The 52525-nt window shown below is 50.2% G+C and carries 47 protein-coding genes, 5 tRNA genes and 1 other annotated feature; of the genes, 11 read left to right on the forward strand and 41 right to left on the reverse strand.

Going from position 1 to position 52525, the window contains the following annotated elements; translation table 11 throughout:
• From QZV31_RS09705 to QZV31_RS09760, 12 genes are all read right to left on the reverse strand, one after another.
• On the reverse strand, positions 1–208 hold a 208-nt coding region (locus tag QZV31_RS09705; protein ID WP_295359985.1), incomplete at its 3' end, for a sodium ion-translocating decarboxylase subunit beta.
• A gap of 139 nt (positions 209–347) precedes the next feature.
• Complete coding sequence (locus tag QZV31_RS09710) at positions 348–731, reverse strand: biotin/lipoyl-containing protein (RefSeq protein ID WP_295359988.1); 384 nt, start codon at positions 729–731, stop codon at positions 348–350.
• A gap of 63 nt (positions 732–794) precedes the next feature.
• Positions 795–1142 carry an OadG family transporter subunit gene (locus tag QZV31_RS09715; RefSeq protein ID WP_295359991.1) on the reverse strand — a complete coding sequence of 116 codons (348 nt, stop codon included), beginning with the start codon at positions 1140–1142 and terminating at the stop codon, positions 795–797.
• A gap of 57 nt (positions 1143–1199) precedes the next feature.
• Complete coding sequence (locus QZV31_RS09720; RefSeq protein WP_093729460.1) at positions 1200–2705, reverse strand: carboxyl transferase domain-containing protein; 1506 nt, start codon at positions 2703–2705, stop codon at positions 1200–1202.
• 146 nt (positions 2706–2851) lie between these two features.
• Positions 2852–3271, reverse strand: coding sequence for a methylmalonyl-CoA epimerase (gene mce / locus QZV31_RS09725; RefSeq protein WP_093729417.1), 420 nt, complete (start codon positions 3269–3271; stop codon positions 2852–2854).
• 47 nt (positions 3272–3318) lie between these two features.
• Positions 3319–4260, reverse strand: coding sequence for a methylmalonyl Co-A mutase-associated GTPase MeaB (meaB, locus tag QZV31_RS09730; protein ID WP_093729418.1), 942 nt, complete (start codon positions 4258–4260; stop codon positions 3319–3321).
• A 93-nt stretch (positions 4261–4353) separates the two neighbouring features.
• Positions 4354–4743: a cobalamin B12-binding domain-containing protein gene (locus QZV31_RS09735; protein WP_176760369.1), complete on the reverse strand. Its 390-nt coding sequence runs from the start codon at positions 4741–4743 to the stop codon at positions 4354–4356.
• A gap of 39 nt (positions 4744–4782) precedes the next feature.
• Positions 4783–6429, reverse strand: coding sequence for a methylmalonyl-CoA mutase family protein (locus QZV31_RS09740; RefSeq protein WP_295360001.1), 1647 nt, complete (start codon positions 6427–6429; stop codon positions 4783–4785).
• 251 nt (positions 6430–6680) lie between these two features.
• Positions 6681–8219: a succinate CoA transferase gene (locus QZV31_RS09745; protein WP_093912433.1), complete on the reverse strand. Its 1539-nt coding sequence runs from the start codon at positions 8217–8219 to the stop codon at positions 6681–6683.
• Positions 8220–8576: 357 nt separating this feature from the next.
• A complete protein-coding gene (locus QZV31_RS09750) occupies positions 8577–9896 on the reverse strand; it encodes an O-antigen ligase family protein (RefSeq protein ID WP_295360005.1) in 1320 nt (439 codons plus the stop codon).
• 97 nt (positions 9897–9993) lie between these two features.
• Positions 9994–11277, reverse strand: coding sequence for a folylpolyglutamate synthase/dihydrofolate synthase family protein (locus tag QZV31_RS09755; protein ID WP_295360008.1), 1284 nt, complete (start codon positions 11275–11277; stop codon positions 9994–9996).
• Positions 11278–11406: 129 nt separating this feature from the next.
• Positions 11407–14058, reverse strand: coding sequence for a valine--tRNA ligase (locus QZV31_RS09760; protein ID WP_295360011.1), 2652 nt, complete (start codon positions 14056–14058; stop codon positions 11407–11409).
• 115 nt (positions 14059–14173) lie between these two features.
• Positions 14174–14578 (reverse strand) — a binding site (T-box leader).
• Between the two features lie 434 nt (positions 14579–15012).
• Between QZV31_RS09760 and QZV31_RS09765 the strand changes: the two genes are divergently transcribed.
• Complete coding sequence (locus QZV31_RS09765; RefSeq protein WP_295360014.1) at positions 15013–15942, forward strand: cation diffusion facilitator family transporter; 930 nt, start codon at positions 15013–15015, stop codon at positions 15940–15942.
• A 516-nt stretch (positions 15943–16458) separates the two neighbouring features.
• Here the strand turns inward: QZV31_RS09765 and yihA are convergent.
• The 9 genes from yihA to nifJ form a co-directional block, all read right to left on the reverse strand.
• Positions 16459–17115, reverse strand: coding sequence for a ribosome biogenesis GTP-binding protein YihA/YsxC (gene yihA / locus QZV31_RS09770; protein WP_295360016.1), 657 nt, complete (start codon positions 17113–17115; stop codon positions 16459–16461).
• 51 nt (positions 17116–17166) lie between these two features.
• Entirely contained in the window at positions 17167–18552 is a 1386-nt protein-coding gene (locus QZV31_RS09775) for an NAD(P)/FAD-dependent oxidoreductase (RefSeq protein ID WP_295360019.1), read from the reverse strand.
• Between the two features lie 92 nt (positions 18553–18644).
• Entirely contained in the window at positions 18645–20966 is a 2322-nt protein-coding gene (gene lon, locus QZV31_RS09780; RefSeq protein ID WP_295360021.1) for an endopeptidase La, read from the reverse strand.
• Positions 20967–20979: 13 nt separating this feature from the next.
• Entirely contained in the window at positions 20980–22233 is a 1254-nt protein-coding gene (clpX, locus tag QZV31_RS09785) for an ATP-dependent protease ATP-binding subunit ClpX (protein ID WP_295360024.1), read from the reverse strand.
• A 120-nt stretch (positions 22234–22353) separates the two neighbouring features.
• On the reverse strand, positions 22354–22944 hold the full coding sequence (clpP, locus tag QZV31_RS09790) for an ATP-dependent Clp endopeptidase proteolytic subunit ClpP (protein ID WP_295360027.1): 591 nt from the start codon (positions 22942–22944) through the stop codon (positions 22354–22356).
• Positions 22945–23049: 105 nt separating this feature from the next.
• Complete coding sequence (tig, locus tag QZV31_RS09795) at positions 23050–24348, reverse strand: trigger factor (RefSeq protein ID WP_295360030.1); 1299 nt, start codon at positions 24346–24348, stop codon at positions 23050–23052.
• A gap of 272 nt (positions 24349–24620) precedes the next feature.
• Positions 24621–24696: transfer RNA gene (locus tag QZV31_RS09800), tRNA-Gly, on the reverse strand.
• 56 nt (positions 24697–24752) lie between these two features.
• Positions 24753–26360, reverse strand: coding sequence for a Na/Pi cotransporter family protein (locus QZV31_RS09805; protein WP_093912444.1), 1608 nt, complete (start codon positions 26358–26360; stop codon positions 24753–24755).
• A gap of 184 nt (positions 26361–26544) precedes the next feature.
• The gene (nifJ, locus tag QZV31_RS09810; RefSeq protein ID WP_295360034.1) at positions 26545–30057 is read right to left on the reverse strand and encodes a pyruvate:ferredoxin (flavodoxin) oxidoreductase; all 3513 of its coding nucleotides are present in this window, start codon (positions 30055–30057) and stop codon (positions 26545–26547) included.
• A gap of 398 nt (positions 30058–30455) precedes the next feature.
• Here nifJ and QZV31_RS09815 point away from each other — a divergent pair, with 398 nt between their 5' ends.
• Positions 30456–30947, forward strand: coding sequence for a hypothetical protein (locus tag QZV31_RS09815; protein ID WP_295360037.1), 492 nt, complete (start codon positions 30456–30458; stop codon positions 30945–30947).
• 300 nt (positions 30948–31247) lie between these two features.
• Here the strand turns inward: QZV31_RS09815 and QZV31_RS09820 are convergent, their stop codons facing one another.
• The 5 genes from QZV31_RS09820 to QZV31_RS09840 all read right to left on the reverse strand — a co-directional run bounded on the left by QZV31_RS09820 (position 31248) and on the right by QZV31_RS09840 (position 36643).
• On the reverse strand, positions 31248–32846 hold the full coding sequence (locus QZV31_RS09820; protein WP_295360040.1) for a C69 family dipeptidase: 1599 nt from the start codon (positions 32844–32846) through the stop codon (positions 31248–31250).
• Between the two features lie 108 nt (positions 32847–32954).
• Positions 32955–34136 (reverse strand): cation:dicarboxylase symporter family transporter, encoded by a 1182-nt coding sequence (locus tag QZV31_RS09825; RefSeq protein WP_295360043.1) that lies wholly within the window; start codon positions 34134–34136, stop codon positions 32955–32957.
• A gap of 101 nt (positions 34137–34237) precedes the next feature.
• Positions 34238–34321: transfer RNA gene (locus QZV31_RS09830), tRNA-Leu, on the reverse strand.
• A gap of 126 nt (positions 34322–34447) precedes the next feature.
• Positions 34448–34978, reverse strand: coding sequence for a hypothetical protein (locus QZV31_RS09835; protein ID WP_295360046.1), 531 nt, complete (start codon positions 34976–34978; stop codon positions 34448–34450).
• A gap of 141 nt (positions 34979–35119) precedes the next feature.
• On the reverse strand, positions 35120–36643 hold the full coding sequence (locus tag QZV31_RS09840; protein WP_295360049.1) for a serine/threonine-protein kinase: 1524 nt from the start codon (positions 36641–36643) through the stop codon (positions 35120–35122).
• A gap of 102 nt (positions 36644–36745) precedes the next feature.
• On the opposite strand from QZV31_RS09840, the gene QZV31_RS09845 reads away from it, so the two are divergent.
• Entirely contained in the window at positions 36746–37186 is a 441-nt protein-coding gene (locus QZV31_RS09845; RefSeq protein ID WP_295360051.1) for a hypothetical protein, read from the forward strand.
• A gap of 69 nt (positions 37187–37255) precedes the next feature.
• On the opposite strand, the gene QZV31_RS09850 is transcribed toward QZV31_RS09845, so the two are convergent.
• Entirely contained in the window at positions 37256–37531 is a 276-nt protein-coding gene (locus tag QZV31_RS09850) for a type II toxin-antitoxin system YafQ family toxin (protein ID WP_295360054.1), read from the reverse strand.
• On the reverse strand, positions 37531–37809 hold the full coding sequence (locus QZV31_RS09855) for a type II toxin-antitoxin system RelB/DinJ family antitoxin (RefSeq protein ID WP_295360056.1): 279 nt from the start codon (positions 37807–37809) through the stop codon (positions 37531–37533). Before QZV31_RS09855 ends, QZV31_RS09850 begins: the two co-directional genes overlap by 1 nt.
• A gap of 217 nt (positions 37810–38026) precedes the next feature.
• Between QZV31_RS09855 and QZV31_RS09860 the strand changes: the two genes are divergently transcribed.
• Complete coding sequence (locus QZV31_RS09860) at positions 38027–38164, forward strand: hypothetical protein (protein ID WP_295360059.1); 138 nt, start codon at positions 38027–38029, stop codon at positions 38162–38164.
• Positions 38165–38327: 163 nt separating this feature from the next.
• Here the strand turns inward: QZV31_RS09860 and QZV31_RS09865 are convergent, their stop codons facing one another.
• On the reverse strand, positions 38328–38915 hold the full coding sequence (locus QZV31_RS09865; protein ID WP_295360103.1) for a DUF805 domain-containing protein: 588 nt from the start codon (positions 38913–38915) through the stop codon (positions 38328–38330).
• Positions 38916–38917: 2 nt separating this feature from the next.
• Positions 38918–39133: a helix-turn-helix transcriptional regulator gene (locus tag QZV31_RS09870; RefSeq protein ID WP_093729443.1), complete on the reverse strand. Its 216-nt coding sequence runs from the start codon at positions 39131–39133 to the stop codon at positions 38918–38920.
• Positions 39134–39507: 374 nt separating this feature from the next.
• On the opposite strand from QZV31_RS09870, the gene QZV31_RS09875 reads away from it, so the two are divergent.
• Together QZV31_RS09875 and QZV31_RS09880 are read left to right on the forward strand one after the other, a co-directional pair.
• Entirely contained in the window at positions 39508–39984 is a 477-nt protein-coding gene (locus QZV31_RS09875; protein ID WP_295360062.1) for a PIN domain-containing protein, read from the forward strand.
• Positions 39977–40204 carry a hypothetical protein gene (locus QZV31_RS09880; protein WP_295360064.1) on the forward strand — a complete coding sequence of 76 codons (228 nt, stop codon included), beginning with the start codon at positions 39977–39979 and terminating at the stop codon, positions 40202–40204. The genes QZV31_RS09875 and QZV31_RS09880 overlap by 8 nt, the downstream gene beginning before the upstream one ends.
• 260 nt (positions 40205–40464) lie before the next feature.
• Here QZV31_RS09880 and QZV31_RS09885 read toward each other — a convergent pair whose 3' ends face one another.
• From QZV31_RS09885 to sdaAB, 7 genes are all read right to left on the reverse strand, one after another.
• On the reverse strand, positions 40465–40905 hold the full coding sequence (locus QZV31_RS09885; protein ID WP_295360067.1) for a DUF2752 domain-containing protein: 441 nt from the start codon (positions 40903–40905) through the stop codon (positions 40465–40467).
• Entirely contained in the window at positions 40880–41407 is a 528-nt protein-coding gene (locus QZV31_RS09890; protein WP_295360070.1) for a DUF4234 domain-containing protein, read from the reverse strand. The genes QZV31_RS09885 and QZV31_RS09890 overlap by 26 nt, the downstream gene beginning before the upstream one ends.
• Positions 41408–42179: 772 nt before the next feature.
• Positions 42180–42255: transfer RNA gene (locus QZV31_RS09895), tRNA-Lys, on the reverse strand.
• A 9-nt stretch (positions 42256–42264) separates the two neighbouring features.
• Positions 42265–42340: transfer RNA gene (locus QZV31_RS09900), tRNA-Gln, on the reverse strand.
• Positions 42341–42351: 11 nt separating this feature from the next.
• Positions 42352–42427: transfer RNA gene (locus QZV31_RS09905), tRNA-His, on the reverse strand.
• A 54-nt stretch (positions 42428–42481) separates the two neighbouring features.
• Complete coding sequence (gene sdaAA / locus QZV31_RS09910) at positions 42482–43390, reverse strand: L-serine ammonia-lyase, iron-sulfur-dependent, subunit alpha (protein ID WP_295360073.1); 909 nt, start codon at positions 43388–43390, stop codon at positions 42482–42484.
• Positions 43391–43465: 75 nt separating this feature from the next.
• A complete protein-coding gene (gene sdaAB, locus QZV31_RS09915; RefSeq protein ID WP_295360076.1) occupies positions 43466–44131 on the reverse strand; it encodes an L-serine ammonia-lyase, iron-sulfur-dependent subunit beta in 666 nt (221 codons plus the stop codon).
• A gap of 336 nt (positions 44132–44467) precedes the next feature.
• Here sdaAB and QZV31_RS09920 point away from each other — a divergent pair, with 336 nt between their 5' ends.
• Positions 44468–45418, forward strand: coding sequence for a magnesium transporter CorA family protein (locus QZV31_RS09920; RefSeq protein ID WP_093729909.1), 951 nt, complete (start codon positions 44468–44470; stop codon positions 45416–45418).
• A gap of 126 nt (positions 45419–45544) precedes the next feature.
• On the opposite strand, the gene QZV31_RS09925 is transcribed toward QZV31_RS09920, so the two are convergent.
• From QZV31_RS09925 to QZV31_RS09940, 4 genes are all read right to left on the reverse strand, one after another.
• On the reverse strand, positions 45545–45988 hold the full coding sequence (locus QZV31_RS09925; protein WP_295360080.1) for a universal stress protein: 444 nt from the start codon (positions 45986–45988) through the stop codon (positions 45545–45547).
• A 13-nt stretch (positions 45989–46001) separates the two neighbouring features.
• Entirely contained in the window at positions 46002–46406 is a 405-nt protein-coding gene (locus QZV31_RS09930; RefSeq protein ID WP_093729907.1) for a hypothetical protein, read from the reverse strand.
• A 131-nt stretch (positions 46407–46537) separates the two neighbouring features.
• Positions 46538–47020, reverse strand: a complete 483-nt coding sequence (locus QZV31_RS09935) for a hypothetical protein (protein WP_295360085.1) — start codon at positions 47018–47020, stop codon at positions 46538–46540.
• Positions 47021–47241: 221 nt separating this feature from the next.
• A complete protein-coding gene (locus QZV31_RS09940; RefSeq protein WP_295360088.1) occupies positions 47242–47646 on the reverse strand; it encodes a DUF190 domain-containing protein in 405 nt (134 codons plus the stop codon).
• Positions 47647–47835: 189 nt separating this feature from the next.
• On the opposite strand from QZV31_RS09940, the gene QZV31_RS09945 reads away from it, so the two are divergent.
• The 4 genes from QZV31_RS09945 (at position 47836) to dcuC (ending at position 52239) form a co-directional block, all read left to right on the forward strand.
• Entirely contained in the window at positions 47836–48657 is an 822-nt protein-coding gene (locus tag QZV31_RS09945) for an HAD hydrolase-like protein (protein WP_295360091.1), read from the forward strand.
• Positions 48658–48779: 122 nt separating this feature from the next.
• On the forward strand, positions 48780–49553 hold the full coding sequence (locus QZV31_RS09950; RefSeq protein ID WP_295360093.1) for a pentapeptide repeat-containing protein: 774 nt from the start codon (positions 48780–48782) through the stop codon (positions 49551–49553).
• 165 nt (positions 49554–49718) lie between these two features.
• Positions 49719–50846 (forward strand): M20/M25/M40 family metallo-hydrolase, encoded by a 1128-nt coding sequence (locus QZV31_RS09955; RefSeq protein ID WP_366508712.1) that lies wholly within the window; start codon positions 49719–49721, stop codon positions 50844–50846.
• 19 nt (positions 50847–50865) lie between these two features.
• Complete coding sequence (dcuC, locus tag QZV31_RS09960) at positions 50866–52239, forward strand: C4-dicarboxylate transporter DcuC (protein WP_093729901.1); 1374 nt, start codon at positions 50866–50868, stop codon at positions 52237–52239.
• Positions 52240–52525: the final 286 nt, after the last annotated feature.

A 52525-nucleotide genomic window follows, 5' to 3' on the forward strand; every position in this document is an offset into this window, starting at 1 on the left:
CGGGTTCATCAAAGAAGCCGGTCTTAGGAATATTGCCCAACAGGCAGCCGAAGGCGATGTTGGACAGCAGCAGAGGTTCGAAACCTTTGCCGATAGCCATGTAGAGCAAAATTAAGCCTACAAGGAGCATGATTACGTTACCGCTGGTCAACCCCTCGAAACCGGAGTCGTTCCATACGGACTGGAGAGATACAATCAGAGCTTCCATATATAGTCCTCCACTCAGTTTAAGTTTTTAATGTTCAACAAAGGATAATGAGACTATTATCCTTTTACGTCAATCCCGGGTGGTTCCCTTGCGGGAACCACCCCTGGAACTGACGATAAACAACTTACATCAAATCAAATTACATAACGATCATTACGTCGCCGGTGTTAACAGTAGAGCCTGCGGAAACGCGAACGTCAGCGATGGTGCCGTCAGCCGGAGCCATGATTTCGTTCTGCATTTTCATAGCTTCCAGAATCAGCAGAACCTGGCCGGATTTAACAGCATCGCCAGCTTTGCATTTAACTTCCAGAACTTTACCAGGCATCGGAGCGGTAACGGTAGCAGCACCAGCAGCAACCGGTTTAGCAGCCGGAGCCGGAGCCGGAGCAGCCTTCGGAGCCGGAGCAGCAGCACGCGGAGCCGGAGCAGCAGCACGCGGAGCAGCAGCAACAGCGCCACCCTTTTCTTCAACTTCTACTTCATATGCAGTACCGTTAACGGTGATAGTATAAGCTTTCATGGATATAAATCCTCCCTTGAAATTTTAATTTAGGTATAATATTACCCTAGTTTAATTTTTTAATTAGCAAAACGGTTGTACCGTCTGTGCTTCAGCGCGAGCGCCAACAGCCCACGAAGTAGCCGGAGCAGCAATGCGTACTGCTACAACATTTTCGGCGCCGCCGCAAGCAGCAACTGCAGCAGCAATAACCGCCGCAATTTCTTCGCTCTTGTCTTCAACAACCGGAGCAGCTACAGGAGCAGCAGCCGGAGCAGCTACAGGAGCGGCAGCTTTAGGAGCTGCTTTCTTCTTTGTGGGATCAATCATTTCGATTACATGCATCAGAACGCCGAGTACGATCAATACACCGAATACGACGATCATGTTGATGATAGCAATCAGAAACGGGTTATTAGTTACAGGACCCATTCATTTCACCTCGTTTATATGTTTAAAATAAGCGTCGAGAATTATCTGTTGTATGAATTACAACGGAATGTTGCCATGGCGTTTTGCCGGACGGCTCTCGCGTTTGGTTTCCAACATATGCAGGGCGCTGATAACTGCCGGACGGCTGTTCTTCGGTTCGATAATGATATCTACCATGCCGCGTTCAGCTGCAATGTACGGAGTAGCAAATTTTTCAACATATTCTTCAGTGCTCTTCTTCTGGGTTTCCGGATCCTGTTTCTTGAAGATGATGTTGGCAGCGCCAGCAGGTCCCATAACAGCGATTTCAGCGGTCGGCCAAGCGATAACCTGGTCTGCGCCCAGTTCCTGGGAGCACATTGCCAGATAGGATCCGCCGTAAGCTTTACGGGTAACCAGGGTGATCTTCGGAACAGTAGCTTCGGAGTAAGCATACAGCATCTTAGCACCATGACGAATGATTCCGCCATATTCCTGTACGGTGCCGGGCAGGAAGCCAGGTACGTCAACCAGGTTCAGGATAGGAATGTTGAATGCGTCGCAGAAGCGAATGAAACGAGAGGATTTGTCGGATGCGTTGATATCCAGGCAGCCTGCCATAACTTTCGGCTGGTTAGCGATGATACCTACGGTTTCGCCATCCATACGAGCGAAGCAGGTGATGATGTTCTGAGCCCAGTATTTCTGGTTTTCATAGTATTCGCCGTTATCAACAATAGCTTTGATTACGTCGTACATATCGTACGGAGCATTGCTGTTGTCCGGGCAAATGCTGTTCAGCTCTTCTGCAGTACGGTTCGGATCGTCGCCAGTGTCAACGATCGGAGCGGTTTCCATGTTGTTGGAAGGCAGGAAGCTTAACAGATAACGGATCTGCTGGATGCAGTCAGCGTCATCTTCAGCTGCGAAGTTAGCAACACCGGAACGGGAGTTGTGGGTCATAGCGCCACCCAGCTGTTCCTGGGTTACTTCTTCACCGGTAACGGATTTAACTACCAGCGGGCCGGTGATGAACATCTTGGAGGTTTCTTTTACCATGTAGATGAAGTCGGTCAGAGCCGGGCTGTAAACAGCGCCGCCTGCGGACGGTCCCATGATAGCAGAAATCTGGGGGATAACACCGGAAGAAATGGTGTTGTTGAAGAACAGTTTGCCATAGCCGCCCAGAGCGTCGATAGCTTCCTGAATACGAGCTCCGCCGGAGTCGTTCAGGCCAACGCACGGAGCACCCATCTTCAGGGCCAGCTTCTGAACTTTGGCAATCTTGTTGGCATGCATTTCACCCAGGGAACCGCCTTCAACGGTGAAATCCTGTGCAAATACATAAACCAGACGTCCATCAACAGTGCCGTAACCAGTGGTTACGCCTTCACCAGGCAGATCTTTCTTCTCCTGGCCGAAGTTGTTGCAACGATGGCGAACAAAGCGATCCAATTCAACGAAGGAACCTTCATCCAGCAAAGCTGCAATTCTTTCCCGAGCGGTCATTTTTCCTTTTTCATGCTGTTTAGCTACAGCTTTCGGACCGCCGGCGCCCATAATCACTTCGGACTTTTTGAGCATTTTCTCAATTCGTTCTTGAGTAGTCAAGTTTTGACACCTCCATAAATTATTGGGAGAACTTATTTTTATATATTACACCCTGCCCGTATTTTAGACGGGCAGGTAATGTAACCAAAACAATTTACAAACCGATCAATCTTTTTAAATTAAGCTTTGTGCGGAGTGCAGAGCTCTAACAGAATGCCAACAGATTTCGGATGTACGAAAGCAATGTCCATTCCGCCAGCACCGCCGCGAGGAGCTTTGTCGATCATAACGCCGCCTTTTGCCTGTACGTCGGCAATGGCTGCTACCAGATCGTCTACCAGCAGAGCTACATGCTGAATGCCCTGGCCGTTCTTAGCAATGTATTTGCCGATCGGGCCATCGTTGTTTTCGGTGATGTCTACCAGGAGCTCGATTAAGTTCGGACCGCATTTAATGAATACGGTTTTTACGCCCTGAGACGGAACCGCTTCTTCACCGGTGCATTCCAAACCCAGAATATCGGTGTAGAATTTTTTGGAAATGTCTAAATCCTTGCAGGCAACTCCAATGTGATCAATCTTCGAAACTGTAAATGCCATAAGAATCATCCTCCTAAAAAATTAAATTATTTATTTTAAGGTACCTCTTATTTGAGTACCTTAGAAACGATGGTATCAACCACGGAATACGGTTCAATTTCCCTGCGCTGGAGACGTTCGATGGTCTCATTAAACTCAGTCGTACGAACCACATTCTTATCTATGTAACGGTTAACACGAACATTGACCATATCCGTTACTTCGGATTTGATTCTTTCTTTGCGGATATCAGCCAGTTTGCCGGTCTCAGTAAGGAACTTCTGATGAGCCAGGATAGAGTCAACTACCTTGTCAGCGCCCTGATCCTTGCTGGCAATCGTCCGATTAATGGGCGGGCGCCAACCGGCATTCTTTTCGTTGTTTAACTCCAACATCATTTCCATTTCAATATTCAGTTTATCGGCACCTTCCCGATCAGCTTTATTGATAGTAATCAAATCACCGATTTCGAGAATACCGGCTTTAATCGCCTGAATGTCGTCACCCATACCGGGAATTACGACTACCATGGTCGTATCTGCCGTCTTGACAATGTCTACCTCAGACTGGCCAACGCCGACAGTTTCAACCAAAATAATATCCATGCCAAATGCGTCCATCAGCTTTACTGCATCGCCGGCTTTCTGGGACAGACCGCCCAGACTGCCACGGGTTGCCATGGAACGAATAAAAATTCCGGAATCCATCATCAGATCCATCATACGGATACGGTCGCCTAAAATAGCGCCGCCGGAATACGGGCTCGTGGGGTCAATTGCAACAATACCTACGGTCTTACCGCGTCTGCGGAATTCTTTTGCAATCTTATCAGTCAAAGTGGATTTACCTGCGCCGGGAGGTCCGGTAATACCGATAACATAGGCATGTCCCGTGTGCGAGTAAATCTTGGTCATTATATCAACTGCATTGTCATACTCATTTTCAACAGCTGTTATGCCTTTGGAAAGTGCAAGACGATTATGCTTTAAAATTTCTTCTACAATGTCCATAGCTCTTTATCACACCGCCTTGTTGATAATAGTTATGAAAGATGCAAGACCGGGAAAAGCTCCCGGCTTGCATCTTTTGGTTTTAAGAAGGAATTACTTTACGTTAGCGTTGATGAATTCAACAACTTTGCTGGTCGGGGTGCCGGGAGTGAATACTTCGGCAATGCCGGCAGCCTTCAGGCCGGGGATGTCAGCGTCAGGAATAACGCCGCCGCCGATAACCAGAACGTCGGTCATTCCTTTTTCCTTCAGCAGTTCAACTACTTTCGGGAACAGGGTGTTGTGAGCGCCGGACAGCAGGCTCAGAGCTACTACGTTAACGTCGTCCTGCAGAGCAGCTTCAGCGATCTGCTCGGGGGTCAGGCGAATGCCAGTGTAAATTACTTCAAAACCAGCGTCGCGCAGAGCACGAGCTACAACTTTTGCACCACGGTCATGTCCGTCCAGACCCGGTTTTGCAACTAATACTTTAATGTTAGCCATTATATTATTACCTCCGTTAATTTTTGCTTTAATTTCAAATTATAATGCGGTATGAGCTTTGTATTCGCCGAATACTTCACGCATTACGCCGCAGATTTCGCCTTCGGTTGCATACGCTTCAACAGCTTCCAGAATCAGCGGAACCAGATTTACATGTTCATCAGCGCAAGCAGCTTTCAGAGCAGCCAGTTTAGCAGCTACAGCAGCGTTGTCGCGTTTTGCTTTAACTTTGGCGATCTTGTCAGCCTGCAGTTTGCCTACAGAGCCGTCTACGCGCAGCAGGTTTTTCGGAGGTTCTTCTTCCTGGGTGAATTTGTTAACGCCAACGATGATGCGACGGCCAGCTTCGATATCCATCTGCCATTTGTAAGCGGAATCCTGGATTTCTTTCTGGATGTAGCCTTTAGCGATAGCTTCGGGAGCGCCACCGAGTTCGTCAATCTTTTCAATGTAATCCCAAGCTTCTTTTTCGATCTTGTTGGTCAGAGCTTCTACATAGTAGGAACCGCCCAGCGGGTCGATGGTATCAGCCAGGCCGGATTCGTACGCAACGATCTGCTGGGTACGCAGAGCGATGGTAACGGATTCAGTGGTCGGCAGAGCCAGAGCTTCGTCCTTGGAGTTGGTGTGCAGGGACTGGGTGCCACCCATAACAGCTGCTGCAGTCTGTAAAGCAACACGAACGATGTTGTTGTTGGGCTGCTGAGCAGTCAGCATGGAACCAGCAGTCTGAGTGTGTACACGCAGCATCATGGATTTAGCTTTCTTAGCGCCAAAGCGTTCTTTCATAACTTTAGCCCATACGCGGCGGGAAGCACGGAATTTAGCAACTTCTTCCAATACGTTGTTATGAGCATTCCAGAAGAAGGACAGACGGCCTGCAAAAGCGTCAACGTCCATACCAGCTTTGATAGCAGCTTCTACATAAGCGATGCCGTCAGCGATGGTGAATGCGATTTCCTGGGAAGCGGTGGAACCAGCTTCACGGATGTGGTAACCGGAAATGGAGATGGTGTTCCATTTCGGAACGTATTTGGCGCAATATTCAAAAATGTTGGTGATCAGACGCATGGACGGTTTCGGCGGGAAAATGTAGGTGCCGCGTGCAGCATATTCTTTCAGAATATCATTCTGAATGGTGCCGCGCAGTGCGTCGGAAGGAACGCCCTGTTTCTTGGCAACAGCAATGTACATGCACAGCAGTACGGATGCCGGAGCGTTGATGGTCATGGAGGTGGAAACTTTGTCCAGAGCGATCTGGTCAAACAGGATTTCCATATCAGCCAGGGAGTCGATAGCTACGCCTACTTTACCAACTTCGCCTTCAGCCATCGGATCGGTGGAATCATAACCGATCTGGGTCGGCAGGTCGAATGCGCAGGACAGGCCGCTGCCACCGTTAGCTAACAGGTAACGATACCGTTTGTTGGATTCTTCAGCAGTGGAGAAACCAGCATACATACGCATGGTCCAGAATTTGCCGCGATACATGGTCGGCTGTACGCCACGGGTGAAGGGATATTCGCCGGGATAGCCGAGGTCTTTTTCATAATCAAAACCTTCGATATCCAGAGGGGTATACAGACGATTGGGTTCCAGGTGTGCACGTTCCGGGAATTTAGCGCTGGCAGCATCAGCTTTCGCCATGTACGCATCAAATCCCGCTTTCAGAGTTTCATTTGCCATTCTCAAATCCTCCTTAAAAATATAAATATAAATTTGGTTTCGCAACGCGGATTGGACAGTTCCGCATCACGGTGAGAGTGTTCCGTCAGAGACGGTTTTTATGGCAAGATCCGCAAGGGATCGAGTCAACAATCGGAAAATCACAATTGGACGATTGTGATTTAGGGGGTGAGGCCGAGACCTCAGCCTCACCCGACTAATACATTGTAAACTATTTTACACAATAATTCAAGCTTTTGCAAAAATTATTTTTATTCAGCCGGTTTTTCCATGGAGCCGGTTTCTTCGAACCATTTGTAAACGTCGAATGCTTCGGACAGGATATGCGGGGTCTGGCTGTTGCCGCACTTCTCGCAGGCCCTCTTGAAGTAATCATACAGGTACGGCTGATATTTCGGGTTGGCAATCTGATCGATGATGATCGGAGCTTTTTCTTTCGGGGTCAGGCCGCGCAGATCGGCAACGCCGCGTTCGGAAACGATAACGTCAACGTCCAGGGTTGCATGGTCGATATGGCTGCAGAACGGAACTACGGAACTGATCTTGCCGCCCTTTGCCAGGGAGTTGGTGAAGAATACGGTCAGGTAGCCGTTACGTGCGAAGTCGCCGGAACCGCCAACACCGTTCATCAACTTGGTGCCGCAAATATGGGTGGAGTTAACGTTGCCATAGATATCAACTTCGATAGCGGTGTTCATAGCGATAACGCCGATACGACGGGCAACTTCCGGGCTGTTGGAAATTTCCTGCGGACGGAGCAGCAGATATTTTTTGTAGAAGTCTACGTTTTCATAGAACTTCTTCTGGCATTCCGGAGACGGAGTCAGAGCGGTACCGGAAGCAACGCGCAGTTTGCCGGCGTCGATCAGGTCGAACATACCGTCCTGGATTACTTCGGTGTAAACGGTCAGATCTTTGAAGTCGGAGTTAACCAGACCGTTGATAACCGCGTTGGCAACGGAGCCTACGCCGGACTGTAACGGCAGCAGGTTAGCCGGCAGACGGCCTTCCTTAACTTCGTTCTTCAGGAAGTTAACCAGGTTCTGGCCCATATGTTTTGCGTCTTCGTCGATTTCGCCCAGCGGACGAACTTTATCGGTGATGTCGCAGGGAACTACAGCTACGATCTTATCCAGTTCGCAGGGGATATACGGAGTACCGATACGGTCTTCCGGTCTTTCAATAGGAATCGGTTTACGGTTCGGAGGATCCAGCGGAACATAGGAGTCATGCATGCCTTCCAGGCTTACCGGCTGGGTGGTGTTAACTTCTACGATTACTTTCGGAGCAGTAGCAACGTAAGAGGAGCTGTTGCCCATGGAAGTGGTCGGGATCAGGCCAACTTTGCCGTCGCCCAGGTCGTTGATCTTGCAGACTTCAACGATAGCGAAATCAATTTTCTTACGGTCAGCCATGAAGCCGTAACGGGCCATCTGTGCGAAATGGGACAGATGAATGTCGGCATAACGAACTTTGCCGGCGTTGATAGCTTTACGCAGGGTTGCATTGGTCTGATAAGGCAGGCGGCGGTCCATGCAGCCAGCTTCAACCATGGCAGCATCAATTTCCGGACCTACGGACGCGCCGGTCCAAACATTAACTTTGAAAGGAGTCTTTTTTGCTTTTTCAGCCAGAGCCAGAGGCACAGCCTTCGGATAGCCGGACGGAGTAAAGCCGCTGACGCCGAGGCAGTCGCCGTCTTTGATCATTTCAGCAGCTTCTTCAGCAGTTTTAAATTTGCAAACTACTGATTCACAAACACGATCTTTGATGTCTTCAAAACCTACCATAATAATTACCTTCCTCCTTAAAATATTATGAGAAAATTTCCGCGGCAAGCCGCGGGTAAAACAAACTTGGTTCCGCAAATCCCGTATCTAAATTTACGGAAACAAGGTTTGCTTTGAATCCGAAATTATTATAACACAAAAGAAACAAAAAAGCGAATAGATTTACACAAAATTTGGAATTACCCAAAACTTTCCGGAAAAATACCTGTGGTTCCCATCTTTTTACAGGATGAAAAGGCGCGATTTATTTCAAAACAGTCTCAATTTCCGAAACAATTTTACCAATTATCAAAGCTTTGCGCAAGACAAGTTACACAAATTGCATTTTTTTAGTGGGAATCATTTTCTTATGCTTCGTTATTCGGAGGCAAACCTATTAACATTCCAAATCAGGACCAAAAGTGTATTTAAAAGCCAAAAAAGGACGCCCATGCGCACATTGAAAAGGACGTGGTCTCCAAGTCCTCCGACGGCGATGCCCAGGCTCATCAGCAGGTAGCCTGCAGCAAAAGCCTGCACCCACAAAAACCTTGCTTTCCGAACCAGTTTTACAGCCAGATAAAGCATATACACCCACGCGCACAAAAACAGGACCAAGCCCGGCAGTCCCAGTTCCGCAGCGACATTCAGAAACAGGTTGTGGCAGTGATACATAATTACGTCCGGATTTTTAAAATAGAAATCATATTCCGGAAAAACATAACGGTAATTGTACCAGCCGATCCCCAGCGGATGCTCCTCCACAACCGCCTGGGCAATTTCCAGATAAGCCAGTCTCATAGCGGCCGAAGAGTCTTCCGTAACATGCCGGAGGGTATTGAGGCGCTGCCAGACGGCCGGACCTGCCAGCGCGGCACCTGCCAGTGCAACACCGCAAAGATACAGGATACCCCTCCGGTAAAAGAAAAGGACAAAGGCCAGTACTTCTGCGGCCATGGCCACCCAGAACCCCCGGGAGAATGTAAACACTTCGCAAAGGATGACCAGCAGCAGGATGCCAAACAGTCCCCAGCGTTTCCGCGAATTTTTCTCCACGCTGATGTAACCCATCACATAGGCTGCCACAATGCATAAGTAGCCGGCAAATATATTGGGGTTCTCCCAGCTCGAAAAGACACGGTTCCGCAACAGCGGGTTCGCTTCTTTGTCAACCCATAAGGCATCGGTGGCACCGCCAAAATAGTGCTGCCCGATACCAATCAGGACAGAGACAACGGCCACCCATCCCAGAACACGAAGCATGCGCAACGGAAAAGGCTGGCGCATAAAAACTTTCCAAAACGGCAAGCCGTCCTCGTAAGGGGCCGGCCTGGCAAAAGGACTTGTCCCCGCAAAACAGTTCCCGAAACGTGTGACCAGCCAGACCACAGACACATACTGTCCCACGACATAAAAGAAATTAAACGTACAATCAAAGGGGTGGGTAACCAGCGGATTATGCAGTGAAACATAACCTGTGGCCAACAGCAGCAACAACAGCCATTTTAAATGACGAGGCCAGACGCGCAGCTGTGAAATACCGCGTTCCTTCCACGCAATCTGCAGTCCCATCAGCAGCGACAGCAAGATCACAATGCTGAGCAGGGTCTGGTCAAGGGCGATACACCCCGCGATCAGCAAAAGAAACTTCTGCATCTTACGGTATTCTTTTGCCGTTACGTTTGTATCTTCTATCATCTCCGCACCTTAACCCATTCGTTTCTCCGGATTTCAAATTGCAAAAAAACACGGAATCCCAAAATGCTGCCCGTTCATAATGAATCAGCACTTATTCTTATATTCTTACGCTCGCCTTAAACGTCCCCACCAGATACAGGGAACCGCAAACGCAGACGACACCGTCGTCACCCGCCGCCTCACAGGCCTGCCGGTAGGCCCGGCTGACAGAATCCACCGGTGTGGCATTGCTGCCGACCCGGGCAGCCAGGTCCGCCGCTTCCGCAGCCCGGGGCCCGTCGTCAGCCCGCACGGTAAACACCGTATCAGACGGGCGAAACAAAATCCGGATTACCTCATCTACACTTTTATCGCCCATCATACCGAAAACAAAAGCCCGTTTCCTGTCCGGATAATATTTGTCCAGCGCGTTCCGCAGGGCTTCCGCCCCATTGGGATTATGGGCCCCGTCCAGAATCACATCCGGCAAACTGCTGATTTTTTCCAGCCGCCCCGGCCATTTGGTATGGGCCGCGCCAAGATGCAGATGTTCCTCTGTAATCCGTGGGTCCTGCTTCGACACAATTTTCGCTGCCACAATGGCAAGGGAAGCGTTGACGATCTGATGCGCCCCCGGCAACTGTATCTCGTACTCCGAAGCGTAATTGGTCCCGGCCATCAGCCTGAACTTCTGTCCATCGACAGAACTGCTGATTTCCTGTCCCCGGAAGGATCTGCCGTACTCATACAGCGGAGCCTCCTTCAGGGCGCCCATCACCCGGATCGGTCCCAGGGCATTGCCTTCCGCCCCGGTGACCACCGGAACCTTTTCCTTGATGATGCCGGCTTTTTGCAGGGCAATTTCTTCTATTGTATTTCCCAGCACCTTGGTGTGATCCAGGGCAATATTGGTAATCACGGAAACCAGAGGCTTAATTAAATTGGTAGAATCCCATAAGCCCCCCAGACCCACCTCGATCACGGCGTAATCCACCTGCTGCAGGGCAAAGTAATGGAAGGCCGCCGCAGTCAGAATTTCAAACTGGGTAGGCTGCTCGCAGGCTTCCTTTTTCACCAGGTCATCCGCAAACTCACGCACCGTGGTCAGAACTTTCGCGAAGTCTTCATCCGGAATATCTTTTTCATTAATCTGGATCCGCTCGTTGTAGCGGACAAGGTGCGGGGAAGTAAATTTTCCCACCCGCAGCCCTGCCTCCGCCAAAATGGCAGCAATCATGGTGGTAACGCTGCCTTTGCCGTTGGTTCCGGCTACGTGAATCGTTTTTACCTGGTTTTCGGGATGGCCCAGCACAAACAGAAGCTGCTGGATCCGCTCCATTCCCAGCCGGATGCCGAACTGCCCCAGACTTTCCAGCCAGGCAATACTTTCATCATAATTCATGGTAAAACAATCTCCGGATTTTCATATTTCTACCAGTGTTACAGTACACGCATCATAACATCGGCACGCATTACGATGTACCAGTTTCAGGACAGTACCTTAAGGAAACACTGATTCATCAGCGTCTCCTTAAATCGTTTTCAGATATGCCAGCCGTTCTTCAATGGTTTTAATCTTGGCCGCGAATTCTTCCGCTTTTGCCTGTTCTTTTTCCACAACCTCTTTCGGCGCTTTGGCCAGGAATCCCTGGTTCTGCAGCTTGCCGCTCACCCGCTGCATCTCTTTCTGCAGTCCGGCAAGTTCCTTATTCAGACGGGCGGTTTCCACCTCCACGTCAATCAGCGCTTTCAGCGGCAGATATACTTCCACGCCCGCATTCACGGAGGCCATGGCATTTTCCGGTTTGTCGGCCGTCAGCGGCAGCAGTTCCATGTCGTCCACATTGGCCAGCAGATGGATATAGGCGGCATTCTCCCGGAACACTCCTGTCAGTTCATCCGATACCAGCAGGATCGCGGGAACTTTTTTGCCCGGGTTCACATTCACCTGGGACCGCATTTCACGGATGGACCGGATGGCGTTCATGATGGCTTCCATGCCCTTTTCCGCCGCCTTATCCTGCAAGGCGGGATCCGCCTTCGGCCAGGCGCTGATCATGATGCTTTCAGTATCATGGGGCAGTGCCTGATAAATCTCTTCCGTAATAAACGGCATGTAAGGATGCAACAGTTTCATAGCGCCGGTCAGCACGGTCACCAGCACCTGCTGGGCCGTTGCACGTGCTTCTTCCCCGGCTTTGCCGTACAGTCTCGGTTTGATCAATTCAATATACCAGTCGCAGATCTCGCCCCAGATGAAATCATACACGGTTCGGCCCGCTTCGCCCAGCTCGAACTTATCCAGCAGCGTGGTCACATCTGCAGCCACATCCTGCATGCGGGAAAGGATCCACTTATCCGCCAGCTCGTACGGAGCCCGTTTCGCGTCGGCCTGATAGCCTTCCAGATTCATCAGCGCGAAGCGGGAAGCGTTCCAGATTTTATTGGCAAAGTTCCGGGTGGCTTCCAGACGGCTCCAGTAGAAACGCATGTCATTGCCGGGCGTATTGCCGGTGATCAGCATGAAGCGCAGGGTATCGCAGCCATACTGTTCGATCACCTGCAGCGGATCGATACCGTTGCCCAGGGATTTGCTCATCTTCCGGCCCTGCTCATCCCGGACCAGGCCGTGGATAAACACCCGGTCAAAGGGAATGTCCTTCATAAATTCCATGCCCATGATCAGCATGCGGGCCACCCAGAAGAAGATGATATCGTAGCCGGTCACCAGTACGCTGGTGGGATAGAACTGCTTCAGGACATCTGTCTTTTCCGGCCAGCCCATGATGGAGAACGGCCACAAGGCAGAACTGAACCAGGTATCCAGGGCATCTTCATCCTGATGCACGTGACCGCCGCACTTCGGGCATTTGTCCATATCCGTACGGGACGCGATTTCCGCGCCGCAGTCGTCACAGTACCAGACAGGGATCCGGTGTCCCCACCAAATCTGGCGGCTGATGCACCAGTCGTGCATGTTTTCCATCCAGCCCAGATAGTTCTTGGTAAAACGTTCCGGCACGAATTGGGTGCGGCCGTCTTTTACGCAGTCCGTAGCAGCCTTCAGCAGCGGCTCCATCTTTACGAACCACTGGGTGGAAATCAGGGCCTCAATCGGTTCGCCGCAGCGCTGGCAGTGACCTACGGAATGAGGACAGTCTTCAATTTTTACCAGCAGTCCCAGTTCGTCCAGATCTTTTACGATATTCTTACGACATTCATACCGTTCCTGCCCTTCATAGCGTCCGGACTCTTTGGTCATGATACCGTCTTTATCGATGACAACAATGGCCTCCAGGTTCTGCCGCAGGCTCATCTCATAGTCGTTGGGGTCATGGGCCGGAGTAATCTTTACCGCGCCGGTACCGAATTCTGTATCAACATAGTCATCGGCGATAATGGGAATTACCCGGTTCATGATCGGCAGCATGATTTTTTCGCCTACCAGCTTGCCGTACCGCTCGTCTTTCGGATTTACGGCCACCGCCGTATCGCCGGGGATAGTCTCCGGACGGGTGGTGGCAATGGTCAGGTATTCCCCTTCATGACCGATGATCGGATATTTGATATACCACAGATGGCCCGCGTCGTCCTTGTGCTCTACTTCGATATCGCTTAACGCCGTATTGCAGTTGACACACCAGTTGGTGATGCGGGTGCCCCGGTAAATCAGTCCCCTTTCATATAAGGAAACAAACACTTCCCGCACCGCCCGGGAGCAGCCTTCATCCAGAGTAAAGCGGATGCGGTCCCAGTCGCAGGAAATGCCCAGACATTTCAGCTGGTCGATGATCCGGTTGCTGTACTGTTCTTTCCAGGCCCAGACCCGTTTCACGAACTCTTCCCGGCCCAGGTCATAGCGGGTCAGTCCTTCATTCTTTTTAATTTCTTCTTCTACCTTAATCTGGGTTGCCAGTCCGGCATGGTCGTAGCCGGGGAACCAGATTGTGTTATCCCCCATCATACGGTGCCAGCGGATCAGGATATCCTGCAGCGTGTTGTCCAGGGCATGCCCCATGTGCAGCTGTCCTGTAATATTGGGAGGCGGAATGACAATGGTAAACGGTTTTCTGTCCGGGTCCGGTTCCGCGTGGAAATATTTATTCTTTTCCCAGAACTGATACCATTTCTTCTCCACCGATGCGGGATCATACGTTTTAGGGATGTTGTGCTCTTCTGCCATGTTCTTTCCTCCTGTGAACCTATAAAAATTTAATTATTACCAAACTCAATGCTTAAGGCAACACTGATTAATCAGCGTCTCCTTATGAAAACAAAAAAGCCCTGTTACAACATTGCAACAGGACGAATGACCGTGGTACCACCTGAATTCTCTGTTCATTATTCAGGTGAAACTCCGGCATATTTTACGCAACTACGGATTGAATCAATATTTGCGTGATAGGATGCCCACCTGACTATGGACAAAGCTCTTATTGATTACGTAACGTGTAACACGGGAACGCTTACGCATATTACAGAGATGCACAACAAAACGCGCATTCATTCCATGAACTTGCCGTTCATTCGCAAATCATCACATAAGATAATATGAAGATTTGGCTGCGAATCATTATTTTCTCTGTCATACTTCAGCGTTCCGGCTCCCGGGCTACCTTCCTGCATTTCCACCGGACGATTTTCACCAGCCTCGCCCTCTCTTCAGGTCTTCCTGCAGTACTCCTCCCGTTCCCAGCCGTTTTTATAAAAAATTGTACTTTTTTAGTTTACCAACCTCGGGTAACGCTGTCAAGCACTATTTTTTCTCCGGAATAAAAATTGCACAGCCAGGCGGGCTTATCCGACGCAAAACAGAAATAAATTTATAAAAATTTTACATTTCCCCTGATACATGCACCATGCGGCGAAGCCGATGCTAACTGGTGTTAGCGCATGTTAACAAGGAAAAATTCCTATTGACAAATCATTTGCATGGCCTTATCATTGTCGTTAATATCCCGAAAGGCATACTTCGTTCCACTGCCCCATGTTGCATCTGCCTTATAAAGATACGCTGATTACATGCGTTTATTTACAGACGGATTCATCCGCGTTTCCTTATTTTCTGCAGCAAAGGGCAGCGTCCGGCGTACGCAGCATCATAAAACGCCCCATCAAAATATAAAGGAGTGTTTTTATGAATTCACTGCATGTTACTTCCAACCGTGAAAAGATTGCCATGCGCATCTCCTGGTACAGCATCGCGGTCAACGTCTTTCTGTCCCTGGGCAAATTTGTCGCCGGTATCTTCGGTCATTCCGCTGCCATGGTCTCCGATGCCATCCATTCGGCTTCGGATGTTTTCGCAACGTTTATTGTCATGGCCGGCATCAAAATCTCCGGAAGAGCGTCGGACGACGACCACCAGTATGGCCATGAACGCCTGGAGTGCGTGGCTTCCATCCTGCTCTCTGTTATTTTAGCCCTGACCGGACTTGCCATCGGCTACGCCGGCATAGAGAAAATCCTGAACCAGGATACAGAGTCTATTACCATTCCTACGTTCCTGCCCCTGGCAGCCGCCATCATTTCTATTGTAGTAAAAGAAGCCATGTACTGGTACACGCGTCATTATGCGCTGATGCTGGAATCCGATGCGCTGATGGCAGACGCCTGGCACCACCGCAGCGATTCCCTGTCTTCCGTCGGCAGCTTCATCGGTATTCTGGGCGCCCGCATGGGCTACCCCATCCTGGACCCCATCGCCAGCGTGGTAATCTGTCTGATGATCCTGCAGGCCGGCTATGAAATTTTTATGGGAGCCATTGATAAAATGGTTGACAAAGCCTGCTCCAAGGAAGAAGAAGATGCCATGCGGGCCAAGGTCGCCGCAATCCCCGGCGTCAATCACATCGACCTGCTGCACACCCGCCAGTTCGGCAGCCGCATCTTTGTGGATGTGGAAGTCAGCGCCGACGATAACCTGACCCTGCTGCAATCCCATCAGATTGCGGAAAGCATCCACCATTCCATTGAAAAGGATTTCCCCAATGTCAAACACTGCATGGTACATATCAATCCTGTAAGCGAAGTTTGCCATGAGTGTTACGGGGAACACCGCCATTAAACCGGGGTTTCGGAATCCGAAAATGCATACCGGTAATTCTTACATTTAAATACACTGCTAAATACTCCGCCTTTTTCAGGCAAATAAAAAACCCGCATGGTCCAGATGCGGGTTTTTTATTTGCAGCTGTGTCAAAAGGAGAAGGAGAAGGATGGGAATTTTGCTAAATGACTTGTGAATAGCAAATTAAACAATCAATAATATTTCGCCCTGCAAGTAAAAGAATAAGACCGTTTCTGCTTGCGCAAGAACGGTCTTGATATCGGTCACTGGCACCTTCCCACTCTCACCTAGAAAGGTACTTCCTGTCTAACATCACTATCCTGTCGCTCGCAGGTTAAGCACGGATGCTTATACAGTTTACATTCCGGTTATACGGTGACGGGATCACATCGGAATTACGCCGATTTAATAAACTGCACGAAATATTTATTTGATGCTTTAATTATAACGATTCCTATTAAGTCTGTCAAGCTATTTATTTTATTTTTTTGCAAAAATCATGCAGCCGGAAGATTATTCTTCCAAATTCACTTCCGAATTTGCTGTCAGGGCTGCCATGATGCGGTTAATAAAGTCCAGCCGCATGGTAGGCTGCAAAACGGAATAGGCTGTAATCTGTTCCTCCGCAAGTCCCAGCGCCTTCTTAAACGCCGCGCGCTGTGACATCGCCGCATTCCGGCTGAGTTTATCCGCTTTGGTAAGCACGACATGAACGTTGAGCCCACACTCCTGCATCCATTTATAGGCCTCCACATCACTGTCCATCAGATTATGGCGTATGTCCATAAGCTGGCAGACCAGCGCCAGGTTCGGAGCCTCCTCCAGATACTTGCGGATAAAACCGGACCACTGTTCCTTGTTTTTATGATTGGTTTTTGCGAACCCATAACCGGGAAGATCCACCAGATAAAACTGTGTCCTGTCTTCGGCCTGTTCCGTGACCCGCTTGGCATCCAGCCGATAAAAATTCAGCGTCTGCGTCTTGCCGGGCGAAGAGCTGACCCTGGCCAGCCCATTCCGGCGGCAGACCGAATTGATCAAAGAAGACTTGCCCACATTAGAACGCCCGATAAACGCTACTTCCGGTAAATATGGTTTGGGATACTGTTCCGCGCGGACTGCAGATGTAATAAATTCCGCACGGATCACATCCCAGTGTTCTTTTGCCATGTGCACCTCCTCATCTGTATCCGATAACGCCGCGTTCCGTCGCGGCCCTCTTCACGATAATTTCTGTGCTCGTTTTCCTATCTCTCTCGCAATAAATACACCGCTGGCACTGGCTTGGGACAAACCTCTGGTAATGCCGGCGCCGTCCCCGGCCGCAAACAAGTTAGGAATTTTTGTTTCCAGATGCTCATCCAGATCCAGACGGGAACTGTAGAATTTCACTTCCACCCCGTACAGAAGCGTATCCGCGTTGGCCATGCCGGGAGCAATCTTGTCCAACGCATAAATCATTTCAATAATATCGTCCAGTTGCCGCTTCGGCAGCACCAGGCTCAAATCCCCCGGCGTTGCGTTCAGGGTAGGACGCGTAAAGCTTTTTGCCAGCCTTCTCTCATTGGTACGGCGGCCTTTGACCAGATCTCCGAAACGTTGCAGCAGAACGCCTCCGCCTAACAGATTGGAAAAAGACGCAATCCGTTTGCCGTATTGGTGGGGTTCTTTAAAGGGTTCCGTAAATTTATTGCTCACCAGCAGGGCAAAATTCGTATTTTCACTCTGCCGTGCCGGATCCGCATAGCTGTGACCGTTTACGGTAACGATGCCGTCCGTGTTTTCCGCCACCACATAGCCGTTGGGGTTCATACAGAACGTCCGCACCAGGTCATTGTACTGCTTCGTACGGTAAACCAGCTTTGCCTCATACACTTCGTCGGTAATGTGCTTGAAGACCGCAGCCGGAACTTCCACCCGGACGCCTACGTCTACCGCATTATTGGTAAAAGCAAGCCCCAGCTTCCGGCCCTGCTCCGTAAACCATTCCGCGCCGGCCCGGCCGGGAGCCGCAATCAGATAGGTACTGCGCAGTTCGCCTTTTGACGTATCCAGCACGAATTCATCCGCTTCCTTGCAAAAGCTGTTCACTTTGGTATCACAGAAAATATCAACCTTTTTACTCAGGTCTTCGAAAATATTTTCCATAATCTGCAGATTGTTTTCAGTACCCAGATGGCGGACCTTGCCGTTTAACAGATGCAGGTCATAGCCCAGGGCCTTGCGGCCGATGGAAGAATTCTTGGTTGTAAAGGTTTCGCCGGGCGCACCGTACCGGCAGTTGATGGAGTCCACGTAATCAATCAGGTCCATCACGGTCTGCTTGGGCAGATACTCTGGCAGCCAGCCGCCAAATTCGGTAGTAAAGTTATATTTGCCGTCCGAAAACGCACCGGCGCCGCCGAACCCCCGCATGATCGCACAGGGAACACAGCGCAGGCAGTGGTCGGTTTTGCCGGCAGCCAGCGGACAGTGGCGCTTTGTTACGGTATGCCCTTCTTCCAGCATAACTACGGAAAGCCCGGGGAACTTTTCACTGAATTCCCAGCAGGCAAAAATGGCGGCAGGTCCTCCGCCAATTACAGCAACATCATACTTTTTCCGCATACTACCGCCCCTCATTCTTCCGGAAATGCTGATGCAATGCCCCCGCACTTCCTTTTATCTGATTATATTATACCACAACTGCGACGATATCCTTACGGCTTCAGCGCCAGTTTCAGCACTTCATCCATATGGTTCACCGGTACAAACTGAATATCCTCCCGCACTTTTTCCGGCAGTTCGGTCAGGTCCTGCATATTCCGCTCCGGCAGCAGCACGGTCTTTACCCCGTAGCGATGCGCTGCCAGCATTTTTTCCTTGATGCCGCCTACCGGGAGCACCTTACCGGAAAGGGTAATTTCCCCGGTCATGGCCAGATCCGCTTTAACAGGCCGTCCCGTCAGGGCCGAAACCATCGCCGTCACCATGGTGATACCGGCAGAAGGCCCGTCCTTGGGAATCGCGCCTTCCGGCAGATGGATATGAATATCCGTTTTATCATAGAAGTCTTCTTTTAATCCCAGTTCTTTATAACGGGAACGGATATACGTGTAACCGGCCCGGGCGGACTCTTTCATTACGTCGCCCAGCTGGCCGGTCAGGGTCATACCGCCCTTCCCTTCCGCCGCCAGTACTTCCACTTTCAGCAGTTCGCCGCCCACGCTGGTCCAGGCCAGCCCGGTCACAATGCCAACCTCTTCCCGGGCACGCAGGTCCGACTCCAGATAAATGCAGGGACCAAGATAATCCGTCAGATTCTTCACGGTTACCTTCGCGTCGGTTTCCTTTTCCGTAACAATACGATAGGCAACCTTGCGGCACAGTTTCGCAAGCTGCCGTTCCAGACGGCGCACGCCGGCTTCCCTGGTATACTCCCGGATGATTTTCCGGATGGCGCCGGAGGTAATGGAAAATGTCTTTCCAGTCAGGCCGTTGGCTTCCATCTCCTTGGGCAGCAGATGAAGCCGGGCAATATTTAACTTTTCCTCTTCCGTATAACTGGATAACTCAATGACCTCCAGCCGGTCCAGCAAGGCAGGAGGAATGGTTTCCACCGTATTAGCCGTTACGATCCAGAACACGGAAGACAAATCAAACGAGTACTCAATAAAATGATCGCTGAAGGCGTGATTCTGTTCCGGATCCAGCGCTTCCAGCAGCGCGGAAGCAGGATCGCCCCGGAAATCACTGGCCATCTTGTCCACTTCATCCAGCAGGAACAGCGGATTCAGGCAGCCTACCTTCTGCATCCCGTGAATCAGCCGCCCCGGCATGGCCCCGATGTATGTCCGGCGATGTCCGCGAATCTCCGCCTCGTCCCGCACGCCGCCCAGAGAAACCCGGGTAAACTTACGGTTGACGGCTTCCGCAATCGACAACGCCATGGAAGTCTTGCCCACACCGGGCGGGCCTACCAGGCATAAGATCGGCGCCTTGTTTGTTTTTGCCAGTTTTTGTACCGCCAGATGTTCCAGGATGCGTTCCTTGACCTTCTTCAGGCCATAATGGTGTTTGTCAAGGATCCGGGCAGCCTTGTTAATATCAAAGCCGTTTTTGTCATATTTTCCCCAGGGCAGATCCAGCACCGTATCCAGATAATTCCGGATCACCGTGCTTTCCGCCATCATGGGGGGCATCTTGAACAGGCGGTCAACCTCTTTGTTCAGGCCTTTTACTACTTCTTCCGGCAGGGGCAGCGCCTTCATCTTTTCCCGGTATTCTTCCGCTTCCGCATGAACATCTTCCGCATCGCCCAGTTCCTGGCTGATGACTTTTATCTGTTCCCGCAGATAATATTCTTTCTGGTTCTGCTCAATATTCTGATGCACCTTCTGGGCAATACGTTTTTCCAGCTCGGAAATCGTCATTTCCTTGTGCAGGATTTCATACAGTTTTTCCAGTCTGGCTTTCACAGACACCGTTTCCAGCAGCAGCTGTCTGGTTGCCAGATTCACATCCAGATAACCGGCTATGGTATCCGCCACAATGCCTGCATCCGGATTATCTTTAAACGAAAGCAGTATCTCCGGACTGATTTTTTTGCCCAGCAGTACCCATTTTTCAAATTCGGAAACCACCATACGGCGCAACGTTTCCAGTTCCAATCCGTTTTCGTTCAACGCCCGGGCCGACAGTTCCGTAATAGAAGCAGCCCAGCAGCCGTCCACACCGTCAGTCACCCGGTCTGCAGTTGCACGGCAGAGCCCTTCCACCAGAATCCGCACCGAACCACCCGGCAGTTTCAGCATCTGCCGGATCTCGGCAACTACGCCCACTTTGTAAAGATTATCCAGCGCCGGCTCTTCTGCTTCTGATTTTATCTGGGAAACAATAAATATTTTTTTGCCATGCCGCATGGCCACGTTCACAGCATTCAGCGACCTTGCCCTGGCGATGTCAAGGTTCATCACCGTACCGGGAAAAATCACCACGCCGCGTAAGGGCAGCAGCGGCAAAATATGAGAAAGGGTATCCAACTTATTTCCTCCGTCAGGCAACAATCAGTTCCGGCTCCACATGCTTCCGTACTGTGTCTTCTGTGACAATACATTTTACCACATCGGTACGGGAAGGCACTTCGTACATTACGTCCCGCATGATTCCTTCAATGATGGAGCGCAGGCCGCGGGCTCCGGTCTCCCGGCGCAGGGCTTCTTCCGCAATAGCCACCAGGGCTCCGTCTTCAAATACCAACTCTACATTATCCATGCTCAGGAAATGCTGATACTGTTTGATCAGCGCGTTTTTCGGTTCCTTTAAAATGCGCACCAGCGCTTCTTTATCCAGCGCATCCAGGCTGACCATAACCGGCAGCCGGCCTGCAAACTCGGGAATCAGGCCGAACTTCATCAGGTCCTCCGGCATCACCTGTTTAAACAGGGAATCCTCTGCCTTCAGCTCTGTTTTCTTTTTAATGTCTGCCCCAAAGCCCATGGTCTTGGTATCGATACGCTCTTTAATGATGCTCTCCAGACCGGCAAACGCACCGCCGCAGATGAACAGGATATTGGTCGTGTCGATCTGAAGGAATTCCTGATGGGGATGTTTGCGCCCTCCCTGAGGCGGAACATTGGCGGTCGTTCCTTCCAGGATTTTCAGCAGGGCCTGCTGCACACCTTCACCGGAAACGTCCCGGGTAATGGAAACGTTTTCCGACTTCCTGGCGATCTTGTCAATTTCATCAATATAAATAATGCCTCTCTGGGCTTTTTCAATATCGTAATCCGCATTCTGGATCAGGCGCAGCAGAATGTTTTCCACGTCTTCTCCCACATACCCGGCTTCGGTCAGGGTGGTGGCATCCGCAATGGCAAAGGGTACCTGCAGGATCCGGGCCAGCGTCTGGGCCAACAGGGTCTTCCCGCTGCCGGTAGGCCCCAGCATCAGGATATTGGATTTCTGCAGTTCCACATCCTTATCTTCCGGCCGCGTGCTTCCGTAATTGATCCGTTTGTAATGATTATACACTGCAACAGCCAGCGTTTTCTTCGGCTCATCCTGCCCAATTACGTACTCGTCCAGAATCGCCTTGATCTCCTTCGGTGTCGGCAGGTTCTGCAACGCTTTCGGCGACGTAATCGTATTATCCTGTTCGTATTCTTCTTTCAGGACTTCGGAACACAATTCGATACACTCGTCGCAAATGTACCCGTTACGACCGGCCAGCATCCGCTTCACCTGATCGTTTCGTTTTCCACAGAAAGAACAAATCACATCACTTTTTTTATTATCAGAAAAACTCATCTGTAACTCCTCTTGCTGTCTGATTAATTATAGTTTGGGCTTCACAATCTGCCCGGGTCCGGAACTGTCCGCCGCATTTACTGCGGCTGTAGTTCCGGTCAGCTGCGTTCACACAGCCGGTTATTCTTCCGGCATACGGTCTACGACCTGGTCGATGATACCGTAAGCCATCGCCTCTTTGGCCGTCAGGAAGTTATCCCGGTCCGTATCCGCGGCCACAGCTTCTTTGGTCTTGCCTGTATGTTTCACGATTACATCATACATTTCTTCCCGGATCCGCAGAATATTTTTCGCGTGGATGGCAATGTCGGACGCCTGGCCTTCATACCCGCCCAGGGGCTGATGGATCATCACTTCCGAGTGAGGCAGGGCATAACGTTTTCCTTTTTTGCCGGCCATCAGCAGGATGGAAGCCATGCTGGCTGCCAGCCCTACGCAGATGGTAGATACGTCAGGCTTGATGTACTGCATGGTATCGTAAATCGCCATACCGGCGGTCACGCTGCCCCCCGGGCTGTTAATATACAAATGAATATCCTTGTCCGGATTTTCCGATTCCAGGAACAGCAGCTGCGCGATGACAACATTTGCTACTTCATCCGTAATGGGGCCCGTCAGAAAAACGATCCGGTCTTTCAACAGGCGGGAATAAATATCATAGGAGCGTTCGCCCCGGTTATTCTGCTCAACGACAATTGGAACATAACTCATACAGTTCACTCCTTCCAGATTTGTTTTATACCGTTTTACGCGTTCAGGACAAAAGGGCTGTCTGTACATGCGCACAGACAGCTCCTCATGCTTACCGCTTATTTATTATTTTGCGTTGTCCAAAATTACATGGGCAGCCTTGTGACGCAGGATGTTGGCCAGAAGCAGCCCCATGTTGTTGTTCTTGCGGATGATGGTCTTTACATCTTCCAAACGGGCGCCGTTCTGGTCTGCAATAGACTGGAGCTGGGCATCTACGTCAGCCATATCGACCTGGATGTTTTCCGCCTTGGCAATCGCATCCAGTACCAGGTCGGTACGGACATTCTTTTCTGCGCCTTCACGCTGTGCCTCACGCAGCTTCGCCATATCCATGCCGGTGTACTCCATGTACTGGTCCAGCGTCATCTTACGGCTTTCCAGATTCAGTTTGATCTCTTCCACCATCTGGGTGATGCGGTCTTCGATCATAACCGGGGGAACATCCATCTTTGCATTATTTACGGCTGTATCAATCAGCGCGTTTTCATATTCGGTTTTGGCATCCCGCTCCGCAGCTTCCTGCATGTGCTTCTTATAATCTTCTTTGGCTTCCGCAACGGTTTTGTAGCGGGTGTACTTGGCAATGTATTCATCGTTCAGTTCCGGCAGTTCCTTATGCTTTACAGCCTGGATATGCACCTTGAAGATAGCCTGCTTGCCGGCCAGTTCGGGAACGAAGTAGCTTTCCGGGAAGGTTACGTCCACATCGGTGTCGTCATCTTTCTTCAATCCGATCAGCTGGTCTTCAAAGCCGGGAATGAAAGAGCCGGAACCGACTTCCAGCGGATAACCCTTGCCTTCGCCGCCGCTGAAGGCTTCCCCGTCAACCGTACCGGCAAAGTCGATAATAGCGAAGTCGCCTTTTTCAATCACGGTCTCGTCATCGGTATCCACCATCTTCGCGCCGCGGTTGCGCAGTTCTTCCAGAGCTTTGTCCACGTCTTCGTCGGAAACCTTGGCTTCTTTCTTATCCACATGGATGCCTTTGTATTCGCCCAGTTCCGGTTCCGGTTTCAATACAACCGCAACGTCAACTTCAAAATCCTTGCCTTCGGCAAACTCTTCAAAGGCCTTTTTCTCATCCTTCACTTCCGGATCGGAAACCGGCATCAGCTTTTCCGTTTCAATGGCCTGCTGGTAAGCCCGGTTCACACAGATATTGAAGGCTTCTTCCTTTACGGCCGCTTTACCGTAATGCATTTCGATAATATTACGAGGCGCTTTGCCCGGACGGAAGCCGGGGATCCGTACCTGGTTCGCAATCCTTGCTACAGCCTGTTTAAAGCTTTTGTCAACTTCGGCAGCAGTAACAGCAATCTTTAATGCCGCGTCGTTTCCTTCTCTGGTAACACTTACATTCATTTGAAAAAATCCTCCCTTAATATATGTTACTAATTGTAATAACCCTGTAAATTTTGGGGCACAAAAACCACCCCATTTTCACAATGCTACAATATAATATCACAACGCGCTCTATTTGACAAGCAAACACAACCAAAAAGCCAGTTTCCAAAAGAAAATTTTCTGTGAAACCTGCAAAGCGTCTGACGGTTCCCCTGAAACCGAACCGTCTCTTTACGGCAGGCTTTCCTGCCAATAAAAAATCCCGGCCGATGGACCGGGATGGATTTACATGGAGCGGAAAACGAGACTCGAACTCGCGACCCCAACCTTGGCAAGGTTGTGCTCTACCAACTGAGCTATTTCCGCATCGGTAACAACATGGTTGATTATAAAGTATCCTTTCGGTTTTGTCAACAACTTTTTTAAAAAATTCCCAGCACCATCTGGCTGATATTTTTCGCGTGGTCGCTGGTCCTCTTCATGTTAATCAGTATTTCCAAAAAGACCAGGCCGGAATCCGGATGGCAGGTGCCTTCGTTCAGACGCCGGATGTGGTTCTTCCGCATTTCCTTTTGCGCCGCTTTCACTTGCCGGCAGACACTCCAGGCCTCTTCGGCCAGCTTCGGATCGTTTTTCGCAAAGCTTTCCATGCTGACTTCCAGCGAATGTTCCATCAGCTTGCCGATTTCCGCAATCTCCTGCTGCGCTTCCGGGGAGATTACGATTTTTTCCTCAAAAATTTTGCGGCTGCGCTTCACCAGGGTCTGGGCATGGTCGCCGATCCGTTCCAGATCAATGCAGGCATGCATCAGGGCCATGTGCTTCGCGGACAGGGAACTGCCCAGTCCTTTTTCGGAAATATGGGTCAGGTACCGGGTGATCTCTTCATTCAGCTTATCCACGATCGGTTCATGTTCCAGCACGTACTGCACCTTAGCAGGATCGTATTTCACAAGGGACTCCACCGCCGCGTGCATGTTTTTCCGGGCCACTTCTCCCATGCGGATCACTTCTTTTTCCGCCAGCACAATGGCGATGGACGGGGTTGCCAGCATCGCGTCATTCAGGTACAGCGGCTTTACGGAAATCTTATCGCCCTTATCCGGCAGCAGTTTTTCAATGAGATGGGTAAACGGAGTGATCAATGGCAGGAAAATCAGGGTGTTCAGCACGTTAAAGGCGCTGTGGGAGTTGGCGATCTGCCGGGCAATATCCCCTGCTGGGGAAATCGCCAGCACGACTTTGACAAACAAAGGCAGAAACGCAAGGAAAATCACGCAGCCAAAGGAGTTGAACAGCACATGGGACAGCGCCACCTGCTTGGCCGAAGTGTTGCTCCGGGAAGCCGCCACGATGGCCGTCAGGCAGGTGCCGATATTATCGCCCAGCAACACCGGGATAGCCCCTTCCAGGGGAAGCAGACCCTGACCGGCCATGGCCATCAAAATGCCGACCGTAGCCGCGCTGGACTGGACCATAATGGTAAAGATGATACCCACGATAACCCCCAGCGCCGGGTTATCGGCAAAACGGGAAACGAACTCTACAAACACCGGACTGCTGCGCAGGGGGGACGCCGCGGCGCTGAGCACCTTCATACCCAGCATCAGCAGGCCGAAGCCCAGCAGGATCTGACCGATGAACTGACCCTTCTTGCGTTTGGCAAGGACGCGGGTCATGGCACCGACAAAGATCATGACCGTAAAATAATCGGTCAGCTTGAACGCAATCAGCTGGGCCGTAAAGGTCGTCCCGATATTGGCCCCCATGACCACGCTGAACGCCTGCTTTAACGTCATCACACCGGCGTTGACCAGACCGACCGACATCACGGTGGTTGCCGCGGAAGACTGCAGGGTCGCCGCTACCAGCGCGCCCAGAAGCACGCCCATCACCGGCACGCCCGTCAGGGACTGCAGCACCTTCTGAAGCCGGGCGCCGGCAGCCTGCTGCAGACCGCCGCCCAACAGTTCCATACCATATAAGAAAAGTCCTACGCCGCCTAAAAAAGCAAAAAGATGTACTATCATAAATGTATCACTGTATTCTTCTCTTATCGTTTGACTCAGTTATCGTTCTCTCAAAAATAAAAGGAAAAACCGCTTCAAGAAAAACAGCCAAAAAATCAGCCGGAGATTCTCCGGCTGATTTCAGATGTACGGAAACGCTTTCTGTTCCTCTCCGCCTCGTCAGCCAGTGTTTCCTAACTTAACTTTATTCTTTTCCTGCCATTTTCTTGTAGTTTGCAATCCGTTCCATGGCATCCGCTTCGGTCTTCTTATACAGTTCTTCAGCCAGCTGCGGACGGACTTTCTGCAGGGACGCGAAACGTACTTCGCCCAGCAGGTAATCCCGGAAGCTTTCGGTAGGTTCTTTGGAATCCAGGATGAACGGATTCTTGCCCTGTGCCTTCAGGTCCGGATTGTAACGGTAGGTCGCCCAGTAACCGCAGGCTACGGCGCGTTTTTCTTCCAGCTGGCTGCAGCCCATGCCGGCTTTCAGGCCGTGGTTGATGCACGGGCAGTAGGCAATGATCAGGGACGGGCCATCGTAAGCTTCCGCTTCCGTCAGCGCCTTCACCAGCTGGTTCTTGTCTGCGCCCATGGAAACCTGCGCCACATACACGTACCCATAACTGATAGCCATCATGCCCAGGTCTTTCTTCTTGGTACGCTTGCCGCTGGCAGCAAACTGCGCAATGGCAGCGGTCGGGGTCGCCTTGGAGGACTGACCGCCGGTGTTGGAGTACACTTCCGTATCCAGAACCAGAACATTTACATTCTTGCCGCTGGCCAGCACATGGTCCAGTCCGCCGTAGCCGATATCATAGGACCAGCCGTCGCCGCCGAAGATCCAGTGGCTGCGTTTGATAAAGAACTGTTTCAGGTCAAGGATTTCCTGCAGCGCTGCGTCCGCGCCTGCTTCTTTCGCTAACAGTTCCGCCAGTTTGTCCGCCCGTTCCCGGGTGCCTTCGCTGACATTCTTGTTTTCTTTCCAGTCTTTCATGGCAGCCTGCAGATCCGCAGAGCCTTTGCCTGCTGCCAATGCCGCATCGATCAGTTCTTCCACGCGGTCCCGGGACTGTTCCACGCCCAGGAACATACCCAAACCATATTCCGCGTTATCTTCAAACAGGGAGTTAGCCCAGGCCGGACCGTGTCCTTTCTTGTTCACGGTATAGGGCATGGACGGGGAAGAAGCGCCCCAGATAGAGGAGCAGCCCGTAGCGTTGGCCACCATCATGCGATCGCCGAACAGCTGGGTCACCAGTTTTACATACGGCGTTTCACCGCAGCCGGAGCAGGCGCCCGAGAACTGCAGCAACGGCTGTTCGAACTGGGAACCTTTCACCGTATTCTTCTTCATGGGATTCGGTTTTTCCGTCACTTCATTCACCGCATAATCCCAGGCAGGCGCTTTGTCAAGCTGGGTATCCAGCGGTTTCATGAACAGCGCTTTGCCGGGCGCCGGGCAGATCTGGGCACAGTTGCCGCAGCCCTGGCAGTCGTACGGGGAAATTACCATGGCAAACTTGCTGCCGTCTTTTACGCCCATGGCCGGTTTGGACGGATAGCCGATCTTTTCCGCTTCCGCGTCGTTCAGCAGCACCGGACGGATGGCAGCGTGCGGGCAGACAAAGGCGCACTGGTTGCACTGGATACATTTTTCCACGTCCCATTCCGGCACGTTGATGGCGATACCGCGTTTTTCGTAAGCGGAAGTGCCAACCGGGAAAGTGCCGTCGGCGTGACGGGCCATGATGCTGACAGGCAGTTTGTCGCCTTCCTGCCGGTTAACCGGAACCAGGATATCATCGATGAACGCATTGCCGGTCTTCTTGGTTTCCACTTTGTCTTTGGCATCCGCCCAGGCAGCGGGAACATCAATTTTCACAATGGCTTCGATGCCTTTGTCGATGGCCGCATTGTTCATGTCAACCACGTTCTGGCCTTTCATGCCATAGGATGCTTCCACGGCGTCTTTCAGATATTTCACCGCGTCGGCCAGCGGAATGATATCCGCCAGTTTGAAGAACGCGGACTGCATGATCATGTTGATGCGGCCGCCCAGGCCGATGGACTGCGCAATCTTCACCGCGTCAATGATATAGAAATTAACATGCTTCTTCGCAATGTACTGTTTTACGGCAGCCGGCAGTTTCTCATCCAGTTCTTCCGGCGACCAGCTGCAGTTCAGCAGGAAGTTGCCGCCCTCTTTCAGGCCGGACATAATGTCATATTTGTAAACATAAGACTGATTATGAACAGCCACATAGTCAGCGTCTTTGATCAGGTACGGTTCCATGATGGGCTCTTTGCCGAACCGCAGATGGGATACGGTAATGCCGCCGGATTTCTTGGAATCGTAAGCGAAATAACCCTGCGCATACATATCAGTGTGGTCGCCGATGATCTTGATGGCGCTCTTGTTGGCGCCAACGGTACCGTCGGAACCCAGGCCCCAGAATTTGCAGCCCTTGGTTCCCTTCGGGGTGGCGTTCAGGATCTTGCTGCTGGACAGGGAGGTGTTGTTCACGTCGTCGTTAATGCCAACGGTAAACCCGTTCTTCGGCGCAGCCTGACGCAGGTTTTCAATGACTGCGTACATTTCGGTCGGCGTAAATTCTTTGGAGCCCAGACCGAAACGGCCGCCCACGATGACCGGTTTCATGTCGCTCTGATAGAATGCGCTGCAGACATCCTGATACAGCGGTTCGCCCAGGCTGCCCGGCTCTTTGGTACGGTCCAGCACCGCAACCTTTTTCACTGTTTTCGGAACCGCAGCCAGGAAATGTTTCACAGAGAACGGACGATACAGATGCACAGCCAGTACACCGATCTTGGTTCCCTCGGCGGCATTCACCAGTTCCGCGGTCTTCAGGGCGGTTTCCTGGCCGGAACCCATAACCACGATTAGCTGGTCCGCGTCTTTCGGGCCATAGTAATTGAACAGATGATATTCACGGCCGGTGATCTTGCTGACTTTGGCCATGTAATCTTCTACGATTTCCGGAATCGCTTCATAGTATTTATTAACAGCTTCGCGGCTCTGGAAGTAGGTATCCGGATTCTGGGCCGTGCCGCGCATTACCGGAGCATCCGGGTTCAGGCCCCGCTGCCGGAACGCCTTTACAGCTTCCCAGTCCAGCATGTCCGCATAATCTTTGTAATCGAATACTTCAATCTTCTGAATTTCATGGGACGTACGGAAGCCGTCAAAGAAGTTCAGGAAGGGAACGCGGCCCTTAATGGCAGCCATATGGGCTACGCCGGTAAGGTCCATAACTTCCTGCACGCTGCCTTCCGCCAGCATGGCGAAACCGGTCTGACGGCAGGCCATCACATCCTGATGATCGCCGAAGATGCTCAGGTTACTGGTAGCCAGCGCACGGGCTGAAACGTTAAACACGCCCGGCAGCAGTTCGCCGGAAATCTTATACATGTTAGGAATCATCAGCAACAGACCCTGGGAGGCAGTATAGGTAGCCGTCAGGGCGCCTGCCTGCAGCGAGCCGTGTACCGCGCCTGCAGCGCCGGCTTCCGACTGCATCTCCAACAGTTTTACCGTCTGTCCGAACAGATTCTTTTTGCCTGCGGAAGCCCATTCATCCACGTGTTCCGCCATGGGCGAAGACGGCGTGATGGGATAAATGCAGGCTGCGTCAATAAAAGCATAGGATGCGTAAGCGGCGGCCTCGTTGCCGTCCATTGTTTTCATAGTTGCCATAAATCGATTCCCCTTTTCATTAAACTTAACAATACATTCCTCTAATCTGTTCTGCAATTCGTACCTAATATCATAATATTCCATTACAATATTATTCACTTTATTATATCGTATCAAAGACTCTTCCGCAACGTTAAACTTGCTGAATTTTGTATTCTTTCCCGTTCCTTTTGTCCTGAAGCTCCGCCAGCGCCTGATTCTCCGCCTGCGATAAGGAGACGCCGATTAAATGCGTTTCCTTAAATTTTCGGATAGTACAACCGCGCTTTATAATTACGAATAATATGATATAATATTAGGGAACCACTGATGAATCCGTCTGCATGCCAGCCGGGCACAAACTCATTTAATCAGCGATTCCTTAATCAGCGATTCCTTGAGGAAAGAAGGTGAACTCTTTGAATATCTTACTAACATTATTAAATGAACAGCTGAAAAGCCTGCTTCATGCAGACGCGGAAATTACCGAAAACAAATCGGAAACACTGCTGACCTACCCAAACCCCTACGGTGGAAAACCGTTGCAGGTACTGTACAGGCCGGCAGAAGATTTTAAAGTGACCCTGAACAAAACGCCCCGCTATTATCAGCAGGATTCCACAAAACGTCTGCTGGCCGATGTAGCCGATTACGCGGAAGGAAAAACCGTTTTTCTGGACTGCACAGACCGCAGCGGCGCCGAAAGCAGATCGGATCGCGTCACGAAAGCCGCCGATGCGGAAAACTTAACTCTTGACTCCATCATTGAACTTTCCATCCGCATCAATTTGCTGAACTCCGTCGAACTGAAAGACCTGTTAGCGAACGGCGGCACGGTCAACGTACATTTCTGGAACGCTGCCAAAGACTACCGTTACCGGCAAATTGGAGACCGGCTGGAAAAATTCTGAATCGTTTTTTTGCAAAAGCATCTTCATCAGAAAACAGTTGCATAAATTATTGCCGAAGTCGGAGATAAAAACCTTCTGATGATTATAATAATGCAACACAAAAACACACGCGCCCTTACAGGCAGAACCTATCTGTCCGCAAAGGCGCGTTTTTTTGTTTTCATTTTTAGTTTTTACGTGAAAATGCCCTTTGTTTTTTAATCTAAAGCCCTGGTTACATCCAAACAACCGCGGAAGTACCACGACCATTAGAAAAATCCGATTTTGTATGCCCGCGCTTACACGTTGCAGCGGTTCCCGTTAATACTTCAATACCTTGTCCGCCTTGGGCTGGAACGCCTTGTCATACTCCAAGCCGTGACCGCCGTCATGGTCCGCCAGAAGTTTTCCGTACAGTCCGCGCCAGTCCGTAAGGACACGGTCCGCGTTACCGCGCAGGGTTTGTGCAAACTCTTCTTTCGACTGGCCGGACGCAGACGCAACCAGTTCCATGGAACGCTGTTCCCCTTTATGGGCCGCCTCCAACACTTTGGGAGCCATCGCACTGTAATACCCTTTGGTCAGGGTCGTAACCTGCTGGGAAATCCACCATGCTTTAGCCGGATCGTATTTTGCGCGGTCGTTCTTCGCATAGGCTTCCGGCAGGGGCGCCACCGCAAGCGGAACATAGGTGCTTTCCGCCGGGGCGCTCATGGCGAGCCAGAAAATCGGCCGGGGCAGACTGTCCTTTACCTGGGCGATCCATGTATAAGCAATGTTTGAGCTGGTGATAGAACGTTCCCATTTTGTTTTGCCGTACCGGTAAGGCAAGGCAAAGGGACCGGCATTTTCTCCTTTACGCCGGTCAAAGGGTGTTCCTTCGTAAGCATCGCGATGCAGATCCATAATCTCCGCCAGGGTCAGCGGATGATCGGGACGAACGGAGAAAGGATAGGCCTCCGTATCCCAGTTCTTTACCTTCGCCGGGAGCTTCGATGAAGGCGCTACAAGAGACAGCGCGCGCCAGACCCGCCGCAGGGCAAAATACGGATGGAAGTCCTCCGCGGCTTTCATGGAGCGCACCCAGTCCAGATTGCCCTTTTTATCATAGGCGGCCCAGCCCGCTTTCTTCAACATGTCAGGCAGCTGCGGATTAAAGATCTGATCCAGGCTCCCCGGTTTTATGGCGTGGATGCGGAACTGGTTCGCTGCCACGAAGAATTCCCCATCCGGCACGCGCTGGGCGATCCAAAAACCACCCTTGCCCGTGGGCGTAGGCTGCATCTCCAGCACCCAGCCTTCCTCCCGGTCCGCCACCAGCAGCGTCTCGCCGGTTCCCCACAGACCGTATTTGTCAATCAGGCCGCCCATGAGCTGAACCGCCTCCCGTGCCGTGCGGCAGCGTTCCAGGGCAACACGCCCCAGCTCAGAGGCATAAAAAATACCGCGGCCTTCTTTCGGTTCCAGATATTCCAGGTGGAGGGAATTATTCGTGCATTCGCCCAGCATCAGACCGTGCTCGTTCATGACGGCGTAATCGCTGTCGATATAGGCATAGGTATGAGCCACTTCGGGAATCTCTCCCAGGGGTTTTGTCTGCTTCTTTCCCGGATACACATACGCCTCCGCCCGCTCTGGCGCCACGAGGCGGGGATTCGAGTAGCATTCGTACTCCGGCAGATCGTCCCAGGCGATGGCGGAAGGGTACACCTTTCGCATAGCGCCGGCCGGATGATCCTTCGCCGGCACATATACGATGCTCGGATCACTGGAGAATGAATCGTTGGAATGGGTGACATACGCACTGCCGTCCGCAGAGGCGCCCTTTGTCACAATGGTCGTGGTACACGCTTCCGCATTGGAAGCGGCAAGACAGACGACGCTCAGCGCAACAGACAAAAAAACAGATTTCGTTTTCATCAAAAAACTCCTTTACATATAAAATTTTACTCATAATTATTCTATTTCATTATAACAAAACAGCTGCAGAAACTCCACAGCTGTTAAAACGTTCCCTTATGTATTGTATCATTTACGCAACGGCAGCATCCAGCCCAGCTTGTCCGCCAGGTATGCCCCCGTCCCTGCGGCAGCCGAATTCAGCGCCGAACGGCACCCGTCCAGCAGCCACTCGAACACCAGCAGCGGAACCGCAGCCCGCATCGGCAGCCCTATCATAAAAAGAAGAACCAGTACGCAGTACAGTCCGCCGCCCCGGTACTTCATCCCTGCCATCGAGAACAACAGAATCCAGACAAAGAAGCCGACGCCCGAATGAACGGAAACCGGCATACCCACATAACGCACTGCAAGCATACAGGCAATTCCCAGATACAGCACCGTACCCGTTTTGCCCAGCAGTTTTCCGCAATGCCAGGCAGTCCGGCCCGTTTCTTCCGCAATTCCCATTCGCCACAGACTGCGCAGAGCATCTCCTTCCCCGGAACCGGAAGAGCATACGGCAAAGGCCTGCAGCAGCACCGATTTAAAGTTACGCAGGAAATGCATCGGACAGTCTCTGCCGCAATGATGCAGCTGATATCCGTAAACCAAAACGCCGTACGCCACACAGCAAAAAGCCGTCACCAAAACCAGTTTCACTCCGGGCCACAGAACAGCCAGACCCCGGACCCCAATCATGGGGCAAAGCAGGAAAAACAGACCCACGGGCAAAATCCGCAGCCATAACGTTCCGGCAAAAGCAGTCACATCCGCCAGAGAGCTAATCATCCTGCGGGCCTCTTCCCCTTCCGGGCCGATTTTCGCTGCGGCAGCACCGATCAGCACCGACAGAAACAACAGCCATGGGACAAGAGGCCGGAGCCAGCGCAGACCGAAATCGGCAAACCCGGCAAAGGTGGCCGGGATCATGGAAGACCCGGTAATCCCGCCCGCTGCCAGACCAAGAATTGCGGCGCCAACCACCGCGATGCTGTGGAAAAAACACAACCTTGCAGGGGACGAACGGTCAGACTGCAGTTGCACCCGCTGCATCACACCGAAAACAAGATTCAGAAAGACGAGAGGAAGTGCCAGCAGGAACAACAGCTTCAGATACGCCATGCCCACCGTATACATCGTCACGTACACACCGCGCCCGACGCCCGCAAAGCCAAAGATCAGACCCGCGACAACACTTATCACAAAAGACGCGATCATCAGAACCGTACTATTCAATTTTAGATTGACCGGTATTCCGTGAATCTGCATGGTCCACCCTTCCTGTTAAAACGGCGCGCTATAAAAAACAGCAGCACAGTCTTGTAAAAAAGCCGGTTCCTTGCGGTTCCGGCTATATAGTTCTCATAATTTGGTGCGGGCGACAGGACTTGAACCTGCATGGATAAACCGCCAGATCCTAAGTCTGGTGCGTCTGCCAATTCCGCCACGCCCGCAAAACATTTTTAACAAAATGCTGAATATATCTGCGTTGATAACAAAGACCATCCACAATTTAATGTTTTTTTACTATCGCATAAGACAAAGAGTCAGATGCATTTTAGTAACTGACTCACGTATTGTCAGCTTTTTACTCTCATTGCGATGCTCATTACCTTACGTTCTTTTGCGTCTTTTCCCTCGCTCAACACAAATTGTAAACTCCATCCATCCGCTTCATAACTAACGATACAAGGGCCCTGATAGTTTTTATCATCCGTAGCTATACGGTTATTGTTTACATCCAGACATGAATCGGGTTCTCCATACGCATTTTTCACTTCTGCGCCGGTAGAACCGACTTTGATGCCGGCTTTTGTTGCCATCTTTATGTCGCCGTTAAGGGCTACGCATAATACCGACTTGTCATCAGTCGGCGCCGTATCTACCAGGAACCATTTCGCATTCCCTTCTTTAACGAAATAATATCTGGAATACTCGTTCGACTGCTCCTGTTGCACCGGTTGTCCGTACTTCGCAATTACTTCCGTAAGGGGTTGCCCCAAGCGGATATTTCCAATTACAAAATCCTCTTTCGAGACTGCAAAACAAGTACCTGTCGCCATAATTGCCAGCATGGTTACAACAGTCATTCCTAATTTTCTGATATTCATATAGATGCCTCCCAACAAAAAATGGACGGGTTCTTACATTTGTGATAACTAATTATACTACGGCTTTATTATAGCAGATACTGGCGAAAATTTCCATGAAGTTCACAGGAGAGTACAGATAAAAATCTCGCAATGCTCGCATCACCGTACTACTATTCTATAACTCTTTTCCTGATTTTCAGCGTTATCCGCGCTGAACACCACCCGCACGGAAGGATTTGCACCGGTTTGAAACAGACCGGCTATGCCGCCGAACAGAACCAGATGATACGTTTCATGCGGCGGCACCGTTCCGTCATAACGCAGTGTGACCGTCCGCGCGACTCCGTTCCCTCCCCTGTCAGCAAACCGGGAAGAGATCACCATGTTATTGTAGTCGGTTACGGAAAGGTCGCTGCCCACTACGCCAAAATCGGTAAAGTGCAGCACGGCCTGGGGATTCTTCAGCGGCATGTCCGACCGGTTCTGTATTGTAATCCGCGGCCACTGCCCCGGCGGATACACCACCTTGTCCGCATTTGCCACTTTGGGGCCTAAATGCTGTTCGGTCTTTTGAAACACATTCCAGTTGCTGCCGCTGAACTGCACGTTGTCAGCCTTTGTAGAAACACCTTCTTTATTGGATGAAACGATGGGCGGTGCTTTTTTTGTTGCATTGCCGGAAGCCGGATTCTCAGACGGAGCCGCTTGTTCTAATGCGCCATCCTTCTTTATATTTCCGCTTCCTGCCTCTGTACCGGCTTCCGTATTTTTCTCCGCTTTCTTCTTTTCATTTTCACCCGAATCCGCCTGCATTTTTTTATCTTTCACAGCAGCGCCGGTTTCATTGGAAATGCTCTGCGTTGCCGCAACGCCTTCTGGCAATTTCTGTGCAACAGGTTGCTGCGTACTCCAAAAGGCAACACCCCCAACCAGTAATAATGCAACCAGACCAACCGCCGCATTGCGTTTACCAGGCTGCGTCAGAAAATCATACCAGTGGGATTGCAGTAACTTGCGCAGTTCCTGAGCCGAAGCCACTCTGCGTTCCGGATCCAGTTCCACGCAACGGCGTATCGCTTCGGTCAGCGAGCCGCGATATTCATTTTCCAACAGCGCTTTCAGCGTCATGCCCACCGCATAAAAATCACTGCGGTAATCCGTGGCCGCAAAACCGTACTGTTCCGGCGGCGCAAACCCCGGCGTACCCAAAATCCGCGTGTCCTGCTCCGCATCCTCTTTGATGACCCGCGCCGCGCCAAAATCAATCAGGCACAGTGCGCCGTCCTCTTTCAGTATTATATTGGAAGGCTTGATATCCCGGTGTATGATACCCTGCCCATGCAAAAACTCCAGCGCGTCGCAAAGCTGCAGACCGATGTGCCGCACCGTTTCCTCCGGCAATGCGCCTTCCCTGTCCAGAATATCCTGCAGGTTCCGTCCGTCCACGTACTGCTCAATGACACAAGTACACCCCTCCCCTTCCGCCGCATAATATATTTTCGGCAAAAGCGGATGGGGCAGCTTCATCAGCTTCCGGTACGGGAGCCCGGTGTACGGAACGGTTTTACGGATATAAATAGCATTTTCCGCATCAATGACAATCTCCGTCATTCCGCCATTGCGTTCCTTCAGCACGGAAACCCGTTTGAAGTTGTCCTGTATGAACCGCATTGCTTCCTGCATTGTGTCCGTTCCCTGCAAAATGTTGTATAATAGGTACAGCAAACTAAATTCGCGCCTTTGCGCTTCACCAGTATTATAGCATAAACAGAAAGGATTTTTTCCATGGGCAAGGATACCGATGAATTATTTTCCGAACTGACCAAAGCAAAAACGGATAAAGAACTGAAAACGTTTTACGAACGTAACGAAGAAGAACTGCAACATCCTGACGCCGTTGCCTGTCTGGAACAATTATTTGCAAAACACAAATTAAAAAAGGCCGATGTTATTTTCAACACCGGCCTGGAACGTACCTTTGCCTACCATCTGCTGGCAGGGCGCAAAACCTTTACCCGCGACAAACTGCTGATTTTCGCCATCGCCGCCCACCTTACCATAGATGAAACCCAGACATTGCTGAAATATGCAGGCGAGGGCAAGCTGTATGCCCGGGATGCCCGGGACGGGATGGTGATTCACGCCCTGAACCACAAGCTGGACATATGGAAAACAAACGAACTGCTCCGGGAGATGGACCTGCCGGAATTTGTACTGGCAGGGTAAAAAGAATGAAAAACTATGTATATATGGCTTCACCCACGCTTAAGCAAGTTGCTTTTATGCCAGTTGCTATCATTTGAACAGATCAGCATGAGAACCAGTATTAACAAGGGTAAGTATGAGCATATCCTTCTCAATCAGATAAATCAGCAACCAGTCCGGTTTGATATGACACTCGTGGAAACCAGCGTATTCTCCTTTGAGAACGTGATCTTTATATTTCTCATCAAGCTCATTGCCCTTGCGCAACTCTTCGATGACATCATCAAGAAGCGTTATATCCGCGCCTCGTTTTTTCATGAGCTTGTAGGCCTTTTTAAAAGCAGAGGTAAACTTAACAGTATACATCAATCGTCTGCCTCCAAAGCGGCTTTAAGTTCTTTCATGCTTTTATATCCTTTAACATTAACATCTTCGGCGATTCTTCTTGCTTCAACCATTGCATCAAGTGTTTCCTGATTGTATCTGGGAAGTTCTACAGAGAAAGGAAGTCCTCCATGCAGAATGCACTGTCGAAGGAATATGTTTACCGCTCCGGACATATCCATTCCAAGTTCGGCAAATAGAATATTGGCCTGTTCTTTTACAGCAGTATCAATACGGATTTGGGTCGGTGTTGTGGCCATTAAAATCATCTCCTTTCACAGTAATTCTAATACAAACGGTTTACAATGTCAATCAGAAGATGGATAATAAAAAATGTAGCCTACCGTCAGGTTTTCAGGTTTTCAGTATGCTTTCAATAACAAATGTTCTTTCAGCTGTTTATTATTTACGTAAAAAAGACCTGCCCATCAGACAGGTCTTTTGCTTTCATCAATTCGTACTATTTGGAAATACCGTATGGCAGGCATTGAAACTGCATGTGTTAGGTTAAACACTTTAGCTAACTATTTTTTGGAAAAAACCAGCATGTGTAATAATGCAAAAGGAATAGTCAGGAAGCCAAAACAAAATCCCAATGCCATATTTGAAATATAATAACTACCCAGGCTTGTAGTAAAAGTTGTCCAACCCAGAAAATCGTGTTTGATATAACCGATACTCCAGCATCCCATAATCAGATACAACAAACATAAAGCTGTTTCCATATTTTTATAACCTCACTTTACTTAAATTATTTTATAATCAGTCTTCATTTTTTTCAAATTTCACTCGAGATTTCCAATGGATCCGGGCCGTATTTATTTGGGCCTTCTGTTCCTTTTGCAAAAAGTACATACAACCCAGGTAGGATAAGTATATTCGTTAAAGCAAGTATGCCCGGTTTATTTAAATCGTGCCATCTGCGTACTGCCAACATAAATCCAGACACCACCGGAAGAATAATCATCAACAATACCAACAGTGCCGAAACAATTAACATGGGAATTGATTCGGATAGTAATGCGCCTGTTACCAGCGAAGTTGCAATCATACTTCCAACAGATGTGGCAGCGCCTATAACCAAACCCCTCAGAATATAACGTTTACGATTTAATCTTCCTTGAGTACTGAAAAACATTTTTTTAATACCCTTATCGGGCACATATTTTTGCTGCGGTTTTGTTACTATATTCGCATCGCTTGCTTCATAAACACCGTTTTTATTGTACAAAGCTTCTTGTTGCATGTTGCTTTTCACCATAGTACCAAGCGCAACACCGCATTCCTTGCAGAACATCGTATTATCATCATATGTTTTTTTGCAAGCCGGACATTGTTTCATCGTAACATCTCCTTTATCAATCATTTTCACTTCAGCAATTCCCGGTAATCAATCTGCAACGCCTCTGCAATCAGCATCAGGGAAGATATTTTAAAGACTTCCCTGCCGCGTTCAATATCTGAGATGCGAGAGCGGGAAACACCGGAAAGGCTGGCTAACGTTTCCTGCGTCATCTGTAATTCTTTGCGCCGGAACATAATGTTTAATCCAATGCGCCTGCATTCTTTTTCCAGTATGTCCACATTAGCCTCCCTTCTGTTTTAATTATCTCACAAAACACTGCGCTCAACTGTGCTATATCCTGACACTTTGTGCTTTATACAGATAATAACAATCCGATAATCAGGATTTTACTACAGAATCATCCTGGAGCTATTATAAGTCAGGCAAATCCTAAATTGGTGTCCCCGCAGGACACAAAAAAATCAGCGCAGCCTGTCAATCTGACAAGCTGCGCCGGTGTGCGGAAATCATTACAAAGGCAATCGTTCTTTAATAAGACATCTGCATAAAAACCATTTGTGAAATATCTTTCCATTGTCTTGCTTCCGTTGCTGAACTGCGCTACAATATCACTGCGGAAGACATTGCATCAGTCGGAAAGACAGGTGTCAATTTGAAAATACTAAAAAGAAGATTGGATATGAGGGTTTACCTGGACAACTGTTGTTATAACCGTCCTTATGACGATCAGTCACAACTCAGAATCTCTCTTGAATCGCAGGCAAAGCTTCATGTTCAAAGCATGATCAGAGATGGAGAAATCCAGCTCGCATCCTCGTATATGCTAATTTACGAGAATTCTAAAAACCGTTCCGAAACTAAACGCCGGGCAATTGAGCGTTTTGTCGCAAATAATACCTTTGTTTATATTGATGAAACACATAGCAGGGAAGTAGAAGAACTGGCAGAAACTATCGCTGCAACTGGGGTAAAATCTGCTGATGCCATCCACACCGCTTGCGCTATTCTGGCAAAAAGCGATTATTTGCTAACTACGGACGACAGACTTCTCAAGTACAAAAATGATAACATCATGATAGTGAATCCTACGGAATTTATCCGGTTGATTGGAGGTACAAACGATGAATAATGCAAATACCGCTGAAATCATGGAAAAAGGCATGGCCTGCCTTTTAGAAAATTTGGGTGAAATCGAAACCGAACGCTTTATTTCTGTGATTATCAGAGAACGCTTCGATTATACAAAATGGAGAAAAACTTATTTTGGCGATATGAGCGTTACGGAATTAAATTCCGATGCTACCGCGTACGCGCAGGAGCATCCGTTTAAACCGAAAAATGTGGATTAAATTATAAGACTGAGCATTGCTTCCGCAGCGCCTGCCAAACCGGCAGGCGTTATTTTAATTGTTGTCATCAATTCAATACCGCATGCGTTGGCTTCCCCCCTTACAGCAACTGCTATTATCCTGCAAAAATAATTGCAGGCACACTATTTTCAAAAAACAATAGCGTCGCCATCTTACTACAGTTTTATTGTAGCAAACAGCAACGCCAGATATTGGCACTGTAATATTTTATTTCAAAATTTTCCCACCAAAAAACAGGATTAGATATTTCGATAAATGCCAAACGCAAGCAAAGCAACCAAATATAACGGCATCAAAAATCTGTTGACTAAAAAAGAGACTCTGCTGTGTGATGCAATCACGCCATAATAACAGAAAACAATAAGCAGAGGCAACGTATAGAATATAAAAGCGTTAGCCTGTTTCGCACTCTGTAAATCACCATGTGCAACGCTTAAGAATAATGTAGTGATGCCACACCCCGGGCAAAGAATTCCGGTCAAATATCTAACAGGGCATGGAACAGAAATACCGGTTATGTCGGCAAAACATCCATATGCCAAGCCCAATAACACAATGATTCCTGTCCTTTTTACCAAATCACTGTTTTTTAATCCATTTCGCAGAGAAAAATTCTGGCATGACCAAATTGTATCATTTTTTCCCAAACGATTCTCAATAGATTCCGTCAAGTTTATCATTGATCGCATCCTGTGCCAATGCAACATTAATAATGCCAAAACCGAAAATGTACACGACTAAAAATAAGATACCCGTGTTACCACTGCGATTTCCTTTGAGAAGATCCACGTTATCACCAAGCTTATATGCCCAATAAAAGCCGTAAAGGCCGCAGGTTAAAATTGTGAAAATTATCGTCATGAAACCGCCTGTGGCATTTTTCCTGTTAAGTAACGTATTCATTTCATTCGTTACTTTGATAATCCAGTATATTACATACAGACCACAGGTAATCAATGAAAAAATAAGGGCGGATACAATACCTCTTTTCTTAACGCTTCCATCAATCGGCGGTTTCCCGTACGAAGCGCCACCAGCAGCAAATTGAGTTCCCGCATTATTGTAAGGATGATTGGGAGGAACCACAGTTGTAACATCTGCAAACTGTGTACCGCAGTTCGGACAAAACTTTGTATTGTTTTCAATTTGATTTCCGCAATTTGGACAGTATTTCATCGCCATAATTTTTTCCCCTTCTTCATCACTTCCAAAAACACAAGGTTGTTGGAAAAAGTCATGGAATCCCAGTCAATCGGTTTAAAATTACTCAATTCTTCACCTGTCTTTCCGACCGGCACGATTCCTTCCGCAATGTTATTGTAGCATAACTTGCTAATATTTTCTATGAAGATTTGCGGCACAGTCTCAGCATGTCACAGTTAGCGTGAAAACAAAAAACGCCCGTGTTAAGCAGGCGTAACGGAACCGCGCGCCGGATTTATTCCGTTTCCGATTATGTACGACTCTTCTCCTTTTTTTAATTATGTAAGACGCTGCAATCCCAGTGCCAGCGCCGGTTTCACAAAAAAGTCTTACAGTCTTACATTATTTCCGGCAGACAGAGGTAGTGAAATTGAAATCTAATTCATATAACGGACGCACATGTAAGCAAAGGATTATTTATCTTCTTTCTGTAAAAATGTAAGACTGTAAGACTCTGGGAACAAAACCGCGTGGTTATCAGTTTCCCAAGTCTTACATTTGTCTTACAATCTTACATTCCGGTCATGCTTCAGGCAGCCGGATCGTATTTCAGGCAGACATAGTAGCCTTTTTCGCTGGACAGTCTCAGCGAAAAGAATCTGAACCGCGTTATTTCAGTCGTCGATCCATTAATTGAGAATTTCTTATCCGGGGAGGACTTCCGTATGGAAATCAAAAGCGAGTCACACCCGATTGAGTAAGCAGATTGAAATAAAAAAACTCCCGTTCTTTCGAACGGGAGCTGATTTTTTGGTGATCCATCCGCGACTCGAACGCGGGACACCCTGATTAAAAGTCAGGTGCTCTGCCAACTGAGCTAATGGACCATTAAAATTTGGCTGGGGTGGCAGGGCTCGAACCTACGCATACAGGAGTCAAAGTCCTGTGCCTTACCGACTTGGCTACACCCCAAAATGAAAAATTGGGGTGGGTAACAGGATTTGAACCTGCGCGTAACGGAGCCACAATCCGCCGTGTTAACCGCTTCACCATACCCACCATGTAAGCGCCGCTTAATGACGGAAATTATTATAACACAGGCTTTTCAAACTGTCAACTATGAATCTTTTTAAAATATTCTTCCGTCCAGGCTTTTGCTGTCGGCGTCACAGCCAGGCCGCCTTCCGCGGTTTCCCGCAGCCCGTACGGAAGCGCTCGTCCCACTTTGTCCATGGCATCGATTGCTTCATCCGCCGGAATGAAACTGCCCACACCGGCCAGCGCCAGTTCCGCAGCCAAAAGGCACTGCACTACGCTGCCGGCATTGCGTTTGATACAGGGGACTTCCACCAGTCCGGCAACCGGGTCACAGACCAGTCCCAGCATATTCTTGAAAACAATGGAAACCGCGTCGCCAATCTGTTTGCCGTTGCCGCCAAAAATATAGACGACTGCTCCCGCAGCCATCGCTGCGCCGCTGCCGCATTCCGCCTGACAGCCTCCGGTTGCGCCGGCAATGGAAGCCCGGCTGGCGATCACTTCGCCGATCACACCGGCAATAACCAGTCCTTCTACCAGTTTTGTCCGGGGTACGCCGCAATGTTCTTTCAGGGACATCAGCACACCCGGCAGTATGCCGCTGGCTCCTGCCGTAGGTGCCGCCACGATGCGCCCCATGGCTGCATTGGCTTCCGCCGCAGCCAGGGCATACATCACGGCCGAGCCGGCCACCGGGCCTAACAAAGCCGGCCGGCTGTTCCCGCCCGCCTGTATCGTTTCCATGTATTCTTTCAGTTTTTTAGCGGAGCCGCCGGTCAGCCCGCTGTTGGACGTAACGCCTGTCATACCGAAAGCGACCGCTTCCTCCATGACCTGCAGCATGGCATCCATCTTTGCCAGAATGGCAGCCTGATTGGTTTCCAGCTGGGCCGCGCTTCTCTCCAGCAAATAGTCCAGCAACGGAAGCTGCTTTGCTTCCGACTCGCTGACCAGCCGGGCCCATGACAATTTATCCTGCTTCATAGAAACCCTTTCCGTAAATCCTGTTACATACCTATTTTGCCTGCAACGGAGTGAAACACGCCGTTGCCTTTCTTTTTACGAAACCTTATCCACGAACCGTACCAGTTTCACCGGCCCCAGTTCTTCCAGATGCCGAATCACTGCCGGAGGGACCGCCTGGTCGCACTCGATGACCATGGCCGCCGTTTCCCCTTTGCCTTCGCGGAACACCCGCATGGAGGCAATGTTGATCTGTTTTTGCGCCAGGATGGTGCTCACCAGCGCAATCACGCCGGGTTCATCCCGGTGAGGCACAAACAGCGCCGGCAGCACCCCGGTCAGTTCTACCGGGAAACCGTCCACTTTGGTGACCATGATCTGGCCGCCTCCCACGGACGCCCCGATGACTTCACAGGCATTCCCGTTTTTCCCGGTCAGGCGAAACAGCACAGAGTTCGGATGCGCCATACTGCCCAGATCCACCGGATGAAACGTAAATTTCACGCCCGCTTCCGCAGCCAGCTTTAATGCGTTGGGAATACGCACATCATCCGGCTGCCAGCCCATCAGGCCGGCCACGAGAGCCCGGTCCGTTCCGTGTCCCTTATAGGTGCGGGCAAACGAACCGTGCAGTAAGATTTCGGCTTGCCGCGGCCGCTCTCCCAAAATGCCCGCTGCCAGCAGCCCCAGCCTGCAGGCGCCCGCCGTATGCGAACTGCTGGGACCGATCATGACCGGTCCTACGATATCAAAAATATTCATGGATTCCTTCCTCCCGCAATCACACACTGCTACGCTGCTGAATTACGCTGCCAGATACTCGCAGGATGCATGCAAGCAAGCAGCAAAAATCCGGGTCGTTTCCTTTAACATGCTTTTACTACCGCTGTTTTCAAATAATTATAGCATAAACGCAATAGGGGGTAGTAATTTTTTTTGTTATCGTATATAATAAATTAGTTATAAGGGAAAGTGTTTTTATGATTTGCTATTAAACCTCCTGCGCCTTCCGGAGCGAAAGCGTCCCGTGGGAAGAGAGCGGAGAGTAAAATGTGTAATGGCGAATCATGAAATCACGCAGGAAAGGAGGAACCGGCCATGTACAAAGTATTAAAAAGCTCCAACACCGGCGTTGATGAATTCGACATTGAAGATATGGAAAAAGGCTGCTGGATCGATATCGTCTCCCCTTCGACGGAAGAGATTGATGAAATTGCCAACGCCACCCATATTTCCAGAGATTTCTTGACGGCTGCCCTTGACCGGGAAGAAAAAGCCCGTACGGAAATTGACGAAGAACAGCTTCTGGTCGTCATCGACATTCCTTTTTTCCGCAGCAATAAAGACTACGATACCATGCCCTTAGGCATTATTGTCACAAAAGACGTCATCGTGACCGTCTGTCTGGAAAGCAACGCGGTTACCTCCGGCTTTAACGCCCAAACGTACAAAATGTTCAGTACGTATAAGAAGACCCGGTTCCTGTTCCAGATCCTGTATAAATCCGCTACATTATATTTGAAATATATCCGCAACATCATCCGCAGGACGGATGATTTGGAATCCCATCTGCGTCAGGCCATGGAAAATTCCAAACTGTTCAGCATGCTGGACTTACAGAAATCCCTGACCTATTTCACTACGTCCCTGCGCAGCAACTACATGGTGACGGAAAAACTGCTGCGGTTGCGCACCACGGCTCAGACGCAGCAGCTGATCAAGCTGTACGAAGAGGACGAAGACCTGCTGGACGATGTCATCGTAGAATACAAGCAGGCCATTGAAATGGTTGAGATGTACAGCCACATTTTGCAAAGCATGATGGAAGTGTTCGCCTCCATCATCAGCAATAACCTGAACCTGGTGATGCGGTTCCTGGCTTCGGTCACCATCATCCTGTCCATCCCCACGCTGATTTCAGGCCTGTGGGGCATGAACGTGCCGGTTCCGTTTGCCGAGGTAGCCTCCGGCTTCTTTATCGTCTTCGGCATAACCTGTCTGGTCAGCCTGCTGGCCGGCTTCTGGCTGTGGAAAAAGCATATGTTCTGAATGGAACGGACAAACAAAAAGGCAGTTCCCGAAATGGGAGCTGCCTGATTTTTTATTTCTGCTGTTTTTTCTGCGCCGCCACAGGGCACAGATCACGTTTGGCTTTACGCCCCAGCGCGGATGCGATTATTTCACGATCAATACCGGAATGTTGGCATACTGGGAGATCTTGGTGCTTACGCTGCCCAGGAAAAATTCCGCAATGCCGGAAAGGCCGCGGCTTCCCAATACGATAGCATCTGCCTTTTCCGCTTTGGCAATGGTCAGGATGCGTTCCGACGGATGTCCCAGTTCAATTTTATATTCCGCCTTGCCGGTAAAACCGCTGGCATCCACTCTGTCTCTGGCACGGGCCAGCACTTCCCGTCCTACTTCTTCCAGATCCGCATTGCTCTGGCTGATGATATTGTGATCCAGCGGAACCGCCAGCAGCGCCGCATTGTTATAGGGCTGGATGACCGTCATCACCAGCAGTTCCCCTTCAAATTTACAGGCCAGCGCAGCAGCCTGCTCCAACGCACGCCATGCGCTTTCCGAGCCGTCAACAGGTACCACGATTTTTTTAAACATAGCACGTTCCTCCTTATTTTTCTTTCGGTTTGCCATGCTTACGCTGTTCGCGCTCCGCCGCCCGTTTTTCCCGGGCCTCGCGGATCCGTCTGGACTTGGAACTTTCCCTCCGCTGGAAATCCGATTCCGGTTTTGCCTGAGGCTCAATATACGTGCCGTGATCGCCAAACCGGTAATACAGAACATACCCGATGATCAGCGCAATGGGAAGAAAGCCCACCAGATACCGCCACTTCCCTGCCGTAAGAACCAGAAAGTTATAGCCCAACGCGATAATGGGAATTAAAATGTAACTCAGGATCCTTGCCTTCTGTGAACCCCGGCCGAAGAAACGGACGATGGCCACCCAGACAATGACGCCAACGGCAAAGCTGACAAATGACATGAACAACAAAAACAGGAATATCTCAAAATTCAACTTACAAAACCCCCAACTGCTGTATCGTTACAGCTTTTTAGTCACTGGCAAAACTCGAAGCAGTTCCCTGCACGGGTTTTATTAAAACGCTGATAAGAATCTGTCTCTTACAGAAAAATACAGCTGCTTACTTACACATCAAATTTTTTGGTCTCATCGCCTAACGGTTTATCCTTATCGGGATTTTTCTTGAACAGGTCGATATTTTCTTTCGCATATTTGGACGCGTCTTCGTACACTTTTTTGAAGGCGCTCATGTCTTTCGGCTTGCCGGCCTTGATCCATTCCATCACCACGCGGCCCAGACCGTATGTCATGCCGATGGCCAGGGGGATCTGCAGCGGGGCGAAGGGGATCAGGGTGGCCAGCTTGCCGCCGGCAAATACCGTGCCCATGGAACCCAGCAGGCTAACCGCAGCTTTTTCCGTAATTTTTTCTTCATACACGGAACCAATCTTCATGATCATGTAAATATCATTGGCAACGGTAGAAAGTGTGCCGAGACCGGGAACCACTACGATTACGCCGGCCCGGGCCGCCGCCCATTTGCACAGGGAAAGAGCTTCTTCCTCGCGGTCTTTATCATCGATTACCGTAATTTTCTCATCTGCCATAATGTTTCCTCCATTACATCTGCTATTAAAAAATCAAACAACACCGTTCGGAACGGCAGCGCCGCAGCGCAATACCTGACCAGGATGGCAGGCCTTCGGGCACGCCGCCGGATTATCCGAATCAATTATATACTATGCGGCTGTCCTTGGCAAGAAAGCACATCAGGCAACACACTTTTTTTACAACCGCAGGATTCGGAAACACGGATTCATTCACCGGTTCATACGTCCGGTTTGTCCATGACAGGCAATGACGGCCTGCCAAGTTGTACGCCGCTGCCCTCAAGATACTTTGTATACAATGCCGTCAGGGGCACAATCACAGCTAAAAAATGTTTCTCCCCGTTTTTTTCCAGGAAAGGATAGAGAAGCTCCAGGTTTTCCATTGTATCCACAATTTCAATGATTAGCGGCAGATTGTAACTCCCGCTGAAAAAAATGGGGACCGCGCGGCCGTCATTCCCCCGGACCTGCCTTCCGTAGCCTGCATCGGCCCGGACCATGGTACCGCCCCCCAGACCGAGACGGCGCGCCTCTTTAAACACCGCCTTGAAAAACGGTTCGTCGCCGCACTGTACATCTTCCGCGGTAAAAATCTTTAATTCATAAAGCTTGACAAAATTCATACGAGCCACCTCTTTCGACCCCAATATAAATGAAACAGAATACAAGACAACCTTACCCGTTGCCACTGTATAATTTATTATAGCATGTTATCCGGCGGCATGTAAGTAATTTATTTGCATAATATCGGCAGATAGAGTAAAATTATATGGTAACTTCTTATAAAAAGGACCGTTACGATTACGTTCAAAATGGCAGTCGTTATTTCGTTCAGCACGCTGCGAACCGGAAGCCGTTCCCAGGGGGACCTTGTTTCTGTTTCCATGCCCGGCATTCCCGTAACGCAGCTGCGCACAAGCGGAGGAACACGTATGTTATACCTGGCCTGGGATATTGACGGCACGTTATTACTGACCAACCGCGCCGGTTACGACGCGCTGCAGGAAGCCATCTGTGATTATTTCTTCAGAAAAGAACCCTATGAATTCAAGCATACGCTGGCAGGCTGTACCGATTCGTCCATCATCAAGGAAATCGTTACGGATATCAAGGGCCATTGTACCAGCGGCTGGGCCGCGTCGCTGATGCTGAAATACGAGATGTACCTGAAGAGCAACCTGAAAGCGCACAAGGGATATCTGATGCCCAATGTGGAAAAAACGCTCCAGTATCTCAGCGAAAATGAGCCGGAGATCACGAACCTGCTGCTGACAGGCAACACCGCCAACGGCGCCCGGGACAAAGTAGCGGAGTATGGTATTGCCCGGTATTTTGATTTCCGTCACAGTTCCTATGGCGACCTAGCGGAAGAACGGGACGAGGTAGCAAAGATTTTATATACGCGTCTGTTGGCTGACGGATTGGTAAAGGCCGGCGAAACCGATTCAATCATCATTATCGGCGACACGCCCAACGACACCAGATGCGCGGCGGCCATTGGCGCCCGGTGCGTCATCGTGCTGGCTGGCAGCGAATTTAAAAAGGAAGACTTCAACGACTGTCCCCCGTGGAAAATGTGGGACAAACTGCCCGACGACCCGGCTGATTTTGTCAGGGAAATCAGCGAAACGTAACCGTGCCTGTAATTAGATGAAACGTTCCCGACTCACATTATTGTTTTATATGATTCAGCCAAGGTAATTTCCAAAAGCAGATTGCCGGGCCTGAATCGCATGTTTATAATTTTGAGGCAACTATGAAATACTTAAATTTTTTGCTTTCTGCCATAGCGTTCCCTCTGTTGGTAGGGTTCGCGTTCCAGCCTGCGGCGGAAGCTTACAGCGCTTCTGATGTGGCAGCTGTGACCGGGGGACAGAACTGTCCTAATGCGGATTTACGCGGCGCCGACCTAAGCGGCGCCGACCTGACGGGACTGGATTTAACCGCCGCCAATCTGCAAAACGCCAACCTGACGGGAGCCAGACTGGAGCGGGCCATTCTGAACCAGGCCAGCTTACAGGGCTGCAACCTGAAACGAGCTGTTTTTTCCGAGGCCCAGTTGACCGATGCCAATTTGCAAAAAGTGGACGCGCCCTATGCCTATTTCGGCCACGCCGTCATGAAACACGCGGACCTGTCCGGTGGCAATTTTTTCCGCACCGACTTCCGCGGCGCCACGCTGACCGGCCTGACAGCATTTTCCGGAAATTTCCAGGAGGCCACTTTCGACAAAGCCGATTTGCGCAGGACGGATTTCACTTTTGCCAATCTGGCATACGGATGGTTTTTCCAGAGCGATCTGTCGGACAGCATCCTGACCGGAGCCAATCTGTATGAAATCAACGGAACCGGCCTCAAGGCGCAGCGCGCAAACTTTTCCAGCGCCAAGATGGGAAAGGCCCGGCTGGCCAACGGGGATTTTACGGAAGCCGTGTTTGAAAACGCCATGCTGGACAAGGCAAATCTGAAAGGCGCCGTCCTGAAAAATACGGTCTGGGGTACAGCGTTTAAAGAGCATGCGGAGTTCTGACGCAACCGGAATTCGGCAGCAGATAATATATTTTTTCAGACAAAACAGTTTTTTATGAGGGGAATCCGGGGAAACGCTGATGGATTATCAGGCACGCCCGCTTATCATTTTTGCGGCGGTCTTCCTCAGTGCTTTCTTACAAATTAACGTAGGAGGAATATGACATTGAACATCAACAAACAACGTGTACTGGACGAATTTTATGAACTGATTAAAATTTCCTGCCCTTCTCTGGGCGAACGGGAAGTAGCCGATTTGCTGAAAAAACGGCTGGAAGAATTAGGCGGCAAGGTGACGGAAGACATGCAGGCTGCCAAAGCCCTGAACGGCACGGCAGGCAATCTCGTGGCGGATTTTAAGGGCACGGTGGCGGGCGCGCCCCGCATTTTGCTGAATGCCCACATGGACTGCGTCAATCCCTGTGCCGGTATCAAACCCCACATCGAAGACGGCGTCATCAAATCCGACGGTACCACCATTTTAGGCGGCGACGACAAGGGCGGCGTGGTAGCCATTCTGGAAGCCCTGCGCTGCCTTAAAGAACAGAACCTGCCCCACGGCGATATCCAGGTGGTCTTCTCCGTCAGTGAGGAGCAGGGCTGCGCAGGCGCGAAAAATCTGGACACCAGCCTGCTGCATTCCGATATCGGGTACGCGCTGGACTCCAGCGGGCGCCCCGGCAAAATCATTTTCGCGGCTCCCGGCCAGAACAAAATTTTTGCCAAAGTCCACGGCAAAACCGCTCATGGCGGCGTAGCGCCGGAAAAAGGCATCAACGCCATTAAGAAAGCGGCGGAGATTTTAATGGACATGCCTACCAGCCGCATCGATGAAGAGACCACCTGCAATATCGGCATCATCCACGGCGGTTCCGCTACCAACATCGTGCCGGATCTGGTAGAGATTGCCATGGACTGCCGCAGCCGTAATCCGGAAAAGCTGGAAAAACTCACGGCCGATATTGTGGCAGCCTACAAAAAGGGCGGCGAAAAAGCCGGCGTGCCGGTTGACGTGGAAGTGAAACCTTCCTACAAACCCTACTGCCTTGCCAAAGACAGCAAGGTCATCCAGCTGGCAGCCAAAGCAGCGGAAAATCTGGGTTTAACCGTAGACATCACCGCCACCGGCGGCGGCAGCGACAGCAGCCACTTCAACGGCTTCGGTATCCCCTGCACCGTGCTGGGTACCGGTATGACCAATGTGCATACCGTAGACGAAATTTTGCTGGAAGAAGATCTGTACATGACCTGCCAGTGGGCGCTGGACATCCTCTGCCTGGCAGCAAAAGAGTAAGAGTCAGGAGGTATTATTTATGGCATTAGTTATTTCATTTCTTGTTACATTCTGGGTTGCGTACCTGATTTATAAAAAGTACAAACCCCAGCCGGTTTTGGTAGTGGGCGGTTTCATCCTCATGTACACCGCCGTCATCTTTGGGTACGGACAGATCCTGGCGCCTAAAGCCAGCACCGGTTCCATCCTGTTTGATACGTTCCAGTTCATGAGCCAGACCTTATCGTCCCGGGCCGCCAAACTGGGCCTGAACATCATGTGCGTAGGCGCTTTCGCCAAGTACATGGATAAGATCGGCGCCTCCCGCGCCCTGGTTCGCATGACCATCAAACCGTTATTGAAACTGAAATCTCCCTACCTGGTACTGTCCCTGAGCTGGGTGCTGGGCCTGTGCATCGGCCTGTGCATCAACTCCGCCTCCGGTCTGGCCATGCTGCTGATGGTTACGGTATTCCCCATCCTCATTGGTCTGGGCGTAAGCCGTCTGGCCGCCACCGCAGCCGTAGCTTCCACCCTCTGCTTTGACTGGAGCCCCAGCGATACCGGCACCATCCTGTCCGCGGAACACGCCGGCCTGGATCCCGTTATCTACTGGACCAATTATCAGGTTCCCATCGTTATTGTCGCTTTCTTCGTAGTCGGCACTTTGTTTTTCTTCTCACAAAAATATCTGGATAAACGAGACGGCCACGTAGTCGTTCCCATGGATGTGGATCATTCCAAATCCGACGACCCCTCCGACAACGCGCCGGCCATTTACGCCCTGCTCCCTATCGTGCCGCTGGCCCTGATTTTAAGTTTCAGCCCCCTGTGGATCACCTGGATCAAAGTCAACATCATCAACGCCATGATGATCGGCCTGGCCGTGGGCATGATTGCGGAATTCATCCGCACCCGCAACCTGAAAACCGTATTTGACGGCGTGCAGGCATTCTTCGACGGCATGGGCATGCAGATGGCCAACGTGGTAACCCTGATCGTAGCCGGTCAGGTCTTTGCCCAGGGCTTAATGAGCATGGGCGTCATCAACACCCTGATCAAAGGCAGCCAGAGCGCAGGCTTCTCCCCCATGATGATGATGGTGGTCATGGTAGCCATTATCGCCGTTTCTTCTATCGTAATGGGTTCCGGCAACGCGCCCTTCTTTGCTTTTGCAGCCCTGACCCCGGCGGTAGCCAAAGCCAGCGGCATCGCACCGGTGCTGTTCCTGCTGCCGATGCATTTCGCGGCCTCCATCGCCCGTACCTGCTCCCCCATCACCGCGGTTATCGTAGTCGCTTCCGGCATGGGCAACGTTTCTCCCTTTGACCTGATCAAGCGTACCTTCATCCCCATGTGCGGCGCCATGATCGTCAACATTGGCATGACCTTCTTCTATTACTATCGCGGATAATTTCAAAGCAGTAACAAAATAATATATAAGCCGTTACCTGTCATCACGTTTCCGTTCCGCTTCGGAACACTGTGATGAAAGTAACGGCTTTTTATATTCTGTAAAAATTGTGAAACAGATTCTGTTTTAAATATTGTACCCGTGATATAATTCTATTGAACAGTGGAATAATATAAAAGAATTCATTTTGAAAGACTAACTATTAAAAGTCAAGCTCCAAATTGAGAAAATTTGGGATTGGAAGAAGTTGCAAAACGGCATAACAAAACAGAGCGACTTCTGGCGC

The sequence above is a fragment of the uncultured Succiniclasticum sp. genome (assembly GCF_902793885.1).
Classification (GTDB): Bacteria; Bacillota; Negativicutes; order Acidaminococcales; family Acidaminococcaceae; genus Succiniclasticum.

What these genes read in the sequence shown, in the direction of transcription:
- QZV31_RS09710 (WP_295359988.1), bottom strand. Translation starts at nt 731, where the DNA reads ATGAAAGCTTATACTATCACCGTTAACGGTACTGCATATGAAGTAGAA.
- QZV31_RS09715 (WP_295359991.1), bottom strand. Translation starts at nt 1,142, where the DNA reads ATGGGTCCTGTAACTAATAACCCGTTTCTGATTGCTATCATCAACATG.
- QZV31_RS09720 (WP_093729460.1), bottom strand. Translation starts at nt 2,705, where the DNA reads ATGCTCAAAAAGTCCGAAGTGATTATGGGCGCCGGCGGTCCGAAAGCT.
- mce (WP_093729417.1), bottom strand. Translation starts at nt 3,271, where the DNA reads ATGGCATTTACAGTTTCGAAGATTGATCACATTGGAGTTGCCTGCAAG.
- meaB (WP_093729418.1), bottom strand. Translation starts at nt 4,260, where the DNA reads ATGGACATTGTAGAAGAAATTTTAAAGCATAATCGTCTTGCACTTTCC.
- QZV31_RS09735 (WP_176760369.1), bottom strand. Translation starts at nt 4,743, where the DNA reads ATGGCTAACATTAAAGTATTAGTTGCAAAACCGGGTCTGGACGGACAT.
- QZV31_RS09740 (WP_295360001.1), bottom strand. Translation starts at nt 6,429, where the DNA reads ATGGCAAATGAAACTCTGAAAGCGGGATTTGATGCGTACATGGCGAAA.
- QZV31_RS09745 (WP_093912433.1), bottom strand. Translation starts at nt 8,219, where the DNA reads ATGGTAGGTTTTGAAGACATCAAAGATCGTGTTTGTGAATCAGTAGTT.
- QZV31_RS09750 (WP_295360005.1), bottom strand. Translation starts at nt 9,896, where the DNA reads ATGATAGAAGATACAAACGTAACGGCAAAAGAATACCGTAAGATGCAG.
- QZV31_RS09755 (WP_295360008.1), bottom strand. Translation starts at nt 11,277, where the DNA reads ATGAATTATGATGAAAGTATTGCCTGGCTGGAAAGTCTGGGGCAGTTC.
- QZV31_RS09760 (WP_295360011.1), bottom strand. Translation starts at nt 14,058, where the DNA reads ATGGCAGAAGAGCACAACATCCCTAAAACGTATGATCCCGCATCGGTG.
- QZV31_RS09765 (WP_295360014.1), top strand. Translation starts at nt 15,013, where the DNA reads ATGAATTCACTGCATGTTACTTCCAACCGTGAAAAGATTGCCATGCGC.
- yihA (WP_295360016.1), bottom strand. Translation starts at nt 17,115, where the DNA reads ATGGCAAAAGAACACTGGGATGTGATCCGTGCGGAATTTATTACATCT.
- QZV31_RS09775 (WP_295360019.1), bottom strand. Translation starts at nt 18,552, where the DNA reads ATGCGGAAAAAGTATGATGTTGCTGTAATTGGCGGAGGACCTGCCGCC.
- clpX (WP_295360024.1), bottom strand. Translation starts at nt 22,233, where the DNA reads ATGAGTTTTTCTGATAATAAAAAAAGTGATGTGATTTGTTCTTTCTGT.
- clpP (WP_295360027.1), bottom strand. Translation starts at nt 22,944, where the DNA reads ATGAGTTATGTTCCAATTGTCGTTGAGCAGAATAACCGGGGCGAACGC.
- tig (WP_295360030.1), bottom strand. Translation starts at nt 24,348, where the DNA reads ATGAATGTAAGTGTTACCAGAGAAGGAAACGACGCGGCATTAAAGATT.
- QZV31_RS09805 (WP_093912444.1), bottom strand. Translation starts at nt 26,360, where the DNA reads ATGATAGTACATCTTTTTGCTTTTTTAGGCGGCGTAGGACTTTTCTTA.
- nifJ (WP_295360034.1), bottom strand. Translation starts at nt 30,057, where the DNA reads ATGGCAACTATGAAAACAATGGACGGCAACGAGGCCGCCGCTTACGCA.
- QZV31_RS09820 (WP_295360040.1), bottom strand. Translation starts at nt 32,846, where the DNA reads ATGAAAACGAAATCTGTTTTTTTGTCTGTTGCGCTGAGCGTCGTCTGT.
- QZV31_RS09825 (WP_295360043.1), bottom strand. Translation starts at nt 34,136, where the DNA reads ATGCAGATTCACGGAATACCGGTCAATCTAAAATTGAATAGTACGGTT.
- QZV31_RS09835 (WP_295360046.1), bottom strand. Translation starts at nt 34,978, where the DNA reads ATGAATATCAGAAAATTAGGAATGACTGTTGTAACCATGCTGGCAATT.
- QZV31_RS09840 (WP_295360049.1), bottom strand. Translation starts at nt 36,643, where the DNA reads ATGCAGGAAGCAATGCGGTTCATACAGGACAACTTCAAACGGGTTTCC.
- QZV31_RS09845 (WP_295360051.1), top strand. Translation starts at nt 36,746, where the DNA reads ATGGGCAAGGATACCGATGAATTATTTTCCGAACTGACCAAAGCAAAA.
- QZV31_RS09850 (WP_295360054.1), bottom strand. Translation starts at nt 37,531, where the DNA reads ATGTATACTGTTAAGTTTACCTCTGCTTTTAAAAAGGCCTACAAGCTC.
- QZV31_RS09855 (WP_295360056.1), bottom strand. Translation starts at nt 37,809, where the DNA reads ATGGCCACAACACCGACCCAAATCCGTATTGATACTGCTGTAAAAGAA.
- QZV31_RS09860 (WP_295360059.1), top strand. Translation starts at nt 38,027, where the DNA reads ATGGCAGGCATTGAAACTGCATGTGTTAGGTTAAACACTTTAGCTAAC.
- QZV31_RS09865 (WP_295360103.1), bottom strand. Translation starts at nt 38,915, where the DNA reads ATGATTGATAAAGGAGATGTTACGATGAAACAATGTCCGGCTTGCAAA.
- QZV31_RS09880 (WP_295360064.1), top strand. Translation starts at nt 39,977, where the DNA reads ATGAATAATGCAAATACCGCTGAAATCATGGAAAAAGGCATGGCCTGC.
- QZV31_RS09885 (WP_295360067.1), bottom strand. Translation starts at nt 40,905, where the DNA reads ATGATAAACTTGACGGAATCTATTGAGAATCGTTTGGGAAAAAATGAT.
- QZV31_RS09890 (WP_295360070.1), bottom strand. Translation starts at nt 41,407, where the DNA reads ATGGCGATGAAATACTGTCCAAATTGCGGAAATCAAATTGAAAACAAT.
- sdaAA (WP_295360073.1), bottom strand. Translation starts at nt 43,390, where the DNA reads ATGAAGCAGGATAAATTGTCATGGGCCCGGCTGGTCAGCGAGTCGGAA.
- sdaAB (WP_295360076.1), bottom strand. Translation starts at nt 44,131, where the DNA reads ATGAATATTTTTGATATCGTAGGACCGGTCATGATCGGTCCCAGCAGT.
- QZV31_RS09920 (WP_093729909.1), top strand. Translation starts at nt 44,468, where the DNA reads ATGTACAAAGTATTAAAAAGCTCCAACACCGGCGTTGATGAATTCGAC.
- QZV31_RS09925 (WP_295360080.1), bottom strand. Translation starts at nt 45,988, where the DNA reads ATGTTTAAAAAAATCGTGGTACCTGTTGACGGCTCGGAAAGCGCATGG.
- QZV31_RS09935 (WP_295360085.1), bottom strand. Translation starts at nt 47,020, where the DNA reads ATGGCAGATGAGAAAATTACGGTAATCGATGATAAAGACCGCGAGGAA.
- QZV31_RS09940 (WP_295360088.1), bottom strand. Translation starts at nt 47,646, where the DNA reads ATGAATTTTGTCAAGCTTTATGAATTAAAGATTTTTACCGCGGAAGAT.
- QZV31_RS09945 (WP_295360091.1), top strand. Translation starts at nt 47,836, where the DNA reads ATGGCAGTCGTTATTTCGTTCAGCACGCTGCGAACCGGAAGCCGTTCC.
- QZV31_RS09950 (WP_295360093.1), top strand. Translation starts at nt 48,780, where the DNA reads ATGAAATACTTAAATTTTTTGCTTTCTGCCATAGCGTTCCCTCTGTTG.
- dcuC (WP_093729901.1), top strand. Translation starts at nt 50,866, where the DNA reads ATGGCATTAGTTATTTCATTTCTTGTTACATTCTGGGTTGCGTACCTG.